This is a genomic window from Lachnoclostridium sp. An118, from assembly GCF_002160985.1.
GTDB classification, from domain to species: domain Bacteria; phylum Bacillota; class Clostridia; order Lachnospirales; family Lachnospiraceae; genus Claveliimonas; species Claveliimonas stercoravium.
Genome location: NZ_NFLQ01000009.1, coordinates 1 through 56875, shown reverse-complemented (window position 1 = coordinate 56875; position 56875 = coordinate 1). Strand labels below are relative to the sequence as shown.

57 protein-coding genes, 1 other RNA gene and 1 riboswitch (1 of these 59 cut by a window edge) are annotated in these 56875 nt (G+C 53.7%); of the genes, 52 read left to right on the top strand and 6 right to left on the bottom strand.

Going from position 1 to position 56875, the window contains the following annotated elements:
• The 12 genes from atpH to tadA all read left to right on the top strand — a co-directional run.
• Window positions 1-464 carry the 3' portion of an ATP synthase F1 subunit delta gene (gene atpH, locus B5E62_RS09420; protein ID WP_087174343.1) on the top strand. 73 nt of this gene lie to the left of the window's left edge, so 464 of the gene's 537 nt are visible here — the last part of the coding sequence; the start codon falls outside the window, past its left edge; it ends in the stop codon at window positions 462-464.
• On the top strand, window positions 461-1975 hold the full coding sequence (gene atpA, locus B5E62_RS09415) for a F0F1 ATP synthase subunit alpha (RefSeq protein ID WP_087174342.1): 1515 nt from the start codon (window positions 461-463) through the stop codon (window positions 1973-1975). The genes atpH and atpA overlap by 4 nt, the downstream gene beginning before the upstream one ends.
• Before the next feature lie 12 nt (window positions 1976-1987).
• A complete protein-coding gene (atpG, locus tag B5E62_RS09410; RefSeq protein ID WP_087174341.1) occupies window positions 1988-2881 on the top strand; it encodes an ATP synthase F1 subunit gamma in 894 nt (297 codons plus the stop codon).
• An 11-nt stretch (window positions 2882-2892) separates the two neighbouring features.
• Window positions 2893-4290 (top strand): F0F1 ATP synthase subunit beta, encoded by a 1398-nt coding sequence (atpD, locus tag B5E62_RS09405; RefSeq protein ID WP_087174340.1) that lies wholly within the window; start codon window positions 2893-2895, stop codon window positions 4288-4290.
• 56 nt (window positions 4291-4346) lie between these two features.
• Window positions 4347-4763, top strand: a complete 417-nt coding sequence (atpC, locus tag B5E62_RS09400) for an ATP synthase F1 subunit epsilon (protein WP_087174339.1) — start codon at window positions 4347-4349, stop codon at window positions 4761-4763.
• Between the two features lie 290 nt (window positions 4764-5053).
• Window positions 5054-6799 carry a glycoside hydrolase family 2 protein gene (locus tag B5E62_RS09395; protein WP_087174338.1) on the top strand — a complete coding sequence of 582 codons (1746 nt, stop codon included), beginning with the start codon at window positions 5054-5056 and terminating at the stop codon, window positions 6797-6799.
• Window positions 6780-7328, top strand: coding sequence for a M48 family metallopeptidase (locus tag B5E62_RS09390; protein ID WP_087174337.1), 549 nt, complete (start codon window positions 6780-6782; stop codon window positions 7326-7328). Before B5E62_RS09395 ends, B5E62_RS09390 begins: the two co-directional genes overlap by 20 nt.
• Window positions 7306-7932 carry a 4'-phosphopantetheinyl transferase family protein gene (locus B5E62_RS09385; protein ID WP_087174336.1) on the top strand — a complete coding sequence of 209 codons (627 nt, stop codon included), beginning with the start codon at window positions 7306-7308 and terminating at the stop codon, window positions 7930-7932. The genes B5E62_RS09390 and B5E62_RS09385 overlap by 23 nt, the downstream gene beginning before the upstream one ends.
• A 143-nt stretch (window positions 7933-8075) precedes the next feature.
• Window positions 8076-9173 (top strand): helix-turn-helix domain-containing protein, encoded by a 1098-nt coding sequence (locus tag B5E62_RS09380; RefSeq protein WP_087174335.1) that lies wholly within the window; start codon window positions 8076-8078, stop codon window positions 9171-9173.
• 16 nt (window positions 9174-9189) lie between these two features.
• Window positions 9190-10608: a deoxyguanosinetriphosphate triphosphohydrolase gene (locus tag B5E62_RS09375; protein ID WP_087174334.1), complete on the top strand. Its 1419-nt coding sequence runs from the start codon at window positions 9190-9192 to the stop codon at window positions 10606-10608.
• Window positions 10609-10683: 75 nt separating this feature from the next.
• On the top strand, window positions 10684-11652 hold the full coding sequence (locus B5E62_RS09370; RefSeq protein ID WP_143468834.1) for a DUF6128 domain-containing protein: 969 nt from the start codon (window positions 10684-10686) through the stop codon (window positions 11650-11652).
• A gap of 114 nt (window positions 11653-11766) precedes the next feature.
• Entirely contained in the window at window positions 11767-12252 is a 486-nt protein-coding gene (gene tadA / locus B5E62_RS09365) for a tRNA adenosine(34) deaminase TadA (protein WP_206414313.1), read from the top strand.
• A 41-nt stretch (window positions 12253-12293) separates the two neighbouring features.
• Here tadA and ffs read toward each other — a convergent pair.
• Window positions 12294-12555, bottom strand: an RNA gene (gene ffs / locus B5E62_RS09360) — signal recognition particle sRNA large type.
• A gap of 86 nt (window positions 12556-12641) precedes the next feature.
• On the opposite strand from ffs, the gene B5E62_RS09355 reads away from it, so the two are divergent.
• The 14 genes from B5E62_RS09355 to B5E62_RS09290 all read left to right on the top strand — a co-directional run bounded on the left by B5E62_RS09355 (window position 12642) and on the right by B5E62_RS09290 (window position 27176).
• Window positions 12642-14384: a B12-binding domain-containing radical SAM protein gene (locus tag B5E62_RS09355; RefSeq protein ID WP_242957804.1), complete on the top strand. Its 1743-nt coding sequence runs from the start codon at window positions 12642-12644 to the stop codon at window positions 14382-14384.
• 188 nt (window positions 14385-14572) lie between these two features.
• Window positions 14573-16123 (top strand): VanW family protein, encoded by a 1551-nt coding sequence (locus B5E62_RS09350; RefSeq protein ID WP_087174330.1) that lies wholly within the window; start codon window positions 14573-14575, stop codon window positions 16121-16123.
• A 29-nt stretch (window positions 16124-16152) separates the two neighbouring features.
• Entirely contained in the window at window positions 16153-17007 is an 855-nt protein-coding gene (locus B5E62_RS09345; protein ID WP_087174329.1) for an AIR synthase-related protein, read from the top strand.
• Between the two features lie 26 nt (window positions 17008-17033).
• The gene (locus tag B5E62_RS09340) at window positions 17034-17525 is read left to right on the top strand and encodes a tRNA (cytidine(34)-2'-O)-methyltransferase (RefSeq protein WP_087174386.1); all 492 of its coding nucleotides are present in this window, start codon (window positions 17034-17036) and stop codon (window positions 17523-17525) included.
• Window positions 17526-17823: 298 nt separating this feature from the next.
• Window positions 17824-18132 (top strand): hypothetical protein, encoded by a 309-nt coding sequence (locus tag B5E62_RS09335; RefSeq protein ID WP_087174328.1) that lies wholly within the window; start codon window positions 17824-17826, stop codon window positions 18130-18132.
• A gap of 39 nt (window positions 18133-18171) precedes the next feature.
• Window positions 18172-20193 carry a V-type ATP synthase subunit I gene (locus B5E62_RS09330; protein ID WP_087174327.1) on the top strand — a complete coding sequence of 674 codons (2022 nt, stop codon included), beginning with the start codon at window positions 18172-18174 and terminating at the stop codon, window positions 20191-20193.
• On the top strand, window positions 20190-20675 hold the full coding sequence (locus B5E62_RS09325) for a V-type ATP synthase subunit K (protein ID WP_087174326.1): 486 nt from the start codon (window positions 20190-20192) through the stop codon (window positions 20673-20675). Before B5E62_RS09330 ends, B5E62_RS09325 begins: the two co-directional genes overlap by 4 nt.
• A 45-nt stretch (window positions 20676-20720) precedes the next feature.
• Window positions 20721-21326 carry a V-type ATP synthase subunit E gene (locus B5E62_RS09320; RefSeq protein WP_087174325.1) on the top strand — a complete coding sequence of 202 codons (606 nt, stop codon included), beginning with the start codon at window positions 20721-20723 and terminating at the stop codon, window positions 21324-21326.
• 12 nt (window positions 21327-21338) lie between these two features.
• Window positions 21339-22307, top strand: coding sequence for a V0D/AC39 family V-type ATPase subunit (locus B5E62_RS09315; protein WP_087174324.1), 969 nt, complete (start codon window positions 21339-21341; stop codon window positions 22305-22307).
• Window positions 22300-22614 (top strand): V-type ATP synthase subunit F, encoded by a 315-nt coding sequence (locus B5E62_RS09310; RefSeq protein WP_087174323.1) that lies wholly within the window; start codon window positions 22300-22302, stop codon window positions 22612-22614. The genes B5E62_RS09315 and B5E62_RS09310 overlap by 8 nt, the downstream gene beginning before the upstream one ends.
• Window positions 22615-22638: 24 nt before the next feature.
• A complete protein-coding gene (locus tag B5E62_RS09305) occupies window positions 22639-24405 on the top strand; it encodes a V-type ATP synthase subunit A (RefSeq protein ID WP_087174322.1) in 1767 nt (588 codons plus the stop codon).
• Window positions 24406-24407: 2 nt separating this feature from the next.
• Window positions 24408-25781, top strand: coding sequence for a V-type ATP synthase subunit B (locus B5E62_RS09300; RefSeq protein WP_087174321.1), 1374 nt, complete (start codon window positions 24408-24410; stop codon window positions 25779-25781).
• A gap of 167 nt (window positions 25782-25948) precedes the next feature.
• Window positions 25949-26608 carry a V-type ATP synthase subunit D gene (locus tag B5E62_RS09295; protein ID WP_033125945.1) on the top strand — a complete coding sequence of 220 codons (660 nt, stop codon included), beginning with the start codon at window positions 25949-25951 and terminating at the stop codon, window positions 26606-26608.
• 211 nt (window positions 26609-26819) lie between these two features.
• Window positions 26820-27176 (top strand): hypothetical protein, encoded by a 357-nt coding sequence (locus tag B5E62_RS09290; RefSeq protein WP_087174320.1) that lies wholly within the window; start codon window positions 26820-26822, stop codon window positions 27174-27176.
• Between the two features lie 79 nt (window positions 27177-27255).
• Here the strand turns inward: B5E62_RS09290 and B5E62_RS09285 are convergent, their stop codons facing one another.
• Genes B5E62_RS09285 through B5E62_RS09270 form a run of 4 tightly spaced genes read right to left on the bottom strand, consistent with a single transcriptional unit; the run spans window position 27256 to window position 30893 of the window.
• A complete protein-coding gene (locus tag B5E62_RS09285) occupies window positions 27256-28656 on the bottom strand; it encodes a CotH kinase family protein (protein ID WP_087174319.1) in 1401 nt (466 codons plus the stop codon).
• 4 nt (window positions 28657-28660) lie between these two features.
• Complete coding sequence (locus tag B5E62_RS09280) at window positions 28661-29332, bottom strand: DUF4956 domain-containing protein (protein ID WP_087174318.1); 672 nt, start codon at window positions 29330-29332, stop codon at window positions 28661-28663.
• Between the two features lie 48 nt (window positions 29333-29380).
• Complete coding sequence (locus tag B5E62_RS09275) at window positions 29381-30076, bottom strand: polyphosphate polymerase domain-containing protein (protein WP_242957802.1); 696 nt, start codon at window positions 30074-30076, stop codon at window positions 29381-29383.
• On the bottom strand, window positions 30066-30893 hold the full coding sequence (locus B5E62_RS09270) for an anti-sigma-I factor RsgI family protein (RefSeq protein ID WP_087174317.1): 828 nt from the start codon (window positions 30891-30893) through the stop codon (window positions 30066-30068). The genes B5E62_RS09275 and B5E62_RS09270 overlap by 11 nt, the downstream gene beginning before the upstream one ends.
• Before the next feature lie 244 nt (window positions 30894-31137).
• On the opposite strand from B5E62_RS09270, the gene B5E62_RS09265 reads away from it, so the two are divergent.
• The 25 genes from B5E62_RS09265 to B5E62_RS09145 all read left to right on the top strand — a co-directional run bounded on the left by B5E62_RS09265 (window position 31138) and on the right by B5E62_RS09145 (window position 54026).
• Window positions 31138-31911: a sigma factor gene (locus B5E62_RS09265; protein WP_087174316.1), complete on the top strand. Its 774-nt coding sequence runs from the start codon at window positions 31138-31140 to the stop codon at window positions 31909-31911.
• Window positions 31901-32758, top strand: a complete 858-nt coding sequence (locus B5E62_RS09260) for an anti-sigma-I factor RsgI family protein (RefSeq protein WP_087174315.1) — start codon at window positions 31901-31903, stop codon at window positions 32756-32758. The genes B5E62_RS09265 and B5E62_RS09260 overlap by 11 nt, the downstream gene beginning before the upstream one ends.
• A gap of 204 nt (window positions 32759-32962) precedes the next feature.
• Entirely contained in the window at window positions 32963-33460 is a 498-nt protein-coding gene (locus tag B5E62_RS09255; protein WP_087174314.1) for a shikimate kinase, read from the top strand.
• 292 nt (window positions 33461-33752) lie between these two features.
• Complete coding sequence (locus B5E62_RS09250; RefSeq protein WP_087174313.1) at window positions 33753-35045, top strand: UDP-N-acetylglucosamine 1-carboxyvinyltransferase; 1293 nt, start codon at window positions 33753-33755, stop codon at window positions 35043-35045.
• Between the two features lie 93 nt (window positions 35046-35138).
• Window positions 35139-35236, top strand: a riboswitch (SAM riboswitch).
• 100 nt (window positions 35237-35336) lie between these two features.
• Window positions 35337-36524: a methionine adenosyltransferase gene (gene metK, locus B5E62_RS09245; protein WP_087174384.1), complete on the top strand. Its 1188-nt coding sequence runs from the start codon at window positions 35337-35339 to the stop codon at window positions 36522-36524.
• Between the two features lie 117 nt (window positions 36525-36641).
• On the top strand, window positions 36642-38138 hold the full coding sequence (locus B5E62_RS09240; RefSeq protein ID WP_087174312.1) for a sensor histidine kinase: 1497 nt from the start codon (window positions 36642-36644) through the stop codon (window positions 38136-38138).
• Window positions 38131-38820 (top strand): response regulator transcription factor, encoded by a 690-nt coding sequence (locus B5E62_RS09235; RefSeq protein WP_087174311.1) that lies wholly within the window; start codon window positions 38131-38133, stop codon window positions 38818-38820. Before B5E62_RS09240 ends, B5E62_RS09235 begins: the two co-directional genes overlap by 8 nt.
• 124 nt (window positions 38821-38944) lie before the next feature.
• Window positions 38945-39772, top strand: coding sequence for a TrmH family RNA methyltransferase (locus B5E62_RS09230; protein ID WP_087174310.1), 828 nt, complete (start codon window positions 38945-38947; stop codon window positions 39770-39772).
• Between the two features lie 19 nt (window positions 39773-39791).
• Window positions 39792-40229, top strand: coding sequence for an NfeD family protein (locus B5E62_RS09225; protein ID WP_087174309.1), 438 nt, complete (start codon window positions 39792-39794; stop codon window positions 40227-40229).
• A gap of 1 nt (window position 40230) precedes the next feature.
• A complete protein-coding gene (locus B5E62_RS09220; protein WP_087174308.1) occupies window positions 40231-41178 on the top strand; it encodes an SPFH domain-containing protein in 948 nt (315 codons plus the stop codon).
• Between the two features lie 125 nt (window positions 41179-41303).
• Window positions 41304-42239, top strand: coding sequence for an ornithine carbamoyltransferase (gene argF / locus B5E62_RS09215; protein ID WP_087174307.1), 936 nt, complete (start codon window positions 41304-41306; stop codon window positions 42237-42239).
• A gap of 7 nt (window positions 42240-42246) precedes the next feature.
• Window positions 42247-43230 carry a biotin--[acetyl-CoA-carboxylase] ligase gene (locus B5E62_RS09210; protein ID WP_087174306.1) on the top strand — a complete coding sequence of 328 codons (984 nt, stop codon included), beginning with the start codon at window positions 42247-42249 and terminating at the stop codon, window positions 43228-43230.
• Window positions 43223-43558, top strand: a complete 336-nt coding sequence (locus B5E62_RS09205) for a DUF6145 family protein (RefSeq protein ID WP_087174383.1) — start codon at window positions 43223-43225, stop codon at window positions 43556-43558. Before B5E62_RS09210 ends, B5E62_RS09205 begins: the two co-directional genes overlap by 8 nt.
• Window positions 43559-43606: 48 nt before the next feature.
• A complete protein-coding gene (locus B5E62_RS09200) occupies window positions 43607-44410 on the top strand; it encodes a type III pantothenate kinase (protein ID WP_087174305.1) in 804 nt (267 codons plus the stop codon).
• Window positions 44411-44428: 18 nt separating this feature from the next.
• Window positions 44429-45403, top strand: a complete 975-nt coding sequence (dusB, locus tag B5E62_RS09195) for a tRNA dihydrouridine synthase DusB (protein WP_087174304.1) — start codon at window positions 44429-44431, stop codon at window positions 45401-45403.
• 444 nt (window positions 45404-45847) lie between these two features.
• Complete coding sequence (locus tag B5E62_RS09190; RefSeq protein WP_087174303.1) at window positions 45848-46864, top strand: ABC transporter substrate-binding protein; 1017 nt, start codon at window positions 45848-45850, stop codon at window positions 46862-46864.
• Window positions 46865-47125: 261 nt separating this feature from the next.
• Window positions 47126-47608, top strand: a complete 483-nt coding sequence (greA, locus tag B5E62_RS09185) for a transcription elongation factor GreA (protein WP_087174302.1) — start codon at window positions 47126-47128, stop codon at window positions 47606-47608.
• 65 nt (window positions 47609-47673) lie between these two features.
• The gene (gene lysS / locus B5E62_RS09180; protein ID WP_087174382.1) at window positions 47674-49593 is read left to right on the top strand and encodes a lysine--tRNA ligase; all 1920 of its coding nucleotides are present in this window, start codon (window positions 47674-47676) and stop codon (window positions 49591-49593) included.
• A gap of 239 nt (window positions 49594-49832) precedes the next feature.
• Window positions 49833-50099, top strand: a complete 267-nt coding sequence (locus B5E62_RS09175) for a DUF6462 family protein (RefSeq protein ID WP_087174301.1) — start codon at window positions 49833-49835, stop codon at window positions 50097-50099.
• 1 nt (window position 50100) lies between these two features.
• Window positions 50101-50358 carry a DUF6462 family protein gene (locus tag B5E62_RS09170; protein WP_087174300.1) on the top strand — a complete coding sequence of 86 codons (258 nt, stop codon included), beginning with the start codon at window positions 50101-50103 and terminating at the stop codon, window positions 50356-50358.
• The gene (locus B5E62_RS09165) at window positions 50337-51122 is read left to right on the top strand and encodes a ParA family protein (protein ID WP_087174299.1); all 786 of its coding nucleotides are present in this window, start codon (window positions 50337-50339) and stop codon (window positions 51120-51122) included. The genes B5E62_RS09170 and B5E62_RS09165 overlap by 22 nt, the downstream gene beginning before the upstream one ends.
• Window positions 51112-52032, top strand: coding sequence for a ParB/RepB/Spo0J family partition protein (locus B5E62_RS09160; protein ID WP_087174298.1), 921 nt, complete (start codon window positions 51112-51114; stop codon window positions 52030-52032). The genes B5E62_RS09165 and B5E62_RS09160 overlap by 11 nt, the downstream gene beginning before the upstream one ends.
• 84 nt (window positions 52033-52116) lie before the next feature.
• Window positions 52117-53103, top strand: a complete 987-nt coding sequence (locus tag B5E62_RS09155) for a DUF6017 domain-containing protein (protein WP_087174297.1) — start codon at window positions 52117-52119, stop codon at window positions 53101-53103.
• Window positions 53104-53127: 24 nt separating this feature from the next.
• A complete protein-coding gene (locus B5E62_RS09150; RefSeq protein ID WP_087174296.1) occupies window positions 53128-53427 on the top strand; it encodes a hypothetical protein in 300 nt (99 codons plus the stop codon).
• A gap of 11 nt (window positions 53428-53438) precedes the next feature.
• Window positions 53439-54026 carry a hypothetical protein gene (locus tag B5E62_RS09145; RefSeq protein ID WP_087174295.1) on the top strand — a complete coding sequence of 196 codons (588 nt, stop codon included), beginning with the start codon at window positions 53439-53441 and terminating at the stop codon, window positions 54024-54026.
• Window positions 54027-54586: 560 nt separating this feature from the next.
• Here the strand turns inward: B5E62_RS09145 and B5E62_RS09140 are convergent.
• Window positions 54587-55396 (bottom strand): FadR/GntR family transcriptional regulator, encoded by an 810-nt coding sequence (locus B5E62_RS09140; protein ID WP_087174294.1) that lies wholly within the window; start codon window positions 55394-55396, stop codon window positions 54587-54589.
• A 302-nt stretch (window positions 55397-55698) separates the two neighbouring features.
• On the opposite strand from B5E62_RS09140, the gene B5E62_RS09135 reads away from it, so the two are divergent.
• Window positions 55699-56724 carry a hypothetical protein gene (locus tag B5E62_RS09135; protein ID WP_087174293.1) on the top strand — a complete coding sequence of 342 codons (1026 nt, stop codon included), beginning with the start codon at window positions 55699-55701 and terminating at the stop codon, window positions 56722-56724.
• Window positions 56725-56875: the final 151 nt, after the last annotated feature.

Below are 56875 nucleotides of genomic sequence, written 5' to 3'. Positions count from 1 at the left end.
ATATGGGACTTCCGGAGGAAGTGATCGGGGAAGCGGAAGAAATCCTTGAGTCCTCCCCCGAGCTTGCCCTGGTCCTGGAGAGTCCTGTTGTCACAAAGGATGAAAAGCACAGGGTCATTGACCGGATTTTTGACACCCGGATCAGGAATTTCCTCAAAGTCACCACAGACTACGGGAAGGCTGGTATCGTGCAGGACATTTTCAGGGCGTATCATCAGTATAAAAATGAGATGGCCGGCATTGTGACCGCTCATCTGGCTTATGTGGTCCCCCCCACAGAGGAACAGAAGAAGGGCATGGAGCAGTTTGTGTGCAGGGAATTTCACGCGAAGGGCGTGCTCTGGGAGATGGAAGAGCGCCCGTCGCTGATCGGTGGTTTCCTTCTCCTTGTAAATGGCCGGGAGTATGATTACAGCATGCAGGGACGGCTGAAACGATTAGAACAAAAATTGACCTGGAGGTGAATAGCTTGAGTTCGATCAACTCAGATGAGATTATCTCTATCATCAAAGAAGAGATAGAAAATTATGATGTGATCAGCAGAGACCAGGAAGTTGGATATGTTGTCTCTGTTGGAGATGGGATTGCCTCCGTTTACGGAATAGATCACGCCATGTATGGTGAGATCGTCACCCTGGAGACAGGGCTGAAGGGCATGGTGCAGGATATCAAGACAAATGAGGTGAGCTGTATCCTGTTCGGAGACGACTCCGATGTCAGAGAAGGGACCAAGGTAGCCCGCACCGGAAAAAGAGCAGGCGTCTCTGTCGGAGAGAGTTATATAGGAAGGGTCGTGGATGCTCTTGGCTCTCCCATTGACGGAAAAGGCGAGATCAGAGCGGACGGATACCGCCCGGTGGAAGAGGCGGCTCCCGGTATCGTGGAGAGAAAGTCGGTCAGCGTGCCGCTGGAGACGGGGATCCTTGCCATTGATTCCATGTTTCCCATTGGCCGGGGACAGCGTGAGCTCATCATCGGTGACAGGCAGACGGGAAAGACATCCATTGCTACAGACACCATCATCAACCAGAAGGGAAAAGATGTGATCTGTATCTATGTGGCTATCGGTCAGAAGGCCTCTACCGTGGCCCAGCTTGTAAATACGCTGCGGACCCACGACGCTATGGACTATACAACAGTGTTCTGCGCGACGGCCAGCGAGTGCGCGCCGCTGCAGTACATTGTCCCCTATTCGGCTACGGCCCTGGCAGAGTATTTTATGTACCAGGGGAAGGATGTGCTGATCGTGTATGACGACCTCTCCAAGCATGCGGTGGCGTATCGTGCCATCTCTCTTCTGCTGGGACGTTCGCCGGGACGTGAGGCATACCCCGGAGATGTTTTCTACCTGCACTCCAGACTGCTGGAGAGGAGCAGCCGCTTAAGCGAGCAGGCAGGAGGAGGTTCCATCACGGCCCTGCCTATCATCGAGACTCAGGCGGGAGATGTATCCGCCTATATTCCGACAAATGTGATCTCCATCACAGACGGACAGATCTTCCTGGAGAGTGACCTTTTCAACGCCGGTATGCGTCCGGCTGTCAATGTAGGACTCTCTGTTTCGCGTGTGGGCGGCGCTGCCCAGACAAAGGCCATGAAGAAGGCGTCCGGAAGCGTGCGTATCGACCTGGCCCAGGCGAGGGAGCTGGAGTCCTTTACCCAGTTCAGCTCTGACCTGGATGAGGCAACAAAGACGCAGCTCAAATACGGCAGCTGTCTGACGGAGCTCCTGAAGCAGCCGCTTGGGAATCCGCTGAGCCTTCATGAGCAGGTCATTACGCTGTGCGTGGCAACCCACAGGCTCATGCTGGACGTCCCGACTGATGAGGTGAAGCAGTTCCAGACGGACTTGCTCGCGTTTTTTGAGAGCAGTCATCCGGAAATCTGCGGCGCCATCGAGGAGAAGAAGACGCTGGACGATGAGCTGACAGAACAGATCTTAAGCGCTGCAAAGGAATTCAAGGAGAAAAGGTAAGCAGGTGTTATTATGGCAAATGCAAGAGAATTGAAAGAGAGGATGGCCAGCATCCAGGAGACAAAGAAGATCACCAACGCCATGTATCTGATATCCTCCTCCAAGATGAAGCAGGCGAAGAAAAAGCTGGCGGATACAGAGCCCTTTTTCTATGCCATGCAGGCGGAGATCACCAGGATCCTGCGCCATGTGCCGGATATGCACAGCCATTTCTTTGACCGCAGGGAGAAGATACCGGCAGAGGAGAGAAAGGTGGGGTGCATTGTCATCACGGCGGATAAAGGTCTTGCAGGGGCATACAACCACAATGTGCTGAAGATGGCTGAGGAGCTGATCGGGCAGCCGGGGAAGCATAAGATGTTCGTCCTGGGAGAAGTGGGCAGGCAGTATTTTTCCAGGAGAGAAGACGAGCTTGACTCGGAATTCAAATACACCGTGCAGTCGCCCAACCTGTACCGGGCCAGGGTGATCGCGATCAAAATGGTGGAGCTGTTTGAGCAGGAGGAGCTGGATGACATTTATATCATCTACACCCGCATGAAAAACGCCCTCCAGGCGGAGACGCAGCAGATCAAGCTGCTGCCGCTGCAGCGGATAAATTTTGCGTCCGACAAGATGGCGGCCATGGCAGGCGTCTACAGGGAGGCTGTCACGCTGTATCCATCCGCCCATAAGGTCATGGACAGCATAGTCCCCAACTATCTGATCGGCATTATTTACGGCTGTCTTGTGGAGTCCTACTGCAGCGAGCAGAATTCCCGTATGCAGGCCATGCAGAATGCGACGGACAGCGCCACGGATATGCTGAATGAATTAAATATAACCTATAACCGTGTGAGGCAGGCAGATATCACCCAGGAGCTGACTGAGGTGATCGGCGGTGCCAATGCACAGAAAAGGAAGTGAGATAAAACGCTATGACAAAAGGAAAGATCATACAGGTCATGGGGCCTGTTGTAGACGTTGAGTTCGATAGCAGGGAAGAGCTTCCGTTTATCAAGGATGCGCTGGAGGTGGACAACGGCGGACAGCGCTGCGTCATGGAGGTGGCACAGCATGTCGGGAACAATGTTGCCCGCTGCATCATGCTTGCTTCCAGCGACGGCCTCTACAAAGGAATGGAGGTAACAGCCACCGGAGAAGGCATTAAGGTCCCGGTAGGCGAGCAGACCCTTGGAAGACTCTTCAATGTTCTTGGAGAGACGATAGATGATAAGGAGAAGATACCGGAGGATACAGAGCACTGGGTGATCCACAGGAAAGCGCCCGGCTTTGAGGACCAGAGCCCGGCTGTGGAGGTGCTGGAGACAGGCATCAAGGTCATCGACCTTCTGACACCCTACGCAAAGGGCGGCAAGATCGGCCTTTTCGGCGGCGCCGGCGTGGGCAAGACAGTCCTCATCCAGGAGCTGATCCACAACATCGCCACAGAGCACGGCGGATATTCTATCTTCACCGGAGTGGGGGAGCGTTCCCGTGAGGGAAACGACCTCTGGACAGAGATGAGCGAATCGGGAGTCCTGAATAAGACAGCCCTCGTGTTCGGGCAGATGAACGAACCCCCCGGAGCCCGTATGCGGGTGGCGGAGACAGGTCTTACCATGGCGGAGTATTTCCGCGATGAGGAGCATCAGAATGTGCTCCTGTTCATTGACAATATCTTCCGCTTTGTGCAGGCCGGATCGGAGGTGTCGGCCCTCCTTGGCCGGATGCCATCAGCCGTGGGCTATCAGCCCACCCTGGCAAACGAGATGGGCGCCCTGCAGGAGCGTATCGCATCCACGAAGAACGGCTCTGTCACGTCCGTGCAGGCTGTCTATGTGCCTGCCGATGACCTGACAGACCCGGCGCCGGCCACCACGTTCTCCCATCTGGATGCCACTACCGTGCTTTCCAGAAAGATCGTGGAGCAGGGGATTTACCCGGCAGTGGATCCGCTGGAGTCCACGTCCCGCATCCTGGAGGCTGACATAGTCGGTCAGGAGCACTACCAGGTAGCCAGAAGGGTGCAGGAAATCCTCCAGAAATACAAAGAGCTGCAGGATATCATCGCCATTCTCGGTATGGAGGAGCTGTCAGAGGAAGATAAGATGACCGTGAACCGGGCCAGAAAGATCCAGAGGTTCCTGTCACAGCCCTTCTCAGTGGCGGAGACATTTACCGGGACACCTGGAAAATACGTGCCTCTAAAGGAGACCATCCGGGGATTCAAGGCCATCATCGAAGGCGAGATGGACGAGTATCCCGAGAGCGCATTCTTCAATGTCGGGACCATTGACGAAGTCATAGAGAAGGCCAGGGCTGAGCAGGCTTAGGCGCCTGCCCGGGGAGGCCGCGCTGTGAATTTGTCCGGCAGAAGGAGTGGAATCAGATGAATACGTTTTTTTTGAAGATCATATCCAGTGATAAGGTTTTTTATGAGGGAAAATGCCAGAATCTCATCCTTCCCATGGAGGACGGTCAGTTCAGCATCCTGGCCCACCATGAGAACATGGTGGTGGCGGTAGCGAACGGGGAGCTCCACCTGAAGACCCCTGAGGGAGAGTGGATCACGGCGGCTGTGTCCCGGGGATTTGCGGAAATCATCAACAATCGTGTCTCCGTGCTTGTAAATTCGGCGGAGCGGCCGGAGGAGATCGATGTGAAGCGCGCGGAGGAGGCGAAGGAGAGAGCCCAGGAGCGTCTGCGCCAGAAGCAGAGCATCCAGGAGTACTACCTCTCCCAGGCATCTCTGGCCCGCGCCATGACCCGCCTGAAAACATCAAAAGACAAACATTGGAATATCTGATGGCAATGAGCCATGCAAAAATCAGGAAGTGCTCAGACTCTTCATGCTTGCATGAAAGAGGCTGAGTGCTTTTTGATTTTTATAGGGCGAACGCCCGGGACTGACACGGAGCGAAGCGGAGTGGAAGTCAGCATGGCGTAGTGGAAGTCGGCATGGCGTAGGAAACAGAATATCAGCCTTGTGGCACCTGGTAAAGTCCGTTATAATTGAAGAAAGAAAACTGCCCGCGAAAAATATGCCTGCGGGAGATATGATGAAAAGAATGACGGCAGGAGGGAGGTGCAGCAGGCATGAAGAAGCTGAAGACCCGTTGGACAGACCAGGTTCTGGAGCGCCCGGACCAGGTACTTGCCGAATATCCACGCCCCTCCATGCGAAGAGAGAGCTACGTCAATCTGAATGGATACTGGGATTATGTGATCACCGGGAGAGGGAAAAGACCGGAGCAGTACGCGGGGAAGATCCTTGTGCCATTTTCACCGGAGGCGCCTCTGTCGGGCGTGGAGAGGAGCCTTCATCCGAGCCAGGTGCTGTGGTACAGGCGGTCACTGCCGGCAGCGGTGCGCAGGAGACCGGGGAGGCGATGGCTCCTCCACTTCGGGGCTGTGGACCAGTTCGCCGCTGTGTATGTCAATAAAAAGCTGGTGACGAAGCACCTGGGAGGCTACCTGCCGTTTTCGGCAGATGTGACAGATTTCCTGAGGGAGGAAGAAAACGAGCTTGTTGTGGGAGTGCGGGATTTTACAGACCGTACCTATTACAGCAGGGGCAAGCAGAAGCTGATAAGGGGAGGGATGTTTTATACGGCCCAGAGCGGCATCTGGCAGACCGTGTGGATGGAAGAGGTGCCGGAGCTGCATGTGGAGCGTCTGCGCGTCACGCCTCTCTATGACCAGGAGGCGGTGGAGGTCACGGTCTGCAGCAGGGGGATGGGCATAGCGCGCGTCACTGTGTATGCGGAGGATATGCAGCCCTGGGAGGTGGAGGGGGAGGTCAATGAGCCCATTCGGATACCGGTGCCGCGGATGCGCCCCTGGACTCCGGAGGAGCCATTCCTTTATTCCCTGAGCGTCGACTTCGGGGAGGACCGGGTGGACAGCTATTTTGCCATGAGAAAGATATCCGTCTCCCTGGACGGGGAAGGGATCCCGAGGACCTTTCTCAACGGCAGGCCCTATTTCCAGAGAGGCGTCCTGGACCAGGGGTACTGGCCCGACGGACTGTACACAGCGCCCTGCGACGAGGCCCTGGAATTTGATATCAAAGAGATGAAGCGTCTGGGATTTAACATGCTGAGAAAGCACATCAAGATAGAGCCGGAGAGGTGGTACTATCACTGCGACAGGCTGGGGATGCTGGTGTGGCAGGATATGGTGTGCGGGGGCCGTCCTTTTAGGAGATGGTATGTCACCTACCTGGCAAACGGACTGGAGCTGTTCCATATCCGGTTTACAGATCGCACTTACAGACTGCTGGGAAGGGGAGAGGAGAAGAGCCGGGAACAGTTTGTGGAGGAGCTGAGGGAGACGATCCGCCTGCTCTGGAACCATCCCTCTATCGTCACCTGGGTCCTGTTCAATGAGGGCTGGGGACAGTTTGACGCAGAGGAAGTGACGGATTTGGCCAGGGAGGCGGACCCTCACCGGCTCATCGACCAGGCCAGCGGATGGTTTGACCAGGGGGGAGGAGATTTTCGGAGCATACATAATTATTTTTTCAAGCTCCGCTTCCGAAAAGAAGAACGTGTCCAGGCGCTGACAGAATTCGGCGGCTTCTGCTGGAGGTGCAGGGAGCACAGTATGTCGGGAAAGGTCTACGGCTACAGGATCTACGGGAGCAGGAGGGAGCTGAGCGCAGGCTATGGGCGGCTGATGAGGGAGGTTGCCTCCCATATCGGTGAGGGCCTGTCTGTCACGGTCTATACCCAGCTCTCAGATGTGGAGGAGGAAGTGAACGGCATTTACACCTATGACAGGGAAGTCCTGAAGATAGAGGAGGAGGTGCTGGCCGAGTGGAATGAAAAATGCAGGATTTGACATTCATGGGATCAAGGTAAATATAGAATATCGAAGGATAAAGAATATCAATCTGTATGTGCGCCCGGAAAAGGGGGAGGTGCTGGTGACGGCTCCGGTCAGGACGCCTCCGGAGCGGATCGAGAGGTTCCTGTATGAAAAGGAGGGGTGGATGCGCCGGCATCTGGAGCAGGCGCAGAGGACCCGCACATACCCGCCGGTATCGGAGGAGCAGATAAGAAAAATGAAGGAGCAGGTCCTGGCCTGCGCAGGAAAGTGGGAGAGGGTCATGGGAGTCCATGCGTCCGGGTGGACGCTGCGGGACATGAAGACAAGATGGGGGAGCTGCACGGTGGGCACGGGGCGCATCAGGCTGAACACCAGGCTTGTCTTTTACCCGGAGGAGTGCCTGGAGTATGTCATCGTGCATGAGCTCTGCCACCTGATCGAACCCAGTCATGACCAGCGCTTCAAGAGCTGTATGACAAGATTTCTGCCAGATTGGAAGGAGAGAAAAAAGAAACTAAATGGTTTACACATGGATAGCTGACATTTCCCGCCTCAGGGAGGAAACGATCTACAGAAAATATTATGAGGAAGTTCCGGACTTCCGGCGGGAGAAGGCGGACCAGCTCCGCTTTCCAAAGGACAGGGCCCAGAGCGTAGGCGTATGGGCGCTGCTGGAGCGGATGCGCAGACAGTACGGGGCAGGGGCTGACCAGGCCTATAATCTGTCCCACTCCGGGGATTATGTGCTGTGCAGTCTCTCCACGGAGAGGGAGGCGAAAGTGGGCTGCGATGTTGAGACAGTGAAGGAGGCCCGGCTGCAGGTGGCCCGCCGCTTTTTTCTGCCTTCTGAGACGGCCTGGATCGAGGGGAAGCCGTCGGAGGGGGAGAGGGCGGAAGCTTTCTACCGCCTGTGGGTGCTGAAGGAGAGCTTTATGAAGGCGGTGCGCAGAGGGATGGGACTGGATACAAGGAGCTTTGAGATAGGCTTTGACGGAGAAGACTGTCCCTTCCTTGAGAAGAAGCCTTCACAGTACCCGGAAAGATTTTATTACAGGGAGTATAGCGTGCCGGGGATCGGCGCCAGGATCGCCGTGTGCAGCACGGACGGGGAGTTCGGGGAAATCTGCCATGTGGCGCTGGGATAAAACCCGGATTGACGTACAGTATATGTTTTGCTAAAATAAGAAAAGGGAAAAGCATAGGTTTATGAAGAAACAAAAACATTTACTGGTTTGAATTCATGAGATATGCAGGGTGAGTATGATTTAATTGAATAAGGAGGAATATCATGTTAGATCTTACATTCGGAGAACAGGTCAAAATTATCTTGAGCCGTAAAGGCATGACGATCAAAGAACTTGCGGAAATGATAGAAGAGCGGACAGGAAAGAAGATGTCCAGGCAGAATCTCACACAGCGCCTCGGAAGGGACAATTTCCAGGAGCAGGACATGCGCATGATCGCAGAGATACTGGACTGTCCGTTCCAATTGAATATACTTGGGGACGCAAGGCAGCCGGAGAACACAGATGAGGAGAGTGTTCATGTCACGGAGGCCGAATTGCAGCGCCTTGAAAAGAAGAAGGGGAGGAGACACCGCCCTGTGGAGCGCGACATCACTATCGGCGAGCTGGTAGAGCTCAATGAGGGCCTGGACCAGCTCCTGGAGGAGAAGGAAGGACTCCTGGCGGGCGGGACCGAGCCGGAGCCGGCAGAGAAGGAAGAGGCACAGATGAGGCCGGAGGAGGAAGCAGGGGAAGAAGCGGCACAGTCCGTGTCAGAGACATATGAAAAAGCAGATGAAGCTCCTGCGGCAGAGCCGGAGGTGACGGAGCCGGCGGCTGCAGAGGAAGAGGCGGCTGTGGAGACGGCAGCGGAGAAAGAGGACATGCCTCAGGAGGATGTGACGCAGCCGGAGGAGGCAGAGCGTCCGGCCAAAAAGGCGAGGGGAAGCTGGAGAGATTTCTTCCAGAGGCGGACCAGAAGGGAGCAGAAGGAGACCACCTCCCCGGCAGAGCCGGAAAACAATCCCCCGGCAGAGCCGGAAAACAATCCCCCGGCTGCCCCGGAGGAGGAAGAGGAGAGTCAGGGCGATCCGGAGACGGGCGGCCTTGAAGAGGCTCCCGAGAAGGATGTGGAAGAGCTGCTGCAGCGCGGTGCGGACGAGGAGGAGGACCTGGAGAAGGGGGAGGTCAATCCCTACACAGGGCACGAGTATGAGTCCAATACTGTGCGCATGCACCCCAAGAGGATAGGATATGTCCAGGTATATGACAGGAGCAGCCATCAGTGGACCGACATGACAGAGTGGGCGTTCCTCGGGTACCAGGAGCGGAAGAAGGCGCTGCTCGGAAACGATTACGAGCCCCCCATCTATCTGGATTAAAGAAAGGAAGAGGACTGTGAACTGGGAGCAGCTTTTATCTCCGAAGAGAAGCAGGGGCAGCAGCCAGAGGCACCCCGGGTCTTCGGATCTGCGCAGTGAATTTGAAAAAGATTATCACCGTATCATAGGGAGCGCGTCTTTCAGGAGACTGCAGGATAAAACCCAGGTGTTTCCGCTGGACAAGAGTGATTTCATAAGGACCCGGCTGACCCATTCCCTGGAGGTGTCCTCCCTGGCAAAGTCACTGGGGCAAAATATTGGCGAGAACATCCTTACATATAAGAAGGATCCGTCCTTCACCCCGCAGATGAAGGAAGATATCTGCAGTATCCTGCAGTGCGCAGGGCTGATCCACGACATTGGCAATCCCCCCTTTGGACATTTCGGCGAGGTGGCTATACGGGAGTGGTTTGAGAGGAATCTCCCCCGGCTGACGTTTCGGGGAAGGCCTGTGGAACAGGTGCTGACAGAGCGGATGAAGCAGGATTTTTATCACTTTGAGGGAAATGCCCAGGCCTTCCGGCTTGTGACAAAGCTGCATTTTCTCGTGGATGAAAATGGCATGAACCTCACCTATGCACTGCTGAACACGATAGTGAAGTATCCGGTCTCCTCTCTGGGGATAGATGGCAGCTGTGGCGATATCAAGAAGAAAAAGATTGGCTATTATCTGGCGGATGAGGAGCTGTTTCGCAGGGTCGAGAGGGAGACCGGGACAAACGGGTGCCGGCACCCGCTGACCTTTATCCTGGAGGCGGCAGATGACATTGCCTATAAGACAGCGGATATTGAAGACGCATTTGTCAAGGGATTTATCTCCTATCATGTACTGATGGAGGAACTGAAGAAACTAAAAAATATTCAAAATAATGATAAAGTGATCTTTGACCCGGCGGGAAAGCTGGAGGAGCTGTACCGGAGGGGCGTTGAGAAGGGTGTGGACCATCCGGAGGAGTATGCGGTCAAGAACTGGATCGTCCGTGTACAGGGATTTCTCATTTCCTGTGCCACATTTGGATTTACATCTAATTATGAAGCGATCATGGAGGGAAGCTATCCGGCGGACCTGTTCCACGGTACGTTTGCGGAGGAGCTGATGGAGCTGCTGGGGGACGTGGCTATGCGGAGAGTGTTTTCCACCAGGCAGATCTACCTCATGGAGTTGGTGGAGGCAGGGATACTGGACTATCTCATGGACAGCTTTGTGAGAGCGGTCATCTACTACGATGAGGATGACAGTGCGCTGGATTCCATTGACAGGCGGCTTGTCTATTTTATTTCCGGCAATTACAAGGATGCCTACCACTATCATGCGAGGGGGAAGAGCGAGGCGGAGAGACTGTACCTGCGGCTTCTCCTCGTGACAGATTTTATCTGTGGTATGACAGACAGCTACGCCAAAAGGCTGTACCAGGAGCTGAAGGCGATCCTTTAACAAAAGCGGGACAGGCATTTTCCGGCATCCGGGCGAATAGATTGTGATAACCAGACAAAGAATGGAAGTGGAGGTTTGAAACAGTTTATTCGCTATTTGTATGAATATCAGGATGGAAAACGCATCCGGAACGTGGGCTTTGTAAAGGTGGAGCAGGCCGAGGAGTCCACGGTAGTGCATATTCACGGGAAAGGGCTGCATCTTGCGGAGGATAAAAGACTGAAGGTGTACATATTTTATGTGAGAGAAGGGCAGTGCATCGGACTGTGGCAGGGAGATATCGGCCATGTGGATCCGGCAGTCAACTTCCGACTGGCTTTTACGCCGGACGACACGGGACGGGCATCCAACTATCCGCTGATAGAGGGGATCATACTGGAAAACGCGGGGCAGAGGAGATTTGCCGCTGTGTGGGATGACATGCCTGTGGATGTGGAGAGGATGCAGGTCTTTAAGGATGAGCCAGAGCCGGATCTGGCCAGCCTGGCTGCCCAGAGGACTGTGGAAGAGCAGGAGGCTTACGGCGGAGGCGCGGGCGGAGTGCCCGGGGATGAGGGAGAGCCGTCGCAGGAGGTCTCTGGCGAGGATGGACAGGATGACCTTCCGGAAGAAGAGCCGGGGGAAATCCCTGGCGGGATATCCGATGAAACACTTGATGGAACACCCGATGCGGCGGAATGCCCGCGGGAGGAGAACGGGCAGCGGCCTCAGGGTGAGGGGCAGCAGGGAGGAGATTCCCCACTGCTCTGCATCAAGATCCAGCGCCGGGATATCGCTCAGCTCAAGCGCTGTGAATGGCGGCTGGCCAACAACAGCTTTCTCCTCCACGGCTACTATAGCTATCACCATCTCCTGCTCATCCAGGAGGGGGAGAAGTGCTGGCTGGGCGTTCCCGGTATCTACCATCCCCGTGAGGCGCAGGCGGCGGAGGCATTTGGCTTCCCCAGATTTATCAGGCTTGACGGGGAAGCCGTGGAGCTGGAGGAAGAAGAGACAAACAGCGAGGAGGACTTCGGATACTGGTGCCGGCCTGTGAGGCGGTGACACAATTGGAACAATTTTCATCCCGCACGTCATTCCGCACGTAATACTTTTTAAAAGTATTACGTGCGGAATGAAAAACCTGGTGCGTGATCTTAGATAAAGTGGTGTGTAAATGTGCAAAATGTAGATGAAAAATATATGAAAGAAGCAATTAAACAGGCAAAGAAAGCGTATGCCCTGGATGAGACGCCGATAGGCTGCGTGATCGTCTGCGAGGGGAAAGTCATCAGCCGGGGATACAACCGGAGAAACACGGACAAAAATCCGCTGGCTCACGCGGAGATAACGGCTATCCGCAAAGCCAGCCGCAGGCTGGGGGACTGGCGCCTGGAGGGGTGTACCATGTACGTGACGCTGGAGCCCTGTCAGATGTGTGCAGGTGCCATTGTCCAGTCCCGGATGGACAGAGTGGTGATCGGGTGTATGAATCCCAAAGCGGGCTGCGCCGGTTCTATCCTCAATCTGCTCCAGATGGACAGGTTCAACCATCAGGCCGAGATAACAGCCGGCGTGCTGGAGGAGGAGTGCAGCTCCCTCATGAAACAGTTTTTCCGGGAGCTGAGAGAAAAGAAGAAAAAAGAAAAAAGAAGCGGTGTCTGATCCGTGGCGGATGAGACGCTGCTTCTTTTAATTTCCCTTTTTCGTGCATTGCGCTTCGAACCAGGCCAACAGACGTTACCTTGGCAGTTTACTCAACCCAGGCACCCTCACGGCACCCGGAAGGTTCCGTTTAGTGCTGCTTCGTTCCCGACCTGACACGGTTCGCGGATTTCCGTCGCGTGAGACCCGGATATCAACGTCACTTACCAAGGGCAGCTCTGCCAGCTTTCGCCCTCCGCGCAATATCACCCCTGCTATAGCGGACTGCAGGTACAAGGCACCGCTACCGCCCCGGCTGCACGAGTCTATATTTTACCCTGTTTTTGCGGAAATGTCAATGGATGAGGGATTTATTGTAAAACCCGGCGGAATATAGTAAAATAGCAGGCATGATGAGAAAAATAGTATTAGTGGCAGTCAACGCAAAATACATACATTCCAATCTGGCCGTGTACAGCCTGAAGGCCTATGCGGACGCAAGGCTGAGGAGGAGAAAAAGCCCTGCCTCCGGAACTGTGGAGATCGAGATCGGCGAGTACACTATCAACCAGCAGCCGGACGGCATCATGGAGGATATTTATAAGAGGAGGCCGGACCTTCTCTGTTTTTCCTGCTATATCTGGAACATCCGGATGATACGCGAGCTTCTGCCTGAGCTGGGAAAGGTGCTGCCGGATACGGAGATCTGGCTGGGAGGGCCGGAGGTGTCCTATGACCCGGTGCGGCTGCTGGAGCAGCTCCCGCAGGTGACAGGCATCATGAAAGGGGAGGGGGAGGAGACCTTCGCCGTCCTGGCAGAGAGGAAGACGGACCCGGGGGCAGACCTGGCGGATGTGGAGGGGATCACCTGGAGGGACAGTCTGGGGCAGATACAGGACCATCCCTGGCGGCAGCCCCTGGATCTGGACGAGATTCCTTTTGTCTACCAGGATATGACAGATTTCAGGCATCGGATCGTGTATTATGAGAGCAGCAGGGGGTGCCCCTTCTCCTGCAGCTACTGTCTGTCCTCCATTGACAAGAGGATCCGGTTCCGAAGCCTGCAGCTGGTGAAAAAAGAACTCCAGTTCTTCCTGGACGCGGGGACCGGGCAGGTGAAATTTGTGGACCGGACCTTCAACTGCCGCCATGATCACGCTCTGGAGATATGGAAATATATCAGCAGCCATGACAACGGAGTCACAAATTTTCATTTTGAGATCTCGGCGGACCTCCTGAACGGGGAGGAGCTGGCGCTGATCCGCTCCATGAGGCCGGGGCTGATCCAGCTGGAGATAGGCGTCCAGTCCACAAATCCGGAGACTATCAAGGAGATACGGCGGACCATGGACCTGGGGCGCCTGGAGGAAAATGTGAAAAGGCTGCGGGAGGGCAGGAACGTGCACCAGCACCTGGACCTGATCGCCGGTCTCCCGCAGGAGGACCTGGAGAGCTTCAGCCGCTCCTTTGACAGGGTCTACGCCCTGCGCCCGGACCAGCTGCAGCTCGGCTTTCTCAAAGTCCTGAAGGGATCCCGCATGGAAACGATGAAGGAGGCATACGGCCTTCTCTGCCGGGATATCCCGCCCTACGAGGTACTCTCCACAAGATGGCTGTCCTACGGGGATACCCTGATCCTCAAGGGCGTGGAGGAGATGACGGAGCTTTACTATAACAGCGGCCAGTTCAGGACGGCGCTGGAGCTCCTGGAGCGGCGGGAGCCGTCTCCCTTTGCCCTGTACAGGAGGCTGGCGGATTTTTATGAAAAAAGAGCGCTGGACCAGATGCAGCATGCCCGGGCGGTCCGCTATGAGATCCTGCTTGACTTTGCGGGGGAAAACTGGCCGGAGGATGCAGAGGAGATGAGGGAGCGGCTCATCTTTGACTATTATCTCAGGGAGAACGCCAAAAGCAGGCCGGCCTTTGCCGGGGAGTCCCGGGCGGACAGCCGGTGGGTGCGGAGCTTCTACGAGACGGAGGCGCGGGAGCACAGATACCTGACAGGCTGCGGGGGGATGGATAAAAACCAGCTGCGCAGGATGACCCATCTGGAGTTTTTTCCTCTGAAGGGAGAGTATGTGCTGTTCGACTACCGGGAAAGGGACCCTCTCACGAACGATGGAAGAGGAATTCATATTGCAATTGAAAAATAAAAAGATTACAATGTAGAAAGCGGAAAAAAAGGAGAATAGGACATGAATTTTAACAATAAGCGGACAAGGCGGATCATTGCGGTCATCATCATGATCGTTATCTTGGCTATGGTGGCCACATCCATCATACCCTCCGCTATGATCTGAGGGACAGTGGAAATGTAACCAGGAAGGATAGGCAGAGACATATGGCTGGACGGAGAAGGAGCCTGAAGGAAACAAAGAGGATGACGGCGCGGAGAAAGAAACAGACGCGCCTCCTTATCATGGCGGGCGCGGGGCTGATACTGGTCGCCCTGCTGGCTGTGTATACACAGCTCAGAAATTATGTAAATAGAGTGGACCGCGATGTGATCTGCGATAATGTGTGGATCGGCGCCATGGATGTGTCCGGGATGACGGCCGAGGAGGCAGGCGCCGCCCTGGAAGGGCATATGGAGGCAGACGGGGCTGTGACGGTGACGCTCCAGTCTGACAGCGGCTCCGCCCAGGCCACTTTGAGCGAGCTGGGGCTGACCGCCGAGGATGTGGATAAACTGACCAGGGAGGCGGTGGATTACGGGAAGACAGGAAGCGTATTCTCCCGCTACAGACAGCAGAAGGACCTGGAAAAAGAAAAACATGTCATCCGGGAGAGATTCAGCCTGGATCAGGAGAAGACAGAGGCTGTCCTGGATGAGCGGGCTGCATCTCTGGTAGAGGGAGCGGTGGACGCCACCATCCAGAGGACGGCGGCCTCCTTTGACATCACACCGGAGCAGGAGGGGGAGGCTGTGGATGTGGATGCCACCATCCAGGCAGTCACAGACCATCTCAACGACCAGTGGGAGCATGACGACTTCACGGTGGAGCTGGAGACAAAGAAGGAGGAGCCTGAAATAACGGAGGAGGACCTGTCCTCCATACAGGATGAGCTGGGCAGCTTCTGGACAGACGCCGGGGGCGGCGAGAGATGGCAGAACCTGAAAAACGGCGTGGATAAGCTGAATGGGAAGATCCTGATGCCGGGCGAGACGCTGTCCGTGGGACAGACCACAGGCCCCTTCACACCTGAGAACGGCTATGTGGAGGCGGGGGCCTACGAGAATGGCCAGGTGGTCTCCGACTACGGCGGCGGCATCTGCCAGGTGTCCACAACTCTCTACAATGCAGTCATTTACGCTGAGCTTGAAGTGGTGGAGCGGTCTCCCCACTCCATGACGGTAGGCTATGTGAAGCCCTCCAGGGACGCGGCCATTGCCGGGGATTATCTGGATTTCAAATTCAAGAACAGCTATGACACACCCATATATATATACGGCGAGATCAATGACAGCAACCAGCTCCAGTTCGTCATCTACGGCAAGGACACAAGGCCCGAGGGACGGACAGTGGAATACGAGAGCGAGACCATCAGCACAGAGCCCTACGAGACCGTATATAAAGAAAACTCAGAGCTGGCGGCGGGGACCACACAGGAATCCGGCAGCCCGCACGACGGCGTGGAGGCACAGCTCTGGAAGGTCGTGTATGAGAACGGCCAGGAGGTCAGCCGGGAGGTGTTCAATACGAGCCACTATGAAAAGTCTGATCAGGTGATCGAGGTGGGCACTGCTTCGGCCAGCGGGGATGTGCTGGCTGCCCTCCAGAGCGCCATTGCGTCCCAGGATGCGGACAAGGTCAGTGCGGCAGTCAGCCAGGCTGCCTCGGCGGGAGGCCAGGAGCAGGCGCAGGACCAGACGGACGGGACGGCAGAGTAGGCAGGAGCAAGGGAAAAGGAGAGCGGATTTTGACAGAGACAGCGATCGTGTACGGGGAGCAGGGGGATCTGGGGCGGTACGCCCTGGCCCACTGCGTCAATGCCCTGGCGGCCGGAGGGGCGGAGGAGTTCTCCGCAAAGGCGGTGTTCCAGATACCGGCGGACCAGGAGAATACTTTTCTGTATGAACTAAAAAAGAAGTGGAGGAAAATGGCAGAGGACCTGCCATTTTTTCTGGACATAAGCGAGCCGGAGGGCGGGAAATGTCCGGCGGTCACCCTGCCCTGCGCCCTGGTGACGGCAGCGGGAGAGCCGGGCGTTAAAGGCCCGGAGAGTCCCAGGAGGCGGGAGAGCATGGATATCCTTGTGGCCGGCCATGCCGGCCTGGAGGGGATGCTGCGGATCAGCGAGGAGAGGCGGGGGCTTCTCCGGCGCAGGTTTGCCCCCTCCTTTCTGCGGCTGGTGGAGTCCGCGCAGGACCGGGTCTTTGGGACAGACATTGTCCGGGGAGCCAGAAGAGCCGGGATACCGGTGATCCATCACGTGGGGGCAGGCGGAGTCTTCAAGGCCCTGTGGGACCTGGCTGCTGTGACGGGCCGTGGCCTGGAGGCGGACCTGAAGAAGATCCCTGTCAGGCAGGAGACCATTGAAGTGTGCGAGCTCTTCCACATCAACCCCTATCAGCTCACGTCAGCGGGATGCTTTCTCCTGGCGGCGCCCGACGGGGAGGAGGCGGCAGAGAGGCTTGCCCGGCAGCAGGTGGAGGCCTGGGTCATAGGGAGGCTCAGAAGAGATAACGACAAGATCATACGAAACGGAGAGGATGCCAGGTTCCTGGACCGTCCCGGGATGGACGAGATATGGAAGCTGTGGCAGGAGGAATGACTACAGATATGAGCAGGAGGGAACAGATGCTGAATATCGTGCTGCATGAGCCGGAGATACCGGCCAATACAGGAAATATAGGAAGGACATGCGTGGCTGCCGGGGCGCGGCTCCACCTGATCGAGCCCCTGGGCTTCCGGCTGGATGAAAAAAGCCTGAAGCGGGCGGGGATGGACTACTGGAAGGACCTGGATGTGACTACCTACATCGACTATCAGGACTTCCTGGAGAAGAACCCGGGAGCAAAGCTGTACATGGCCACTACAAAGGCGCCCAGGATCTACACGGATGTCCGCTATGAGCCGGACTGCTATATCATGTTCGGGAAAGAGAGCGCCGGCATACCGGAGGAGATCCTTGTGGACCATCCGGAGACCTGCGTGCGGATCCCCATGATGGGCCACATCAGGTCCCTCAACCTGGGAAACTCCGTCGCCATCGTGCTGTATGAGGCGCTGCGGCAGAACGGGTTTGAGGGGATGGAGACAGAAGGACATCTGCACCGTCTGGCCTGGTGAGAGAGAAAGTCAGAACAGCCATACACACAAACAGCATCGTGTGTGTGGCTGTTTGTTTTTTCCTGGATTGCAGGATGAGCTCCGCATAAAATCAAAATCAGAGGGAGAAAGTAATGAAAGAGCACGCAAAAATCCCCACTCCGAAACAATGAAAATAATTGTGAGATTATAAAATAAATTGTATAATCACAAGAGGCGTTGAAACAAAAATAACAAAAAATAATAGACATGGCGAACAAATCATATTATAATTTGTACTACAGGATAGCAGAAAAAGGAAAAGAGAGGTGGTGAATAGATGGTAGAGGAGACCATTCAGACCATAAAGCAGGCCGAAAAAGAGGCCGGAGAGATTGCGGCGCAGGCAGATGCCCGCTGTGAGCAGATACTTTCCCAGGCATCCGGTGAGGCAGAGAAAATGCAGGAAAATATCATCCGGGATGCAAAAACCGAGGCTGCGGCTGTCATGGACTCTGCTGCTGAGGAAGGGAAAAGACTGGCGGAAGAGGCGGCTGCGGAGACGGAGGAGCTGATCCGGACTCTGCGGGAGGAAGCGGAAAAGACGAAGGAGGCCGCCGTGTCAGATGTCATCGACCATCTGATCTGAGACGCTTCTAAAAAATGAAAGAAAAGGAGGGATGTGTCTATGGCAGTACTGCAGATGCAAAGAGTCAGTATCTGCGCGCTGAAGAAGGACCGAAAGGCCATCCTGGAGAGGCTCCAGTCCCTGGGACTCATGGAGGTCAGCCAGCCGGTGGAGGATGACGACATCTTCCAGAGGATGGACACCACCAGCCCCAGGCTGAGCTTTGAGAAGAAAGCCCACACCGCGGACCAGGCCCTGGATGTACTGGAGCAGTATGTTCCCCGGAAGCAGTCCATGTTCGCCAGCCTTGAGGGAAAGAAGCTGGTGGAGAAGGAGCAGTTCCGGAAGGCGGCCGAGGACAGGGAAGAGATCATGGATATGGCGGCGGATATCCTTCTGTGCAGCAGACAGATCGCAGAGAAAAAAGCTGCCATTCTCAAGGACGAAAACCAGATAGAGAGCCTGAGCCCCTGGCTTGGCCTCGGTGTCCCTATGGATTTTGAGGGGACAGAGCACACGGCTATGCTGCCGGGGATCATGGCAGCTGGCACTACGCTGGAGGATGTGTACGCTGTCCTGGCAGAGCAGCTCCCCCAGACAGAGGAGCTGGATGTGGAGATCGTTTCCTCCGGCCCGGACGGCGTGTACATGGCTGTGTTCTGTATGAGAGAGGATGCGGGCGCGGTGGAGGATGCCCTCCGGCAGGGAGGATTTGCAAGACCCTCGCAGACCGTACCGGAGGACCCGGCGGTCCGGACAGAGGAGCTGAAAGCGGATATTGGAAAGCTGAACAGGGAGATAGAGGAGAAGGAAGAGGAGATAAAAGCCCGGGCTCCGAGGCGGGAGGAGCTGGAGTACATCTCGGACTACTACCGCATCCGGGCGGAGAAATATCAGGTGCTGGGAACCCTGCCCCAGTCAGGGCGCACCTTCCTCATCAGCGGGTACGTGCCGGCAAAGGCAGTGCCTGCCCTTCAGAAGGCGATCGAAGAGAAATATGACTGCGTCATGGATGTGGAGGAGCCGGGGGAGGACGAGGAGCCGCCCACCATCCTGCACAACAACGCCTTCTCCTCCAGCGTGGAGGGAGTGCTGGAATCCTACGGACTTCCCCACAGGGGAGAGTTTGACCCGACGACCATCATGTCATTTTTCTATGTGTTCTTCTTCGGGATGATGCTGTCAGATGCGGCCTACGGTGCGATCGTGGCCATTGTGTGCTTCGTGGCGCTGAAGAAATTCCCAAGGATGAGCGCGGGGATGCGCAAGTCACTGAAGCTTTTCATGCTGTGCGGCGTCTCCACCATTGTGTGGGGCATCCTGTTTGGAGGATATTTCGGAGATGTGGTGGATGTGGTGTCCAGAGTCTTCTTCGGGAGGGAGGTCAGCGTGCCGCCGCTGTGGTTCGCGCCTCTTAACGACCCCATGAAGCTGCTGGTATACTCCATGGCATTCGGCCTTGTACATCTGTTCGTGGGACTCGGCATCAAGGGCTACATGCAGCTTAAGGCCAGACAGTATCTGGACTTCTTCTGTGACGTGGTGCTCTGGTACGTATTCCTGGTGGGACTGATCATGATGCTGCTCCCGTCGGAAATCTTCCGCTCCATCTCGCAGATGGACATCGTCTTCCCGCCGGCCCTTAACACGCTGGCAAAGGTGCTGGCCATTGCGGGGGCTGTGGGACTTCTCCTGATGTCCGGCCGGGACAACAAGAATCCGGTGCTCCGGCTGGCACTGGGAGCCTACGACATTTACAATATCACAGGCTGGCTCAGCGATGTCCTGTCCTACTCCCGTCTTCTGGCACTGGGGCTTGCCACGGGCGTGATCGCCTCTGTTGTCAATCAGATGGGAAGCATGCTTGGAAAGAGCATTGCGGGTGTGATCCTGTTTGTGGTCGTCTTCATCGTCGGACATGCCATGAACCTGGCCATCAACCTGCTGGGCGCTTACGTGCACACGAACCGTCTCCAGTTTGTGGAGTTTTTCGGAAAGTTTTATGAAGGGGGAGGAAAGCCCTTTGAACCCTTTGAGAATGATACAAAATATGTAGATATTAAGGAGGAAACAATATCATGAGTATATGGGAGAATTTAGGACTGGTATATTCACTTCTCGGAGCGGCAGTGGCCGTGTTTCTCGCAGGCGCGGGGTCAGCCCTCGGTGTAGGCATCGCCGGACAGGCTGCGGCGGGGGTCGTGACAGAGGACCCGAGCAAATTTGCCAAGGTACTGGTGCTCCAGCTCCTGCCCGGTACACAGGGTATCTATGGACTGCTGGTGGGCTTCCTCACCCTTTCCAAGATAGGCCTTCTTGGCGGCGGAGCGGCGCAGATCGACCCGCAGACAGGTCTCCTCATCCTGGCAGCCTGCCTGCCGGTAGGGATCGTGGGACTGATCTCCGGAAAATCCCAGGGAGAGACGGCAGCGGCATCCATCGGTATCGTGGCGAAGAAGCCGGAGCAGTTCGGTAAGGCCATGCTGTTCCCGGCCATGGTCGAGACCTACGCGATCCTTTCTCTCCTGATCTCCATCCTGGCTGTGACTGCTATTCAGATTTAACCGAGGGACGGACAAAGAACGATCAGGAAAAGGAGTGCGAAGGCCATGACAGGATTAGAGAAAATGAAAAGCCGTATTCTGGAAGAAGCCCGGTCCTCCGCGGAAGTGAAGATCCAGGATGCGCAGCGACAGGCGCAGGAGCTCCTGGATGAGAAGAAGGGCCAGGCAGAAAGAGCAGCGGCGGCTATCCTCGCGAAGGCCAGGGCGGATGCGGAGGGCCTGAAGGAGAAGGCTGTGTCCGCATCGGACCTGGAGAGACGGACGAAGCTCCTTTCCGCCAGACAGGAGATCATAGGAGAGGTGCTGGCGGAGGCTTACCGGAAAATAAAGGACATGGACGCGGCAGCGTATTTTGGGCTGGTAGAGAAGCTGCTGGACCATTACGTGCTTCCTCAGGAGGGAGAGATCCATTTCTCACCTGCTGACGCGCAGCGCATGCCGGCCGGATTTGAGGCAAAGATACAGGAGGCGGCCCGGGCAAAGGGAGGAGCCCTCACCCTGGCGGAGGGGGATGCTCTCGTACCGGACGGATTCGTGCTGGTGTACGGCGGGGTCGAGGAGAACTGTACCTTTAAAGCCATCTTTGAGACAAGGCGGGATGAGATGAGCGACCGTGTCCAGAAGAGACTGTTTTCCAGGGACAGGGCGTGAGGAGGAACGTAGATGAGTGAAAAGTATACCTACGCGGTTGCCCGTATAAGAGCGCTTGAGGTCTCCCTCTTCTCGGATGCGGTCATCGACCAGCTCATCGCCTGCCAGAGCTATGAGCAGTGCCTGCAGTTCCTGGCGGAGCGGGGCTGGGGCGACGCGGACTCCTCCGCGGACGCGGAGAGGATGCTGAAGCGCGAGGAGGAAAAGATCTGGCAGACTGTGGGAGAGCTGTCCATTGACAGAAAGAAATTTGACGTGCTCTTCTGCCAGAAGCTGTTCCACAACCTGAAGGCGGCGGTCAAGGCGGCCTGTGTGAAGGAGTCACCCAGAGATATCTTCTACGAGGACACGGCAGTTTCCGGGCAGGAGATGCTGGAGATCATCCGGGAGAAGGAGTTCGGGCGGCTTCCCGCAAATATGAGCCAGGCGGCCCAGCAGGCGTGCGAGGCGCTGCTCCATGCGGGGGACGGACAGCTCTGCGACATCATCATAGACAGGGCGGCCCTGGACGCCATTTACAAGGCGGGGATGGAGTCGGAGGACGAGATCATCCGGGACTACGCCAGGTCCGTGGTGGCAGTGGCGGACATCAAGATCGCGGTGCGGGCGCAGAAAACCGCAAAATCTATAGAATTTATGAAGCAGGCCATGGCGGAGTGCGGCAGCCTCAGCGTGGACCAGCTTGCAAAGGCGGCCCTCTCGGGACCGGAGGCTATACGGGACTATCTCCTTGGCACCGAGTACGCGGGGGGAGCCCAGGCTCTCTCGGAGTCTATGTCTGCCTTTGAGCGCTGGTGTGACAACCGCATCATCCAGACCATCAGCCCGCAGAAATATAAAGCATTTACCATAGGCCCGGTGGTGGCGTATGTACTTGCAAGGCAAAACGAGATAAAGACAGTGCGGATCATCCTCTCCGGCAAGAGAAGTCAGCTGCCGGACCGGGCAATCCGGGAAAGGGTAAGGGAAATGTATGTATAAGATAGCAGTGATGGGCGACTATGACAGCATTTACGGCTTTGCTGCCCTGGGACTTGACACATTTCCCGTCACATCCCAGGAGGCAGGGGAGAGGCTCCACCAGCTCGCTGCAGAAGGATATGGGATCATCTATATCACGGAGGTGCTGGCGGCGCAGCTGAAGCATGAGATAGCCCGGTATGAGGGGCAGATCATCCCGGCGGTCATTGAGATACCGGGGGTGTCCGGAAATACGGGCAGCGGCGTCAGAGGAGTGAAGAAATCGGTGGAACAGGCCGTTGGGTCCGATATCCTGTTCAGTAACTAAGAAAGTTGAGGTGATACGTCCATTATGAGTACAGGTACGATCAAAAAAGTAGCAGGACCGCTGGTCATCGCGTCCGGGATGCGGGACGCTAACATGTCCGACGTGGTCCGCGTGAGCAGGCAGCGCCTGATAGGCGAGATCATAGAGATGCACGGGGACGAGGCGTCCATCCAGGTGTACGAGGAGACATCCGGACTGGGGCCGGGCGAGCCGGTAGAGTCCACAGGGGCTCCTATGTCGGTGGAGCTTGGACCCGGCCTTATCTCCAGCATTTACGACGGTATCCAGCGTCCTCTTGACGAGATCATGAAGATTTCCGGAAACAACCTGCAAAGAGGTGTGGAGGTGGCGGCGCTGAGCCGGGAGAAAAAGTGGGAATTTGTTCCCGTGGCCAAAGCCGGAGATGAGGTGGAAGCCGGAGATGTCCTGGGCACCGTGCAGGAGACCCAGGTGGTACAGCAGAAGATCATGGTCCCCTATGGAATCGAAGGGACCGTGAAGGAGATACGCGCAGGAGGATTTACAGTGGATGAGACAGTGGCAGTCATTGCCACGGAAAGCGGGGACAAAGAGCTGACCATGGTACAGAAGTGGCCTGTAAGACGGGGGCGCCCCTACGTCAAGAAGCTGCCCCTGGATGTGCCCCTTGTGACAGGCCAGAGGGTCATCGACACCTTCTTCCCCATTGCCAGAGGCGGTGTGGCGGCCGTGCCGGGACCTTTCGGAAGCGGCAAGACCGTGATCCAGCACCAGCTTGCAAAGTGGGCTGAGGCGGACATCGTGGTCTACATCGGATGCGGCGAGCGTGGAAATGAGATGACGGACGTTCTGAATGAGTTCCCGGAGCTGAAAGACCCCAAGACAGGCCGCTCCCTGATGGAGAGGACCGTCCTCATCGCAAACACATCGGATATGCCTTTTGCAGCCCGTGAGGCATCCATTTATACAGGAATTACCATCGCGGAGTACTTCCGCGACATGGGCTACTCGGTAGCCCTGATGGCAGACTCCACATCCCGGTGGGCGGAGGCTCTCCGTGAGATGTCGGGACGTCTGGAGGAGATGCCTGGCGAGGAGGGATACCCGGCGTACCTGGGCTCCCGTCTGGCGGAGTTCTACGAGAGGGCAGGCCATGTGATCTCCCTTGGAAAAGATGGAAGAGAGGGCTCCCTGTCCGTGATCGGAGCCGTGTCTCCCCCGGGAGGCGACACTTCGGAGCCTGTGTCCCAGGCAACCCTGCGTATCGTGAAGGTGTTCTGGGGACTGGATTCCAATCTGGCTTACAAGAGACATTTCCCGGCCATCAACTGGCTTACCAGCTACTCCCTGTATCTGGACAATGTGAGCGGCTGGTTCAATGAGAAGGTGGCTCCCGACTGGATGGAGGACCGCCAGAAGATGATGAGCCTTCTGCAGGATGAGGCGGAGCTGGAAGAGATCGTGCAGATGGTAGGTATGGATGCCCTGTCTCCGGCTGACCGGCTGAAGATGGAGGCTGCCAGGTCCATCCGTGAGGACTTCCTGCACCAGAACTCCTTCCACGACGTGGACACCTACACGCCTCTGCGGAAGCAGTATCTGATGATGAAGCTGGTGCTGGCCTTCTATGAGAAGTCCATGGACGCCCTGAACAGGGGCGCGTCCATGAACGCTCTCCTCGCGATGGCAGTGCGCGAGAAAATAGGACGTTATAAATATACGGTGACAGACCAGATAGAGTCTGAGTATGAGACCATTATGAGCGAGCTCGACGCGGAGGTCGCAGACACATTCGGGAAGGAGGACTTCTAATCATGCCAAAAGAATACAGAACCATACAGGAAGTTGCCGGCCCGCTGATGATGGTGAAAGGCGTGGAGGGCGTCACCTACGACGAACTCGGCGAGATCGAACTGGCAAACGGCGAGAGGCGCCGCTGCAAAGTGCTGGAGGTGGACGGTGACAAGGTAGTCGTACAGCTCTATGAAAATGCTGCAGGTATCAACTTAAGCAACAGCAAGGTGCGCTTCCTCGGGCGGAGCCTGGAGCTGGGCGTGTCCGGGGACATGCTGGGCCGCGTATTTGACGGCCTGGGGCGCCCCGCGGACGGAGGCCCGGAGATCCTTCCGGAAGAGAGAAGGGACATAAATGGCCTGCCTATGAACCCGGCGGCCAGGGTTTACCCTTCCGAGTTTATCCAGACAGGTATCTCTGCCATCGACGGACTGAACACTCTTGTCCGTGGGCAGAAGCTGCCTATCTTCTCCTGCTCCGGTCTGCCTCACTCCCAGCTGGCAGCCCAGATCGCAAGGCAGGCGAAAGTGCGTGGGACCGATGAGAAATTCGCCGTAGTATTCGCGGCCATGGGAATCACCTTTGAGGAGTCCAATTTCTTCGTGGAGTCCTTCAGGGAGACAGGTGCGATCGACAGAACGGTACTCTTTATCAACCTGGCCAACGACCCGGCGGTGGAGCGTATCTCCACACCCCGTATGGCGCTGACGGCAGCAGAGTACCTGGCCTTTGAGAAAGACATGCATGTCCTTGTCATCCTGACGGACATCACAAACTATGCGGACGCTCTCCGTGAGATCTCCGCTGCCAAGAAGGAAGTGCCGGGACGCCGCGGCTATCCCGGCTATATGTACACAGACCTGGCGCAGATGTACGAGCGCGCAGGCCGGCAGAGAGGAAAGAAGGGAAGTATCACCATGATCCCCATCCTGACCATGCCGGAGGACGACAAGACCCATCCTATTCCCGACCTTACGGGATACATCACAGAGGGGCAGGTTATCCTGAGCCGTGACCTGTACCGCAAGGGCGTGCAGCCGCCTATCGACGTGCTGCCTTCCCTGTCCCGTCTGAAAGACAAAGGTATCGGCGAGGGCAAGACAAGGGCGGATCATTCCAACACCATGAACCAGCTTTTCGCGGCCTACTCAAGAGGAAAGGACGCTAAGGAGCTGATGACTATCCTGGGCGAGGCGGCGCTGACAGAGATCGATCTGATCTACGCAAAATTTGCCGACGAGTTCGAGAAGCAGTACGTGTCCCAGGGTTACCACACGGACCGGTCCATCGAGGAGACGCTGGAGATCGGCTGGAAGCTTCTGTCCATCCTGCCCAGGTCCGAGCTGAAACGTATCGACGACAAGTACCTGGATCTGTACTATGGGAAACAGTAAGCCGTGCGCGGATTTGCGGAAATAGCCGTGCAGGCTTGCCTGCGGACGGATATTTCCGCAAAGATGCATAGGGCGTGCGCCCGGCAGCGAGATGAAGCGTCAGCGGAATCGAGCTGGGCACGGCGAAAGAAGCCGTGCGCACGCGCAGACAGTAAGGAGGAAAGCATATGGCATCGACACAGATCACTCCTACCCGCATGGAGCTTACAAAAACGAAAAAGAAACTTGTCACAGCCCGGAGAGGCCACAAGCTCCTCAAAGATAAGCGCGATGAGCTGATGCGGCAGTTCCTGGACCTTGCGAGAGAGAACATGGCCCTCCGCCAGAAAGTGGAGGCCGGGATACTGGCCGCGAACAAGAATTTTGTCATTGCCAGAGCGGGCATGGACGAGGCCACGCTCCACACGGCGCTGATGGCGCCGAAGCAGCAGGTGAGCCTGGAGGTGGGGAAGAAGAATGTCATGAGCGTCAACATTCCGGTGTTTGACACAAAGACCCGGACAGCGGACGCCAACGATATCTACTCCTACGGCTTTGCCTTTACCTCCAGCGACCTGGACGGAGCGGTGAAATCTCTTGCGGACATCCTGCCGGATATGCTCCGGCTTGCGGAGGTGGAGAAGGCCTGCCAGCTGATGGCCGCCGAGATCGAGAAGACAAGGCGCCGTGTAAACGCGCTGGAGCATGTGATCATCCCTCAGGCACAGGAGACCATCAAATACATCACCATGAAGCTGGATGAGAACGAGAGGAGCTCCCAGATAAGGCTCATGAAGGTGAAGGATATGATGCTTGAGGAGGCCCATCACTACAGCGAGCGGGCATAGGGATATAAAGACATAAAGCGTTGACAGGAAGGAAAAGAGATATATTATAAGGATATAGCGAGAGCTATAAAGGTTTAAAATAGTCCACAGAGAAAACTCCCCGGAAATTGGGCTTCCGGGGAGTTTTTATGTACAGGCTGGCTGTAACAAAAACCTTCCCTCCGCATATGCTGTACGTAGAAAGACCTTTTCAGCTGGGAGTGTGTTGCGCATGGAACGGAAGCTACCTTACTATATGGCCTATCCGACGCCCCTCTTATATGACGATGAGCGGATAGAGAGACGGGACCTGGAGTATATGAAGAGCATGTACCCTGACACGGCGAAGCGGGCGCTGCCCTATGTGGAGGACGAATGTGACCGCATGGAGTACGAGGGCAGCATGCTCTACGACGAGTACCCGGATAAGCTGCAGCTTGCCCTGATGTGCGGGCGTATTTACGGGAAGATGGAGAAGGAAGAGGAGGAGCCGGGGGAGTGGCTGCGGGACCTGATACAGGTCATGCTGTACCAGGAGGTCTGCAAGAGGCGCTGCGACCACAGAAAGTACAAAAGGAAATTTTACTGATACGAAAACAAAAAAGAAGAAAGAGGGCATTGCCGGGGCACGGGAAAATATCCTCCATGCGGTGGCAATGTCCTCTTTTTTAATCGGTCAGGTCCGCGATCTCGCCCATGTCCGGCAGCCATACATCTTTAGCGTCCACATAGTCGCCGGAGAATTCCAGCTGTTCCCGGATCGTGGACGGGAGAGTGCCGTCCAGCTGTCCGCGGATGCTCTCGGCGCGCAGCGCGCAGAAGGTGCTGAGGGTGGAGACGCCCTGGAGAAAATCCTCGTAGGAACAGAAGGCGGAGGGGTCTTCTTTTACATAGGGAGAGATCATTTTGACTATCCGGGCGGTTTTTTCCTCAAAGAGACCGCTCTCAAAATAACTGGCAATGAACTCGTCAAAAAGAGCGTGATATTGCGCAAAATACCTGTCATCCTGCATCAGGCTGTGGAAGAGAGGGCGTTCGTTCATGATCTCCCGGGAGGCGGGGGTGTCGATGGGGGAGTTGATATACAGCTCCGCGTCATTGACAGGCTCCGGCATTCCGAGGGAGTAGGTGGCAAAGGCCAGGTTGTAATCCCAGGGAAGGATCTGCAGCTGCCCATCCTCCTCGTAGAGGAAGTAATTGTGTCCCGTGCGCCCCAGATAGCTGTCCAGATTGACGACAAACACCTGAACGGTAAAATAACGGAGCGCTTCCTCCACACAGACAGCGCTTTCCAGATCTCCACCATCAGTGTTCAGAGCTTTGAGCGCTTCGATAAGGCGTGCCTTGTCCTCCTCGTCGGGCTGGAATTTGGCATTGCGGAAGATGTTGTCGTAATCAGCCGGGTCGTCAGAAATATACTGGAGAGCCACGTCTTTATTTTCTGCGTTCAGGGATCTGTAGTCCGGCTTGTAGAGCTGGCCGTGACCGGAACCGAAATTCCTCCTGGCAAATGCCTCCTCCGGCTCCTCCACGGCGAGGAAAAGGCCGTGGGGATTTCCGTTTACCGTGACCCACACGTAGCTGCGCAGAGGCGACGGGACGCCCATGTGCTCCATCATGTCATAGGAGATGTAGTTTTTCAGATAGCTGTTGTCCTGGAAGGAGGAATCCAGAGAAAATTTGTCCAGACCGTAGTAGGTCTGTCCTTCCTGAAAATGGTCGAATTCCAGTTTCAGGCTGTAGCGCTCCAGCCCGTACTCCGCCACCAGACGTCTGGAATTATTTCCCTTTGCCCGAAGTCCGGCGTTGGAAAAGGTCTCCCCGTCTATGACCGCATCGCACCGGAAATAGGCTTCGGAGGGCGCTGCGGCGAGAAAGGCTTCCCAGTCCTCCAGCTGCAGGTCGATCGTATGTACCCTGCTGTCGTCAAAAAGACGCGCTTCATAGCCGGGGGAGGAATGCAGCGTCTTTATGCCGAGGGCCTCTCCCTGTGTGAACAGGACAGTTATGACAAGGGCTGCCAGAGCTGTGAAAATACAGATTTTGTCAATATGTCTGTGTCCGATCATAGTCCTACCCCATGTAATCCCCGTTGTAAGAGACAAGGACAGCGTGGCTCACGCCCTCCATCCCGGCAAGCTCGTTGACAAAGGAGGCGGCGCCATCCTTAAGCCGCACTTCGTAGTTCAGCTCAATGCAGCCGGCCGAAACACTCTTGCTCTTGATGACAGCGGCGGCGGCCCGGTCCTTGATGAGGCCGGCAGCCCTTTGCTCAGCCTCGTCGCTGTCGCAGTGGACGACAAGGATGTAGGGAGCATCCGTGTCCCTGCGGCTGGAAAAGATAAGGAGGATCAGCCCGATGAACATGCTGCCGAAGACGGCGAGGGGGATAAACCCTGCCGCCAGCACAATGCCCGCCGCAATGCTCCAGAAGAGGAAAGCGATGTCCATGGGCTCCTTGATCGCCGTGCGGAACCGGACAATGGACAGGGCGCCCACCATGCCGAGAGAGAGGACAATATTGCTCGTGACAGCCAGGATAAGGAGATTGGTGATGAGCGTAAGTGCGATCAGCGTGACTCCAAATCCCGGTGAGTACATGATCCCGCAGTATGTTTTTTTGTAAATGAAAAAAATGAAGAGCCCAAGGGCAAAGGCCAGCAGTATGGAAAGAGCCATGTCCAGCATGGAGATGGCGCTTACATTTTCCAGAAAGCTGGATCTGAATATATCCTGAAAAGTCATAAGGTTCTCCGTTCCGCCGCCCTTCCGGCGGCAAAATTTCTTTTGGCATTAATCAAAGCGGCGGCACGCCGCGTATTTTGAGTAGGAGCAGGTGGCGCGCCCGGGCATCTGGACGGCCATCCGCACGATGTCGGGGAGAAAGGCGTCGTATTTTACCTCCAGTACAGTGCGGCCGGGATCGACGGGCATCTCCCGGTCCCCGGGTGTGAGGAACTCTCTCCAGGAGATGCCGGCGCAAAGCTTCCGGTCCAGCGTGATCCTCACATTTCCTGCCGGGTAAATGAACGCTTCTCTCTCGTAGCTGACTACTGTGCGGGGGGAGAGCAGCAGCCCTTTCAGCTTGCTGTAAAATTCTATCAGCAGGGCATCCTGGCTCTCCAGCAGAAAATCCGTATCTCCTCTGAGAAGGAGGAGACACTGTTCCGGGGTAAGGCGGGCCGAGCGCTTGGCGCACAGGCCGTTCTTCCTGACCTTTTTCTCCAGCCTGAGAAATGCAGGTGGATCTCCGTAGTAGCGGAGACGGAACTTCTCGCGGCTGTCTGCCCCGCTCAGCTTCTGGCGCAGCGCCCGGTTGCCGGGGGTGTCAAAATACAGGCTTCGCACCCGGTAGGTGCCGTCCGGGCCGGCGTGGCTGTCTCTGGGGAAAAGCCTGCCGAGCCGGGCGGAGAGGAGGCGGTCCTCGGAAGAAGAGATCAGATGTTTGTACTCATGCCTGAAAGACAGAGGAGTCTTATCAATCATCATAGCCTGAGTCACCATCGTAGCCTGAGTCACCGTCGTAGCCGGAATCTCCGTCATAACCGGAGTCTCCGCCGGACGGAGCAGCCGGTGCCGGAGCGGGAGCCGGAGTGGCCGGTGCCGCCGGAGCTGCGTAGTCTGTGACGCCATCGTTGCCCGGGCCGTAGTCGGTGTCGTTGTAGTCTGTGACGCCATCGTTGCCCGGGCCGTAGTCGGTGTCGTTGTAGTCTGTGACGCCGTCATTGCCCGGGCCGTAGTCGGTGTCGTTGTAGTCTGTGACGCCGTCGTTGTCCGGGCCGTAGTCGGTGTCACCGTAATCTGTCCAGCCATAGCTGTTCTCGCCGTTTACCGACACAGCAGATGAAAGATTTTGGGAAGCGGAGTACTCTTCTATGCCGGCAACGATATTTTTGAGAAAATCGTCTTCTGGAAGCACTGAACCAGCTTCGATCTCCAGGGTTATCTCTCTGGGAGTCCCATCGGCCTCCGTCGCGAAATAGCCGGCCTCATTGATCTTTGCCACCAGGCTGCTGACCACTTCCCTGCAGTCCTTGCCGAAATAATCGACATAGTCTGCCACGATCGATTCTCCGTCATCGTTTTTGCCTTCTACCTTTGTGACAGCCCCGTCTTTGTTGTAGGAGACTGCGATCTCGGGATTCACCTTTAAGGTGATGACGCCGCCCTCCGTGTTCCGGGAGACCTCGGCGGCCGTGTCAGTGCCTGCGGGAGAGGTCTGTGAGCCGCAGCCTGCGAGGATACCTCCGACCAGCCCGACAGTCAACAGTGCGGCAAGGAGTAAAGTCACATGTTTTTTTCTCATAATCAATCCCTCCTGATGAAATTTTGTTTGATCATGTTGGAGAATACGGATGAAAAAAATGAAAAACGGGGTCGGAAATAAAAAAGTTATATTTTTTGGAAAAAGAAGGAGAAATTTACCTGGATTTAACATGCATATAACACGGATTTAAAGAGCGAAAAGTATATTTAGTAATAATTGCGTTTTCAGACCCCGGAATATAAAACATGTTCTTCGTATTCTATATAATGAGGAGGGTAAACGGATGAAGGAAGGACACGAGATCATAGACCAGGTGTATGCCGCCAAGTCGGACCCGGACGCGGCCGACGGGCTCATCCGGCAGTATATGGGATTTATACGCGCTGAGACGGCAAAGTTCCTGAACCGGCCCCCGGCTGAGGGGAGAGATGAGGAGTTCAGCGTGGCCATGCTCGCGTTTTATGAGTCGATCCTCGGATATGAGAAAGGAAAGGGTGCCTTTCTTTCTTACTCTGCAAGGGGGATCAGGAACCGCCTGATAGACCACTACAGAAAAGAGAGAAGACACGCCCATCTGTCCTCTCTGCATGAGGCGGTGGAGGATGACGCGGAGACGCTGAAGATCGACATGCTGGAGGACTCCAGGAACGAAATCCAGGCACTGCACGACAGGAGCGCAGTCAGGGAAGAGATTGATGAATTTGAGAGAAAACTCCTGGAATTCGGGATCTCTTTCCCGGAGGTGGCGGACAATTGCCCGCGGCAGGGCCGCACGCTGGCGGCCTGCCAGAGGGTGCTTGCGGCAGCCAGGAGGGCCCCCGCTCTGCTCGACGAGCTGCTGGGGACAGGGAAGCTGCCTGTGACGGCGCTTGCCCGGGCCTCCGGCGTGGAGAGGAAGACGATGGAGAGACACAGGAAATATCTGGTAGCGGTGCTGCTGGCATTCACAAACGGCTATGAGATCATCAGAGGGCATTTGTATCACCTGTCGTCCTCCGATGGGCCGGGAGCGGCAGACGGCCCGGCGTCGGAGGGGAGCAGAGAGAATGGAGCTTGATATGGGAGAGAAGACAACATACCTGGTTATGGAGACACATCCTGCCTACGTGGTCCTTCTGGACAGCGAGGGCCGGTTTCTGAAGGCTGCCAACTGCGGATATGAGAGGGGGGATAGGATCGACACGGCCATCCTGATCGAGTATCCCCAGGATAAGAGGAGGCGGCGCAGACGCGCGCTGCGGACGGCGGTCAGCCTGGCGGCCTGCGTCGCCCTGGCGGTGCTGGGGGTACAGCAGTACAGATATGTATTTGTGCCCTATGGCACTCTGCAGATGGAGATAAACCCGGGAGTGGAGATGGAGATCAGCAGGTCGGGGAGAGTCGTGGGGCTGACCGGGACCAATGCCGATGGGGAGGCTCTTGTGGAAGGCTACGATTACGGGGGGAAAGACCGATATGAGGCGGCCGACGAGCTGGCGGACCTGGCCGTCGAGATGCAGTTCCTGGAGGAGGGAGGGCAGATTGCCCTGACAGCCGAGGCTGAAAGCGCACAGTGGGTCGAGGACACAGAGCGGAGGATGAAAAGTGAGCTGGAAGAGCATCTGGCAGATCACAGCATCCGCGTTGTGATCTCCACCGATCCGGAGGAGAAAGTGATACAGGAGGAGACGGAGAGCGTCACGATCCCGGCCCCGCAGCAGACAGCTCCTGCGCAGGAGGATGCGGAAGGCGCACAGCAGGCCCCTGCCTCTCCGGCTGCCCCGTCTGCTCCTGCCGCCCCTGCCGCGGAGACTCCGCAGGCGGTACAGCCGCCGGTGTCAGATGATGACGGCGACAGCGGATATGGAGATGACGACGGGGATGACGGCGACGACGATGACGGGGATGACGACGGCGACGACTGAGAGAAAAAGGCGGACAGGGTGAAAGGAGGCGCCCCGGTGACGGGCAGCCTCCTTTTGGCATATAATAACACATACAGATAGGCGGAGATGGACCGTGGACAAATGCGGCCCGGGCGTGCTATAATGTGCGAAAGAAAATGTGGGACCGCGGCGCGGGGGAGACGCGCCGCACAAGGGGAGACACAGGGAGAGAAGGAGAGGAGTATGGATAATATCATTTTTATCGGAATGCCGGCAGCCGGAAAGAGCACAGTGGGAGTTGTGGCGGCAAAGCGGCTGGGCTACGGTTTCCTGGACGTGGACCTTCTCATACAGGAGAGGGAGAAGAAGCTCCTGCACGAGATCATCGAGGAGCGCGGGACGGAAGGCTTCCTGGAGGTGGAGGACCGGATAAACGCCCAGGTGGAGGCAACGCGCTGCATCATCTCGCCGGGCGGGAGCGTAGTCTACTGCCGGAACGCCATGGAGCACTATAAAAAGATCGGAAAGGTCGTGTACCTCCAGGTGTCATACGAGACGATCAAAGACCGCATCGGAGACCCCCGCAAAAGAGGGGTTGCCCTGAAGGAGGGACAGACGCTCCGGGAGCTGTACGAGGAACGGAGGGCCCTGTTTGAAAAATATGCAGATATTACAATTTGCGAAGATGGGTTGACATTGGAGGAAACTATTGGTAAAGTTTTAAACGTTTTAGAAAAATAACACAGGCCGGATGCGCGGGTCATATAGTGAAATGTTACAGAAATTTTACGTAGTTGTAAAAAATGTTTTACAAACCGGTCTTATGTGATATAATGATGAAGGCAGATTTTGCGCGGAGGCATGAGGGAAGGAAAATGTTCCGGATAAGGATATCACTCCCATGCATCCTGAGGCGGAATTGAGAGATAATAAGAGTATCATCTGTTGAAAATATATAGAAATATCGTAAATATTTAAGAAAATCGGGCTTCGCCGGTGAGGGCGGAGAATGAGAGTATGATCGAGGTGCAGTATGGAACAATATATTATTAAAGGCGGCAACCCGCTTGTTGGCGAAGTGGAGATAGGCGGAGCAAAGAATGCGGCCCTTGCTATTCTTGCGGCTGCAATCATGAGCGATGAAACTGTGATGATCGATAATCTTCCGGATGTCAATGACATCAATGTGCTTCTGGACGCTATTGCGGGAATCGGAGCGATGGTGCACAGGGTGGACCGGCACACAGTGAAGATCAACGGCAAAGGCGTGACGAGCGTCGATATCGAGTACGACTATATCAAGAAGATACGGGCCTCCTACTATCTGCTGGGAGCCCTCCTTGGAAAATATAAGCGGGCGGAGGTGGCCCTCCCCGGAGGCTGCAACATCGGCAGCCGGCCCATTGACCAGCATCTCAAGGGATTCCGTGCCCTGGGAGCGGAAGTGGAGATCGAGCACGGCAAGATCATCGCCGAGGCATCCAGGCTGGTGGGCAAGCACATCTATTTTGACGTGGTCAGCGTGGGAGCTACCATCAACGTGATGATGGCCGCGGCCATGGCCGAGGGCCTGACCATCCTGGAAAATGTGGCAAAGGAGCCCCATGTTGTGGATGTGGCCAACTTCCTCAACAGCATGGGCGCAAATATCAGGGGCGCCGGGACAGATGTCATCAGGATAAGGGGCGTCCAGAGACTGCACCGGACAGAGTACTCCGTCATCCCGGACCAGATCGAGGCGGGCACCTTTATGTTCGCGGCTGCGGCTACGCAGGGCGATGTGACGGTCATGAATGTTATTCCCAAGCATCTGGAGGCGACGACAGCCAAGCTGCTGGAGATCGGGTGCGAGGTGGAGGAGTTTGACGACGCGGTGCGGGTAGTCTCCAAGGGAAGACTGAAATGTACCCATGTGAAGACCCTTCCCTACCCGGGCTTCCCGACAGACATGCAGCCCCAGATCGGTGTGACCCTGGCCCTGTGCGAGGGGACAAGTACCATTACGGAGAGTATTTTTGAGAACAGGTTCAAATACCTGGATGAGCTGGCCCGGATGGGAGCCAGTGTGAAGATAGAAGGAAATTCCGCCACCATCGAGGGCGTGGAAAAATTCTCCGGCGCAAGGGTGAGCGCGCCTGACCTCCGGGCGGGAGCTGCGCTGTGCATTGCGGGACTGGCCGCGGACGGCATCACTATTGTGGACGACATCGTCTATATCCAGAGAGGCTACGAGCGCTTTGAGGAGAAGCTGCGGAGCCTGGGCGCGGTCATCGAAAAGGTGTCCACGGAGAAGGAGATCCGCAAGTTCATGCTGAAGGTCAGCTGAAAAGTGTCGGAAAGTGCTTGACTTCCGGCGGAAAAGAATGTAAAGTAGCTATTGTATCTTTAGCGATATAAAAACAGTAAATAAAGAAAATTTCTCTTATTCAGAGCAGTGGAGGTACAAAGGACCTGTGAAGCTGCGGCAACCCCGGCGACGGAAGGTGCCAACCTGAGCGAGTGATCGAACAATAAGAGGGTTTGTTGGGTATATAACAGTCCGCTTATTCCTGATAAGCGGACTTATTTTTTGCCCTATGCACAGGAGATGAACAGGAGAAAAGAAAAGGAGAGGACAATGGAAAAAAGATTATTTACATCAGAGTCAGTAACCGAGGGCCATCCGGATAAAATGTGCGATCAGATATCAGACGCCATCCTGGATGCCCTCATCGAGCAGGATCCCATGAGCCGCGTGGCCTGCGAGACATGCACCACCACAGGACTTGTGCTCGTCATGGGCGAGATCACCACAAACGCCTACGTGGATATCCAGAAGCTTGTCCGGGACACAGTCAGAGAAATAGGGTACACGAGAGGGAAATACGGCTTTGACGCGGACACCTGCGGCGTCATCACTGCCATCGACGAGCAGTCCTCCGACATTGCCATGGGTGTGGACAAGGCGCTGGAGGCGAAGGAAAACGGGATGTCCGAGGAGGAGCTGGACGCCATCGGCGCCGGTGACCAGGGCATGATGTTCGGATACGCCACAGACGAGACGCCGGAGATGATGCCCTACTCAGCAGCCCTGGCCCACAAGCTGGCCAGGAGGCTGACGGAAGTGAGGAAGGACGGAACGCTTCCCTACCTCCGCCCGGACGGCAAGACCCAGGTGACTGTGGAGTACGATGAGAACGGAGTCCCCGCGAGACTGGAGGCGGTGGTCCTGTCCACCCAGCACGACCCGGATGTGTCCCAGGAGCAGATCCATGAGGATATCAGAAAATATGTGTTTGACACTGTGATACCGGAAGGGATGACAGATGAACACACGAAATTCTTCATCAACCCGACAGGCCGGTTTGTCATCGGCGGCCCCCACGGGGACAGCGGACTGACAGGACGCAAGATCATCGTGGACACATACGGCGGCATGGCCCGCCACGGCGGCGGCGCCTTCTCCGGGAAGGACTGCACAAAGGTGGACCGCTCCGCGGCCTACGCGGCCAGGTATGTAGCCAAGAACATCGTGGCTGCCGGGATCGCGAAGAAGTGCGAGATACAGCTCTCCTACGCCATCGGCGTGGCCCATCCCACATCTGTCATGGTGGATACCTTCGGGACAGGAAAGCTGTCCGACGAGAGGATCGTGGAGATGATACGGGAGAACTTTGACCTCCGCCCTGCCGGCATTATCCGGATGCTGGATCTGAGGAGGCCCATATACAAGCAGACAGCCGCCTACGGGCACTTTGGACGCACAGACATAGACCTGCCCTGGGAGAAGACGGACAAGGCGGAGGAGCTGAAGAAGTATCTGTAGAGACCGGGATGTCTGTAAAGACCTGTCAGCGTATTTATAAAAAATTTATAAAAATTTATGAGCGCTTTTTTGGGAAAGCGCTCTTTTTATGCTAAAATAACAGCGGAGGTTTATGCTATGAAGTTTAAGACCCGACTGATCATTGCGTTTTTTACAGTTATCATGGTGCCTGTGGTGCTCACATCCCTGTTCATCCTCCTGCTGGGAAGCTACCAGATAAGCTCCATTGAGAAGACCTACGGGCTGACGGGGACCACCCTGGAGGTGCTGACCAACCCGGTGCAGGTGCTGGGGCAGCTCACGGTGGAGCCCTGCAGCCAGCTGAGGAAGACGGCGGAGACAGAGCCGGACAAGCTGGAGGACGCCACCTACCTGGCTGAATTTAACGATACGCTGGCGGACAAGAAGTCCTGTCTCATCGTGCGCAAGGGCGACACCATCACCTACATGGGCGAGAAGGTGCAGAGCCTGGACAACGTGCTGGGCAAGCTGCCGCCCTACGGGAATACGGAGACCACCTCTGACGCGGGCCTGTATTTCGGGGGCAGGGTACAGATCCTTGTGAAGCAGGTTGACTTCCAGTACACCGACGGCAGCGACGGCAGCGCCTTTATCGTCACGGATGTGGGGGACATGATACCGGAGATACGGGAGTTTGCGGTGGATGTGCTGGTGGTCATTGCCCTGGTGCTCGTCTTCACGGCGGCAGTGCTGGTGCTCTGGATCTACCGGACTGTCATGCGGCCCCTGGAGCGGATGCAGCAGGCGGCTCAGAATATCAAAGAGGGCAACCTGGACTTTGAGATGAAGTGGGAGACAGACGATGAGCTGGGGCAGCTCTGCCACGACTTCGAGGAGATGCGCAGGAGGCTGAAGGCCAACGCGGAGGAAAAGCTGGCCTTCGACAAGGAGAACAAGGAGCTCATCAGCAACATTTCCCACGACCTGAAGACCCCCGTGACCACCATCAAGGGCTATGCGGAGGGGATCATGGACGGCGTGGCGGATACGCCGGAAAAGCTGGAGAAATACATCCGCACGATCTACAACAAGGCGGGGGAGATGGATACCCTCATCAACGAGCTGACCTTCTACTCAAAGATAGACACGAACCGTATCCCCTACAATTTTGACACGATCTCGGTCAACGATTACTTTGACGACTGCGCCGAGGACCTGGCCCTGGAGCTGGAGGAAAGAGCTGTGGAGTTCGGCTATTTCAACTATGTGGAGGAGGACGTGAAGGTCATTGCGGACGCGGAGCAGATCAGGCGGGTCATCCACAATATCATCAATAACTCTCTGAAGTATATGGACAAGCCCAAGGGCAAGATCAACCTGCGGGTCAAGGACGTGGGGGATTTCGTCCAGGTGGAGCTGGAGGACAACGGCTGCGGCATCGCGGCCAAGGACCTGACCAATATATTCGAGAGGTTTTACAGGACGGACGTATCCCGGAATTCGTCCAAGGGGGGAAGCGGGATCGGGCTTTCCGTTGTGAAGAAGATCATAGAAGATCATGGAGGAAAAATATGGGCCACCAGCCGGGAAGGCACGGGGACGACCATGTATTTTGTCCTCCGGAAATATCAGGAGGTGCCGGTAAATGAATAAGATACTGATCGTGGAAGACGAAGAGGCCATTGCGGATCTGGAGAAGGACTATCTGGAGCTGAGCGGATTTGAAGTGGAAGTGGCCAATGACGGGGAGACGGGACTGGAGAAGGCCCTGAACGAGGATTTCAACCTTCTCATCCTGGACCTGATGCTGCCCGGGGTGGACGGCTTTGAGATCTGCCGCCAGGTGAGGGACAGCAAAAATACGCCCATCATCATGGTCTCGGCCAAGAAGGATGACATTGACAAGATACGGGGACTGGGACTGGGAGCGGACGACTATATGACAAAGCCCTTCAGCCCCAGCGAGCTGGTGGCCCGGGTGAAGGCCCACCTGGCCCGCTATGAGCGGCTTGTGGGGAGCGCCGCCGAGGCAAACAAGGTCATCGAGATACGGGGGCTGAAGATCGACACCACAGCCCGCAGAGTGTGGGTCAATGGGGAGGAAAAGAATTTTACGACAAAGGAGTTTGATTTGCTGACTTTTCTTGCAAGTCACCCTAATCATGTGTATACTAAAGATGAACTGTTCAGCGAGATATGGGACATGGAATCTATCGGAGATATCGCCACTGTCACAGTGCATATCAAGAAGATCCGTGAGAAGATAGAGATGGATACAGCTAATCCGCAGTATATAGAGACTATCTGGGGAGTGGGCTACCGATTTAAGATGTAGGAGATCCATCTGGTCTGTCGGGCCGTCCGCGCAGCGATGCAGTTGTGCGGGCGGCCCTTTATATTTTACCCGGGAGAGGCCCTTTGCGCCTGACCGGAAAACACTGCAGGGGAGAGAAGGCAGCATGATCACAAGCACGGCAAATCCAAAAGTGAAGAGACTGGCCACGCTCAGAAGGAAGAGAAAGGCCAGGGACGCAGAACAGGTCTTCCTGGCGGAGGGGCTGCGCATGTTCCGGGAGATCCCGGGGGAGATGCTGCGGGAGCTCTACGTGTCAGAGACATTTTACGAAAGGGAGAGGGAGCTGGTGGATAAAAAGGCCCGGCAGGCGGGCGTCGCCCCGGAGGTCCTTTCCGACCATGTCTTTGACTATGTGTCCGACACAAGGACGCCCCAGGGTGTGCTCTGTGTGGCCGGCCGGATGCCGGGGGTGTCCCGGGAGAAGCTGCTGCGGCCAACGGGGGCGCGCAGAGAGCCCCTGCTCCTCGTCCTGGATAACCTGCAGGACCCGGGCAACCTGGGGACCATCGTCCGCACCGGTGAGGGTGCGGGGGTGACAGGCATCTTCCTGAGCAGGGACTGTGTGGACCTGTACAACCCGAAGACCATCCGCTCCACCATGGGCTCCATCTACAGGATGCCCTGCCTGTATGTGGACGATGTGCCGGGACTCCTGGAGGAGATGAGGCGGGAGGAGATACAGACCTTTGCCGCTCACCTTGAGGGAAAAAGAGCCTACGATGAGGAGGACTACACAGGAGGATGCGCGTTCCTTGTGGGAAATGAGGGGAACGGCCTGCGCCGGGAGGTGGCGGAGCTGGCGGACACCTGGATCCGCATTCCCATGGAGGGAGAGGTAGAGTCTCTGAATGTCGCCATTGCCTCGACCGTGCTCATGTTTGAGGCGGGGAGACAGAGGAGAAGAACAGATAAAAGCAGTATAGAGAGATAGAAAAGAAGGAGGGAGGAGCATGTCGCCAATTTACTGGATCGTTATCTTTATTGTGCTTCTGGTCATCGAGATAGCTACCCTGGGACTGACCACCATCTGGTTTGCCGCCGGTGCGCTGGTGGCCTTCCTGGCCGGCATACTGGGGGCCGGGATCGTCGTACAGATAGCCCTTTTCCTGGTGGTGTCGGTCGTGCTTCTTGTGCTGACGCGCCCCATAGCGCTGAAGTACTTCAACAACAGAAGACAGAGCACCAATGTGGAGAGCATGATCGGGCGCCAGGGCGTGGTCCTGGAGGAGATCGATACAATAAAGAGCCAGGGTCTGGTGGAGGTGGACGGGGAGACCTGGTCCGCCAGGACCGATGAGCCGGAGGGGAGGATCCCGAAGGACACGGTCGTCTCTGTAGAAGGAATACAGGGAGTGAAACTGATCGTAAAGAAAAAGGAGGAACTTTAATATGCTGGGGATAATTGTTGGAATCATACTTTTGATCTTTGTCGTGCTGATACTGATATCCTGCGTCAAGGTAGTTCCGCAGTCAAAGGCGCTTGTTGTCGAGAGGCTTGGCGCGTATCAGGCTACATGGGGCGTGGGACTCCACTTCAAGATCCCGTTCATCGAGCGGGTGGCAAGGCGTGTGGACTTAAAGGAGCAGGTGGTGGACTTTGCGCCCCAGCCTGTGATCACAAAGGATAATGTTACCATGCGCATCGACACGGTCGTGTTCTACCAGATCACGGACCCGAAGCTGTTCTGCTACGGCGTGGCGAATCCCATCATGGCTATCGAGAACCTGACAGCCACCACGCTGCGGAATATCATCGGTGACCTGGAGCTGGACCAGACGCTGACATCCAGGGAGACCATCAACACGAAGATGCGGGCTACTCTGGACGTGGCCACAGATCCCTGGGGCATCAAGGTGAAGAGAGTGGAGCTTAAGAACATCATCCCGCCGGCAGCCATCCAGGATGCCATGGAGAAGCAGATGAAGGCGGAGCGTGAACGCCGTGAGGCCATCCTCCGGGCAGAGGGCGAGAAGAAGTCCTCCATCCTTGTGGCAGAGGGACAGAAGGAGTCCGTCATCCTGGACGCTGAGGCTGCGAAGCAGGCAGCCATCCTCCGGGCGGAGGCCGAGAAGGAGGCCACGATCCGGGAGGCAGAGGGACAGGCGGAGGCCATACTCAAGGTACAGCAGGCCAACGCCGACGGTATCCGCTTCCTGAAGGAGGCAGGCGCAGACCAGTCCGTCCTCACCATCAAGAGCCTGGAGGCGTTTGAGAAGGCAGCTGACGGAAAGGCTACCAAGATCATCATCCCCTCCGAGATACAGGGTATCGCCGGCCTGGTGAAATCGCTGGCAGAGGTGGGCGCCTCGGAGGAACAGGAAGAAAAGAAAGCATAAATATACAAAAATCTTGAATAAAGTATACAAAAGTGCTATTATAAAAGCGGTACAACTCATTTTTATGCATCTATATGCATTTATATGAGGTGTATACATTGATTTCAAGGAAGGATGTATATAAAATGAATTTAAAAGGACGCAGCTTTTTGAAATTACTCGACTTTACACCGGAGGAGATACTCTATCTGGTGGACCTGGCGGAGGAGCTGAAGGAGAAGAGGAAAAAGGGCATCAAGGGAGACAGCCTGAAGGGAAAGAACATTGCCCTCATTTTTGAAAAGCCCTCCACAAGGACACGGTGCGCTTTCACCATCGGCGCCCAGGACGAGGGGGCCACAGCCACCTACCTGGCAGGAAGCGAGCTCCAGCTGGGAGAGAAGGAGAGCATCGAGGATACAGCCCGGGTGCTGGGACGCATGTTCGACGGCATCGAGTACCGCGGCTTTGAGCAGTCCTTTGTGGAGGCGCTGGCCGAGTACAGCGGCGTTCCGGTGTGGAATGGCCTGACAGACCAGTGGCATCCCACCCAGTGCCTGGCTACCCTGCTGACGCTGAAGGAGAACTTTGGCCATGTAAAGGGACTGAAGGTGGTCTACCTGGGAGACGGCCGGAACAATGTGGCCAACAGTCTTCTGGTAGGATGCAGCAAGGTGGGCGTCAATGTGGCCGTGGCGGCACCCAAGAGCCTCTGGCCGGATGAGAAGCTCATCGAGACATGCAAGGGCTTTGCTGAGGCAGCCGGCTCCACAGTGGAGGTCTCCGACCAGCTGGACGTTGTGGAGGGAGCGGATATGCTCTACACAGACGTGTGGTTCTCCATGGGCGAGGAGAAGAAGGAGCAGGAGCGCACCAGGCTGGCGCTGCCCTATCAGGTAAACGCGGAGCTCATGAAGCGGACAGGCAAGTCCACCACACTGTTCTCCCACTGCCTGCCGGCAAATAAAGGGAAAGAGGTAACCGAGGACGTGTTCGAGAGCGAGGCATCTGTCGTGTTCGACGAGGCGGAGAACCGTCTCCACACCATCAAGGCCATCATGGTCGCGACCCTCGGTGATTGACTGAGATATGAAGAAGACTGAGATCTTATCCATGCTCCGGGAGAGCGATGGATATGTGTCCGGACAGCAGCTCTGTGAGAAATTCCAGGTTTCCAGGACTGCTGTCTGGAAAGTAATAGAACAGCTGAAGGAAGAAGGCTATCAGATAGAGGCAGTCCGCAACAGGGGATATCGGTTGAGCGAGAGCCCGGACATACTGTCGCAGGCGGAGATCGAGAGCAGGGTCTCCACCAGGTGGGCAGGGCGGAATGTCTCTTATTTTCGCGAGACGGATTCCACCAACACCCAGGCCAAGCGGCTGGGGGAGGAGGGGGCTCCCGCCGGGACTCTGGTGGCGGCGGACCGGCAGATGGCCGGGAAGGGACGCCGGGGACGCAGCTGGAACTCCCCGCCGGGCAGGGACATCTACATGTCGCTGCTCCTCCGGCCGGACATCCGGCCCTCGGACGCTCCTATGCTGACCCTTGTGATGGCCTTGAGCGTGGCGGAGGCCATCCGGGAGAGGACAGGCATCGACGCCCGCATCAAGTGGCCCAACGATATTGTGGCGGGCGGGAAAAAGCTCTGCGGCATCCTGACGGAGATGAGCGCGGAGATGGACTATATCAACTACATTGTCATCGGCGTGGGCATCAACGTGAACCAGCCCGCGTTTCCGGAGGATATCGCGGACAGGGCCACCTCCCTCATGCTGGAGGCGGGCAGGAGCTTTCCCCGGGCACCCCTCATAGCCGCGGTGATGGAGCGGTTCGAGGAGGATTACAGCCGCTTTTTGGAGACGAATGACCTGTCCGGGATGCGGGAGGCCTACAATGAGCTGCTGGTGAATGTGGGGCGGCAGGTGCGGGTCCTGGAGCCGGGACATGAGTACACCGCTCTTTCTTCCGGCATCAATGACAGAGGAGAGCTCCTCGTGCAGAGGGAGGACGGCAGCCGGGAGGCCGTCTTTGCGGGGGAGGTCTCTGTGAGAGGAATGTATGGATATGTATAATGGAAAGATCGTGCTCTGCGGAGCCAATTCATATGAGGAAAAATATTACCTGAACCCGGATTTTGAGCAGCTTCCGGACCACGTGAAGGACGAGCTGAAGATCATGTGCGTCCTCTACGTAAATGACGTGGGAGGCATCCTGACCCTTGTCTACGAGGAGAATGGGGACCTGTGTTTTGAGGTCACCTCCGCGGAGGGGGATGCCATGTTTGATGAGATCGGCAGCAGGCTGAAAATAAAGCAGCTCCAGCAGGAGAAGGCGGAGCTGCTCCAGTCCCTGCAGCTCTACTACAGAGTATTCTTTATGGGGGAAGACCTGGAACTGTAGGCGGATATGAGAACAGCCCCGCCAGGGGCACAAGGAGGGAGACAAAAAATGCTTCTTGCGATCGACGTGGGAAATACAAACTTTACAATGGGCCTGTTCCGGGGGGAGGAGCTGGTGGCCAAATTCCGCATGACCACAAAGCTGCCCCGCACATCGGACGAGTACGGGATCGCCATCCGGGAGCTGATACGCAACCAGGGGGAGGACCCGGACCAGGTGGACGATATCATCGTTGCCTCCGTTGTGCCGGACATCATGCACTCCCTGGGGAGCTGCATCATCAAGTACTTTGACCGGAAGCCCATCATCGTGTCAGCAGGGATCAAGACAGGGATAAGGGTGGCCACGGAAAACCCGAGGCAGACCGGTGCGGACCGCATCGTGGACGCGGTGGCGGCCTACTATCTCTACGGCGGGCCGGTCATCGTGGTGGACTTTGGGACCGCCACCACCTATGACCTGGTAGAGCCGGACGGCACCTTTGCCGTGGGCGTCACAGCCCCCGGTATCCGCACCTCCGCCAGGGCCCTCTGGGGGGATGCGGCCATGCTGCCGGAGATCGAGATACGCAAGCCGGAGACCATCCTGGCCAGGGAGACCGTGTCCAGCATGCAGGCCGGACTTGTCTACGGCTACATCGGCCAGACAGAGTACATCATCAGCCAGATGAAAAAGGAGTCCGGCTACACGGACGCAAAGGTAGTGGCCACAGGAGGACTGGGCAACATCCTGGCTGCGGCCACGGAGAGCATTGACATCTATGACCCCATCCTGACGCTGGAGGGGCTGCGGCTGGTCTACGAGAGGAACCGCTTCCGCAGCAGAAGGCCCGACGGGAAAAAGGATGCATAGAGAAAGGATACACAGGACATGGGAGAGAGAAGACAGCTGAAGATAGGAGACCTCACAATAGAGCACCCCTATGTGCTGGCACCGATGGCAGGCGTGACAGACCTGCCATTTCGTCTGCTGTGCAAGGAGCAGGGGGCAGGACTCCTGTGCATGGAGATGGTCAGCGCCAAGGCGCTCCAGTACAGGAACAGGAATACAAAGGCCCTCCTCTCCATCCACCCGGAGGAGTACCCGGTGTCCCTGCAGCTCTTCGGCTCCGAGCCGGAGGTCATCAGCGAGCAGGCCAAGGCCATAGAGGAGCTGCCCTTTCAGCTCCTGGACATCAATATGGGCTGCCCGGTGCCCAAGGTGGTGAAGAACGGGGAGGGCTCCGCCCTCATGAAGCAGCCCCGCCTGGTCCATGAGATCGTGTCCCGGACGGTAAAGGCCATCCGCAAGCCGGTGACAGTCAAGATACGGAAGGGCTTTGACGACACCTGTGTCAACGCGGTGGAGATCGCCAGGATCATCGAGGACGCGGGGGCAGCGGCGGTGGCTGTCCACGGGCGCACGAGAGAGCAGTACTACTCCGGGAAGGCGGACTGGGATATCATCCGCCAGGTAAAGGAGGCGGTGAGCATCCCGGTCATCGGCAACGGGGACGTGACATGCGTGCAGGACGCCCTGCGGATGATGGAGGAGACCGGCTGCGACGGCGTCATGATCGGACGGGGAGCCAGAGGCAATCCGTGGATCTTCCGGGAGCTGAAATGTTACGACGAGACAGGGCAGATACCGCCCCGCCCCGTGATCGGGGAGATTCGGGAGATGATGTTGCGCCACGCCCGCCTCCAGGTGGAGTACAAGGGCGAGTACACGGGCATCCGGGAGATGAGGAGCCATGTCTCCTGGTACACGAGAGGGCTGCGGGGCTCGGCCCGGCTCCGGGAGGAGATCAACCAGGTGGAGACCTACGGGGAGTTGGAGGCTCTCCTGCATGAAAGACTGGTGTAAAAGCTGACCAGTGTAAAAGACAGGCCAGGACCGGGTAAAGTGCAGGTAAAGCAAAGCTCTGCACATTGTATTTTTTTAAGTACAACTGCGTTATGGAAACAATGCCAAAAAACGGCCTGCCAGAGCTGAAAAGTCAGATAATAAACAATCCGGGGCTCTGATGGGTAGAAAATCTACCCTGGAATAAAAATATATACAGAGACATGAAGATTTTTCCTGTCTGTGAAGCGGAGAGATCCTGTAGAAAATCTACGGGGTTTCTCTTTTTGTTTTACAGTTCCTTCACGCAATATTCACGGGAGCTTGATTGAAGAAGGGAAAACCGGACACCTATAATCAGTTACGAACCCGGGAGGAACAACGAAAACCAAGCAAGACAAAAACAAGTCAGAACAAGTCAAGACCAAGACAGGAAAGACGAGAAAAGAGAGGTATATCTATATCATGAAAGCAAAAAGACTGGCAGTAGCCTGCATGACAGGCGTAATGGCATTATCAATGGGAGCGCTCACCGCATGCTCCGGAGGCACCAGCGAGGCCGCGGACGGAGAGCAGGTCATTATTTACTCCAACGCGGACGACGAGGCAGTGGAGGCCATGAAGAACGCGCTGGACGGCAACGGCTATGAGGGACAGTACATGTTCCAGACATTCGGGACCTCCGAGCTGGGAGGAAAGCTCCTGGCAGAGGGAACCAACATCGAAGCAGACATGGTGACCATGAGCTCCTTCTACCTGGACAGCGCCCAGGAGCAGAACAGCATGTTCCTGGACCTGACCTTTGACGCCCCCACGCTGGAGGAGACCCCGGCATTTTACCGCCCCATCACATCCCAGGAGGGAGCCATCATCGTAAATACAGAGGTGCTTGAGGCGGAGGGACTTCCGATGCCCACCTGCCTGAAGGACCTGGCGGACCCGGTCTACAAGGACCAGATTTCCGTGACAGACATCAAGAGCTCCTCCACCGCATGGCTTCTGATCCAGGCTCTGGTCAGTGAGTACGGCGAGGACGGAGCAAAGGAGGTGCTGACAGGCATCTACGAGAACGCAGGCCCCCACATCGAGGACTCCGGCTCAGGCCCCATCAAGAAGGTGCGCGCCGGTGAGGTGGCTGTCGGCTTTGGCTTAAGACACCAGGCAGTGGCCGAAAAGGCGGAAGGTCTTCCCATCGACTATGTGGACCCCACAGAGGGCAACTTCTCCCTGACAGAGTCCGTGGCAGTGATCGATAAAGGCGATGAGACGAACGATAAGGCCATGGAGATGGCAGAGTGCATCATCAAGAACGGAAGGGAAGAGCTGCAGGCTACCTATCCGAACGCGCTGTACGAGGGCGAGGAGACAAACTCTGAGAACAAGTCCACATACCCCAAGGCATTCTCCGAGCCTCTGACAGCGGAGCTGCTGGAGCAGCACCAGGAGCTCTCCGAGGAGTGCATGGCAGCGGCCCAGGAGTAGGCCGCTCCCCGGCATGCCAAAAAGGGACAGAGAGCAGGATCTGCCTGCATAAAACGGACGGGAACAGGGCATCACAAACAGGTGGTGTTCCTGTTCTTTTTTGCGTTTCTTATGTATATATTAAGTATACGGTTAAGGGGAAAAATGTATTGACATTGAAAAAGACGTTATGTATAATATTGAAATTGTGAAAGTGGACTTAAACAGAAGGAAACTTCTGTAAAATAGACAGAATACAAGCACGAAGAGGAGAGGATGGAAATGGAAGAAAAAAAGACGATTCTGACTTATGAAGGTCTGAGAAAGCTGGAGGACGAGCTCGAAAATCTGAAGGTAGTGAAGAGAAAAGAGGTCGCCGGTAAGATCAAAGAGGCAAGAGAGCAGGGCGACCTGTCAGAGAACGCCGAGTACGATGCGGCAAAGGACGAGCAGAGGGATATCGAGGCCCGCATTGAGGAGCTTGAGAAGATCCTGAAGAATGCTGAGGTCGTTGTGGAGGACGAGGTGAACCTGGACAAGATCAGCATCGGCTGCACAGTGACTGTCTATGACGAGGAGTTCGAGGAGGAGATGGAATTCAAGATCGTGGGCTCCACTGAGGCAAACAGCCTCCAGGGCAAGATTTCCAACGAGTCCCCGGTGGGCCAGGCTCTGCTGGGCCACGAGGAGGGCGATGAAGTGACTGTGGAGACACAGGCAGGAGAACTGGTATACAAGGTGCTCAAGATAGAGCGCTCTATCTAGGTCCGGCGGGCCGGGCCAAGAGCCGGCAGATACAAAGATTTAAGAAGAAAGAAGGAGTGAATACAGTGACCAGGCAGCAGAACAATGTACAGGAACAGGATGTGAACCAGCTGAGGAAGGTGCGCCGCGAAAAGCTGGCGGAGCTTCAGACCAACGGGAAGGACCCGTTTAAGATCACAAAATATGATGTGACATGCCATGCGGCTGACATCAAAGACCATTATGAGGAGATGGAGGGTAAACACGTGTCCGTGGCCGGCCGTGTCATGCAGAAGCGCGTGATGGGCAAGGCTTCCTTCTGCAATGTTCTGGACCAGAGCGGCAATATTCAGTCCTATGTGGCGAGAGACGGCATCGGCGAGGAGGCATACAAGGAGTTCAAGAAGCTGGATATAGGCGATATCGTGGGTATTGAGGGAGAGGTCTTCAAGACAAAGACCGGCGAGATTTCCATCCATGCCTCTGCGGTGAAGCTCCTGTCCAAGAGCCTGCAGATCCTGCCGGAGAAATTCCACGGCCTGACCAATACGGACACACGCTACCGTCAGAGGTATGTGGACCTTATCATGAACACGGAGGTGCGTGACACCTTTATCAAGAGGTCACACATCATCAGCGCCATCCGCAGATACCTGGACGGCCAGGGCTTCCTGGAAGTGGAGACCCCCATGCTGGTGAGCAATGCGGGAGGAGCTGCCGCAAGGCCGTTTGAGACGCATTTTAACGCTCTGGGAGAGGATTTCAAGCTCCGCATTTCCCTGGAGCTCTACCTGAAGAGGCTGATCGTGGGCGGGCTGGAGAAGGTCTACGAGATTGGCCGCGTATTCAGGAACGAGGGACTGGACACAAGGCACAACCCAGAGTTCACTCTGATGGAGCTGTACCAGGCATACACAGACTACAACGGCATGATGGACCTCACTGAGAACCTGTACCGCCATGTGGCACAGGAGGTGCTGGGAACCACCACCATCACCTACAACGGGGTGGAGATGGATCTCGGAAAGCCCTTTGAGCGGATCACCATGATAGACGCCGTAAAGAAATACGCAGGCGTTGACTGGAACGAGGTGAAGACCACAGAGGACGCCAGGAGGCTGGCGGACGAGCACCACGTGGAGTATGAGGAGCGCCATAAGAAGGGCGATATCCTGAGCCTCTTCTTCGAGGAATTCGCGGAGGAGCACCTGATACAGCCGACCTTTGTCACAGACCACCCCATTGAGATATCACCGCTCACAAAGAAAAAGCCGGACAACCCGGACTATGTGGAGCGCTTTGAGTTCTTCATGAACGGCTGGGAGATGGCCAACGCCTACTCCGAGCTGAACGACCCCATCGACCAGAGAGAGCGGTTCAAAGCCCAGGAGGAGCTGCTGGCACAGGGCGACGAGGAGGCCAACACAACAGACGAGGACTTCCTGAATGCCCTGGAGATCGGTATGCCGCCCACAGGCGGTATCGGCTTCGGTATCGACAGGATGTGCATGCTCCTGACAGACTCCGCAGCTATCCGCGACGTGCTCCTGTTCCCGACAATGAAGAGCATCGGCGGAGCCGAAGGTAAGAAAACGGACAAGAAAGAGGAGTCCGAACCGGCTGTGAAGATCGATCTTTCCAAGGTGAAAGTCGAGCCGCTGTTTGAGGATGCCGTTGATTTTGACACCTTCAGCAAGTCCGATTTCCGGGTTGTAAAGGTGGAGGCATGCGAGGCAGTTCCGAAGAGTAAGAAGCTCCTGAAGTTCACACTGAACGATGGAACAGACCGGAAACGCACGATTTTAAGCGGAATTCACGAGTATTACGAGCCGGAAGAGCTGGTTGGAAAGACCTGTGTGGCGATTATAAATCTGCCGCCGAGGAAGATGATGGGTATCGATTCCGAAGGTATGCTGATCAGTGCGGTGTACGAGTACGACGGACACGAAGGACTGAATCTGCTGATGCTGAATGACAGTATTCCGGCAGGAGCGAAGCTCTACTAAGGATAAGAAATGACCTTCAGATTTGACAGCAAAAATTCATTTTGACAACATTTTGACAACAAATTCAAAGGGAATCACGAATTATCATGAAGCGTGGTGAAGAGTTGTCATTCTTGAATCATATCGGAAAACCGATGATTTGGGCACTTTTTGAAAGAGAAACTTTCAAAGAGTGCTCTTTTTTTATTCCTCGCGTATAAACAGCAGTAGTGGCCGCATTTAAGAAGGGAGACTGTTTTATGAGAACAGAAGATATGTACTATAATGAGCAGAAACGCAGTGAAGTTATGGAGGCGGCCCGGAGGCTTAGAAGAAAATTCCTTCGATATCAGCAGGCAGAGATTGTATACAGCCTGTCTCATAAGAAATTAATGGAGCTAGCTAATCAGGCAGGAGCAATTTACAGAATGGATGGAATCGTATTGATTAACCGTGAAATCTTTGATGAATATCTTGAAAGATTTCGTGAGAAAAAAGAAAATTCCTCTCCAAGGGAGGAGGACTAATATGCATGGAAAAGTATGGATGTTTTCACATCTGATCGATGATGAGGATCTGGAGTTCCTGCAGAGGGAATTTGTCAGTTATCAGCAGGCTATGGACTACTACGGATTGGGCTATAAACCAATTGTCAGGCTGTCTCATATATCGGGATCTGTTTATAAGATTGGGAAAAAGGTATTGATACGGCGGAGCATTTTTGAAGAATATTTGAGAAACCATGTGAAAAGGGGGACTGAAGAATGGGAAGAGTTATTGCGGTAGCAAATCAGAAAGGCGGAGTCGCCAAAACAACAACAGCGGTAAATTTAGGAATTGGACTTGTAAGAGAAGGGAAAAGGGTGCTGCTTGTTGATACAGATCCCCAGGGAAGTCTCACAGCCAGTCTCGGATATGTGGAACCTGATGAGATTCCGGTTACGCTGGCAAATATATTATCAGCAGTGATCAATGAGGAAGAAGTCAATCCATCCGGGGGTATTCTCCACCATGAGGAAGATATCGATATTATGCCCGGGAATATTGAACTTTCAGCATTAGAAGTTGTTATGGGCAATGTAATGAGCAGGGAGCTGATCCTGAAGGATTATATCGATATGATGAGAGAAAGATACGACTACATTTTAATTGATTGCATGCCGAGTCTTGGGATGATGACAATCAATGCTTTAGTTGCTGCGGATTCTGTTCTTATCCCTGTACAGGCAGCATATCTGCCGGTAAAAGGACTCCAGCAGCTGATTAAGACAATCCTGATGGTCAAAAAGAGACTGAACCGGAGACTTGAGATTCAGGGGATCCTTCTTACTATGGTGGATTACCGGACCAATTATGCGAAAGATATCATGGCGAAACTGCGTGAAACCTATGGCTCACGGATTGCAATATTTGAAACTTCAATCCCTATGTCGGTGAAAGCGGCAGAGACAAGTGCGGAGGGAGTCAGTATCTATTCCCATTGCCCGAAAAGCAAGGTTGCCGAAGCTTATCGAAATCTGACACAGGAGGTGCTGGAATATGAAAAATAGCAGGAGCGGAGAAAAGATAAAGCTGACAAGCATTGATGAATTGCTTGGTGTTGTAAATGAAGAGTCTGCAATGGAAATTGAGATAAAAACGATCAGCCCATTTAAAGGCCATCCCTTTAAGGTAATAGCTGATGACAAGATGGAAGAGTTGATCAATAGTGTAAAGGAGAGCGGAGTTATTACACCTGTATTGCTCCGACCGGCGGGAGAAAATCACTATGAAATGATATCCGGTCATCGGAGAATGTATGCGGCACGTAAAGCAGGACTTTCTACAGTTCCGGCGATTGTAAGGGATATGACAGATGATGAAGCTGTAATCGCTATGGTTGATGCCAATATTCAAAGAGAAGAGCTTTTTCCGAGCGAGAAAGCCTTTGCTTATAAGATGAAATTAAATGCAATGAAAAGGCAGGCCGGCAGACCCTCTAAAAATAATTCTGGTCAAAATGACCAGAATTTATCCGGAGCAGTGTCAAGAGATATTTTGGCCGAACAGGTTGGTGAAAGTTCAAAACAGATACAGCGTTACATTCGTCTTACCGAGCTTATCCCTGAATTGCTTGATATGGTCGATAATAAGAAACTGCAGTTTACGGTAGCTGTAGATATTTCTTATATCGATAAGGAAATGCAGAAATGGATTTATGAATATATCAAAGACAATGGATTTATAAAACCAAATCAGATCGCTGTCTTAAGGAAGCGGCTGGAAGATGAAAATATAGGTCACAATTATATGATCTCCATATTTAATAATTGCATTGCTCCAAAAAGGAAGGCACGTAAGGTCACACTGCCGGAGAAAAAACTGAAAAATTATTTTCCTCCGGATTATACGCAGGAGCAGATGGAAGAGATAATTGTTTCTCTGTTGGAAGAATGGAAGAAAGAATTGCAGACAGAGTAAGAATGCTGATGAAAGAATTGTGATGATAAAGGCCAGAAGTGCCAAAATCAAACTTCACAGAATACAGATGAGAGGAGGATGTGTATGGAACAAAAAGTATCATTTGATTATTTTTACGGCACGCAGGCCGATCAGTACAGTTTTTATCGAATACCGAAGGCGTTATTTCAGGATGAATATTTTCGGAACCTTTCCAGTGATGCCAAAATCCTTTATGGATTGATGCTGGACAGAATGTCATTGTCTATTAAAAATCAGTGGTTTGATGAACAGAACCGGGCGTATATCTATTTTTCCATTGAGGATATTATGGAGTTGCTTAACTGTGGAAGAAATAAAGCTGTTAAGTCCTTACAAGAGCTGGATCAGGAAAAAGGGATCGGACTGATCGAAAAGAAACGGCAGGGATTTGGAAAAACAAATATTATCTATGTCAAATCATTTGTGATCCCTGACAGAGATGTTACCACCCATCAGAGTGAATCACAGAAGTTTACAATACAAACTACTGATGAAAAAGGGGATGACACAGAAGTTTGTAAAATAAACTTCAAGAAGTCCCTAAATCAAACTTCAAGAATTCCTGAAAATAAACTTCAAGAAGTTTGCAAATCAAACTCTAATTATAATAATTTGAGTTATAATAAAGAGAATAAAACTGAATCAGATCAAATCAGATCTGCGGATGTGCGATCAGATGATCGTCTGGCGGTTATGCAGGCATATGAAAATCAGATTAAGGAGAATATTGACTATGACGGTTTGATTATCAGTCATTCCCTTGATAAAGATCTGATCCAGGGTATCTATGAGCTGATATTGGAGACAGTATTGTGCCAGAATGAAGAAATCCTGATCGCAAGCAACTGGTATCCGGCAGAATTGGTGAGGAGTAAATTTTTAAAGCTGGAATATTCACATATTGAGTATGTGATTGAGTGTCTGAAGAAAAATACGTCAAAGGTAAAAAACATAAAGAAATATATGCTTGCGGCCTTATTCAATGCACCTGCTACGATTGATGGTTACTACCAGGCAGAGGTAAATCACGATATGCCGCAGTTCGCCTGACAAGAGAAAGGAGAAATCAAAACAATGATTATTATAAGACTGATAGAGAAACTGATATTACTGCCTGTTTGGATTATACTTGTGCTGCTCAGTCTCTGTATTAAGCTGACGGTAAACTTATACGGTTTTGTCAAAGGGATTTTCAGCTTTCTGCTCATTCTCCTGATAATCGGAACGATAGTATGTTATCAGGACTGGATACAGGTGGCAGTGCTCTTATGCATTGAGATAGCGGCATTTCTGATTTTGTTCTTTGGCTGCTTTATCGAAGTGGCTGTGGATATGCTGAGAGGGCGTGTAGCAGACAGGCTTTTGTCTTGGTGAAAGGAGATACTATGCCATACATACATAAAATATTCGAGAAAGCAACAATTCGAAGCGTTGTAGATTATCTGTTGTTTGGTCTGGGACCAGACAAGGATACGAGGGATTACGAGGAGAGATTGGATGAGTTGTATAATAAATTTGAGGAAGCTGTAAGAAAATATGACTCCAATCCCACATCAGAATTGCTCGATTTATCTAATGAGATCACCAGTGAGACAGCAAGTGTGTATACAGAAATCGGATTGCAGTTAGGCGTGCTTCTCGTCCTTGATGTGGTGACTAATCTCAGGCGCGAGAAAGATTTGAAAAGATGCAATATGACGATGGGAAATGAGGATGAAAATCTTATAAGTAAATTTTATGAGATGCAGGAAGCAACCTATTTACAAGAGACCTTGATGAAAGATAAAGAATATCAGAAAGCAGAACATGATATTATAGAAAGTACAAAAAAATTAAAAACGGTATTGTCTTATGATGGAGATTCTGATATTGTGCAGGAACTATTGGAAAAACTGGATAATAAAATCAGAATACATGGGAAAGTGACATATATTCAGGGATTCCACGATGCTATACGTGTTCTTAATTCTTAGATGATAAAAAGGCTCCTGATTTGCAATGAATCCGGAGCCTTTTACACAAGCAAAATTTGTCTCTTCTATAGTTCGTATTGCTAGGCGGATATTATTAGCGTAAAATAAGGTTATAATATAGCATTAACGATGTGCGACATAAGTGTACTGTTTTATAAGTAGATGGTGACGGTAAATATCTGAGTTGGCTTAAATAGTAAGAATATTTCAGAGGATTTTGAATATATGGGAAATGCAGATCCGGTTGTTATAAGTAGCTTGATAACCAAGGTTAATGGAAAAGATGATATTGTACATATTTTTTGACAGATAGGCGAAAGTATCAGGAAATAGTACATTCTGATAACAAAAAAATTTCAAAATATTTCCTAAATTATGTGGAGAAATATTCAGTTTCACCGCAAAAAACTATGCTCAAGATAGATAAGCATGTATAAAGAGGGATGAAAAAACTATAGATGGTTTATCGAAATGCGTAGATGCATAAATTAAAAATGAAATAGAACATAAAAAAGTGGCATTGAATAATACAGCGTTACTCAATTACCACTTTTATAAAGTTATATGGATCGTTTTTGACGTGATAAGGAATCATATAATTGGGTATAAATTTGCTCTGCAGAAAAACCATCAGACAAAAGCTTGTCCATTATACTTTTTGAAGAGTTTTCAAAACTATCTTTTGAATTAATAATTTGGTCTGCAATACGATAATGATTAATGATTTCCTTTATGGCTTGCTCAGAATCCCCTTTTTCCAGTGAAAAAATAATTTTCTTATGTGTAATGAGTAGTTCCCTCATTTCATTTTTAGTAACACTTTCCCATGAAATTAAGATATAATTTGTGGAAAAACTCGAAAGTGAATAAATAACATTTGTTAAAAATTCATTATGGGACATTTCTGCTATTTTTCTGTGAAATTTGACATCATACTCTATAGCATTAACGGGATTCTCTTGAGCGGCCATTTCCATCTTCATAACAAAAGAATTTAATTCTGAGATATCTTCTGATTTGATACCCCTTTTTATTGCAAGTTCTGCTGCTTTTGTTTCTAGTGCTTCTCTAATTTCACTAATATCTGTATGCTTAACTTCTTTTACCGCCATAATTGCACGAAAAACATTAGATAAACCTTCTCGAATGTTACACTTGACAGTATAGCCAGAACCACGAGAACTTTCAAGTAAACCAATACCTTTTAAAGTTTGCAATGCTTCACGGACAGAAGTACGGCTAACATTTAGTGATTTAGTAAGCTGAATCTCTGATGGCAATCGTCCGCCGATTTTTACTTCTTGTGTTTCAATCAGTTCAAATATATAGTTTATTACTTTTTCGCAAGGGGTTTCAGCCTTATCTTTCATATGTATCACCTCTTAAAAAAACCCGTTTTTCAAATTATATCATACAAATTTGTAGAACACAATAATAATATTACAAAAAAATATGTAGGACTAATATTAAAAATTAACTTGAATATTAGTACGACAAGTATTAAAATAGCAATAATATAACTTACGTGTAGAAATGTAAAAGAAAGGGAGGGATGGGAGTATATATAATTTCTACACAGTATATGTATATTCTGTTACGTTCAATTAAGTCTAAAGTGAAGAGGTTTTTCATTTGAAAAATACTTCACTTGCATTAAGAATGGGGTGAAACTATGCTGATACCAATTGTTAGAATTGTCTTAATTGTAACTGCTGTTGTGCTAATAGGCCGAGCATTAATTTTTTTCTTTAGTAAACAGGAAAAAAACAAAAAGAAAGCGTGGATTATGATTGCGGTAGTGATGCTCGAAGGAGTATTAGGAATATTCCTTCAGGAAGGCGCAGATATTGTTACAGAGCTTGTTACCGAAGGCAAGGCTTATTTTTCTTCTGATAACAAACAAGGTAAATCTCAAGGAGGTGAAGTAGAACATATTCATACTGCTAGTACGGAGAAAAAAGAAAACATTATTGATGAAACTTGCACTACAGCGGGAAGTTATGATTTGGTTGAATATTGCGAATGTGGTAAAGAGTTGAGTAGAGAGCATATAGCAGTTGAGCCTCTGGGACATGATTATAAAGAAACAGTCGTAGATCCAACATGTACGGAACAAGGCTATACAAAATATGAATGCAGTGTATGTGGAGACACATATGAAGAAAATCAAACAGAAGCGCTTGGACATCAGTTTGATGAAGGCATTTGTATACGTTGTGGATTTGAAGATCCAGATTATGTAAAAGTGTTCGATGGGGAAACAATTATGGAAATATTGTCACAATCCGTAGCCAGTGATAGTGGAACCTATGCAAATTACTTGGGGAGCAAAAGCATTAGTGTCTTTGCTGAAGAACAACACAATTGCTTTTCAATTAATACAGCAGTTAGTTATAATATGTGGGGTGGTAATATACAAGATGTGGTCTTTAACATATCTGAATTAAATGAGATTGGAACTCTGAATTTTAAAATTGGTGGTGAAACAGGAAGCGATGGCTCTATGGTTGTGGATATTTTTGTGGGGCAAGCAATAGGTGACTATCCTGACTATACATACGAGATAGAAGCTTCCGCAGAACCGATTGAAGTTTCTATTGATATAACTGGAGCAAATTCATTAGGGATACGTGTAACAAATTGCTCTTCCAATGAAAACCGGTTAGTATTTTTTGATTTTTCAGCGCCGAATAAATAATATTAAAGCAACCGAGTAGGAGTGAGTTAATCGAGGGCATAAAATTTTCTGTGTCTATGGGAAAAATTCTTCTTTGATAAGAAACAGATATGTATAATTGTCTTGTCGGAACTTCTGCTTTTTGGCTGTCGAATTACTTATCTGTTTATAG

What these genes read in the sequence shown, in the direction of transcription:
- B5E62_RS09200 (WP_087174305.1), top strand. Translation starts at nt 43,607, where the DNA reads ATGCTTCTTGCGATCGACGTGGGAAATACAAACTTTACAATGGGCCTG.
- B5E62_RS09295 (WP_033125945.1), top strand. Translation starts at nt 25,949, where the DNA reads ATGGCATCGACACAGATCACTCCTACCCGCATGGAGCTTACAAAAACG.
- B5E62_RS09175 (WP_087174301.1), top strand. Translation starts at nt 49,833, where the DNA reads ATGAGAACAGAAGATATGTACTATAATGAGCAGAAACGCAGTGAAGTT.
- B5E62_RS09220 (WP_087174308.1), top strand. Translation starts at nt 40,231, where the DNA reads ATGCTGGGGATAATTGTTGGAATCATACTTTTGATCTTTGTCGTGCTG.
- B5E62_RS09335 (WP_087174328.1), top strand. Translation starts at nt 17,824, where the DNA reads ATGGTAGAGGAGACCATTCAGACCATAAAGCAGGCCGAAAAAGAGGCC.
- dusB (WP_087174304.1), top strand. Translation starts at nt 44,429, where the DNA reads ATGGGAGAGAGAAGACAGCTGAAGATAGGAGACCTCACAATAGAGCAC.
- B5E62_RS09380 (WP_087174335.1), top strand. Translation starts at nt 8,076, where the DNA reads ATGTTAGATCTTACATTCGGAGAACAGGTCAAAATTATCTTGAGCCGT.
- B5E62_RS09390 (WP_087174337.1), top strand. Translation starts at nt 6,780, where the DNA reads ATGAAAAATGCAGGATTTGACATTCATGGGATCAAGGTAAATATAGAA.
- B5E62_RS09145 (WP_087174295.1), top strand. Translation starts at nt 53,439, where the DNA reads ATGCCATACATACATAAAATATTCGAGAAAGCAACAATTCGAAGCGTT.
- B5E62_RS09350 (WP_087174330.1), top strand. Translation starts at nt 14,573, where the DNA reads ATGGCTGGACGGAGAAGGAGCCTGAAGGAAACAAAGAGGATGACGGCG.
- argF (WP_087174307.1), top strand. Translation starts at nt 41,304, where the DNA reads ATGAATTTAAAAGGACGCAGCTTTTTGAAATTACTCGACTTTACACCG.
- B5E62_RS09255 (WP_087174314.1), top strand. Translation starts at nt 32,963, where the DNA reads ATGGATAATATCATTTTTATCGGAATGCCGGCAGCCGGAAAGAGCACA.
- B5E62_RS09270 (WP_087174317.1), bottom strand. Translation starts at nt 30,893, where the DNA reads ATGAGAAAAAAACATGTGACTTTACTCCTTGCCGCACTGTTGACTGTC.
- B5E62_RS09230 (WP_087174310.1), top strand. Translation starts at nt 38,945, where the DNA reads ATGATCACAAGCACGGCAAATCCAAAAGTGAAGAGACTGGCCACGCTC.
- B5E62_RS09190 (WP_087174303.1), top strand. Translation starts at nt 45,848, where the DNA reads ATGAAAGCAAAAAGACTGGCAGTAGCCTGCATGACAGGCGTAATGGCA.
- B5E62_RS09265 (WP_087174316.1), top strand. Translation starts at nt 31,138, where the DNA reads ATGAAGGAAGGACACGAGATCATAGACCAGGTGTATGCCGCCAAGTCG.
- B5E62_RS09165 (WP_087174299.1), top strand. Translation starts at nt 50,337, where the DNA reads ATGGGAAGAGTTATTGCGGTAGCAAATCAGAAAGGCGGAGTCGCCAAA.
- B5E62_RS09340 (WP_087174386.1), top strand. Translation starts at nt 17,034, where the DNA reads ATGCTGAATATCGTGCTGCATGAGCCGGAGATACCGGCCAATACAGGA.
- B5E62_RS09310 (WP_087174323.1), top strand. Translation starts at nt 22,300, where the DNA reads ATGTATAAGATAGCAGTGATGGGCGACTATGACAGCATTTACGGCTTT.
- B5E62_RS09140 (WP_087174294.1), bottom strand. Translation starts at nt 55,396, where the DNA reads ATGAAAGATAAGGCTGAAACCCCTTGCGAAAAAGTAATAAACTATATA.
- B5E62_RS09135 (WP_087174293.1), top strand. Translation starts at nt 55,699, where the DNA reads ATGCTGATACCAATTGTTAGAATTGTCTTAATTGTAACTGCTGTTGTG.
- B5E62_RS09170 (WP_087174300.1), top strand. Translation starts at nt 50,101, where the DNA reads ATGCATGGAAAAGTATGGATGTTTTCACATCTGATCGATGATGAGGAT.
- B5E62_RS09285 (WP_087174319.1), bottom strand. Translation starts at nt 28,656, where the DNA reads ATGATCGGACACAGACATATTGACAAAATCTGTATTTTCACAGCTCTG.
- B5E62_RS09355 (WP_242957804.1), top strand. Translation starts at nt 12,642, where the DNA reads ATGATGAGAAAAATAGTATTAGTGGCAGTCAACGCAAAATACATACAT.
- B5E62_RS09225 (WP_087174309.1), top strand. Translation starts at nt 39,792, where the DNA reads ATGTCGCCAATTTACTGGATCGTTATCTTTATTGTGCTTCTGGTCATC.
- atpG (WP_087174341.1), top strand. Translation starts at nt 1,988, where the DNA reads ATGGCAAATGCAAGAGAATTGAAAGAGAGGATGGCCAGCATCCAGGAG.
- B5E62_RS09280 (WP_087174318.1), bottom strand. Translation starts at nt 29,332, where the DNA reads ATGACTTTTCAGGATATATTCAGATCCAGCTTTCTGGAAAATGTAAGC.
- B5E62_RS09330 (WP_087174327.1), top strand. Translation starts at nt 18,172, where the DNA reads ATGGCAGTACTGCAGATGCAAAGAGTCAGTATCTGCGCGCTGAAGAAG.
- B5E62_RS09240 (WP_087174312.1), top strand. Translation starts at nt 36,642, where the DNA reads ATGAAGTTTAAGACCCGACTGATCATTGCGTTTTTTACAGTTATCATG.
- B5E62_RS09155 (WP_087174297.1), top strand. Translation starts at nt 52,117, where the DNA reads ATGGAACAAAAAGTATCATTTGATTATTTTTACGGCACGCAGGCCGAT.
- B5E62_RS09160 (WP_087174298.1), top strand. Translation starts at nt 51,112, where the DNA reads ATGAAAAATAGCAGGAGCGGAGAAAAGATAAAGCTGACAAGCATTGAT.
- B5E62_RS09385 (WP_087174336.1), top strand. Translation starts at nt 7,306, where the DNA reads ATGGTTTACACATGGATAGCTGACATTTCCCGCCTCAGGGAGGAAACG.
- B5E62_RS09250 (WP_087174313.1), top strand. Translation starts at nt 33,753, where the DNA reads ATGGAACAATATATTATTAAAGGCGGCAACCCGCTTGTTGGCGAAGTG.
- B5E62_RS09325 (WP_087174326.1), top strand. Translation starts at nt 20,190, where the DNA reads ATGAGTATATGGGAGAATTTAGGACTGGTATATTCACTTCTCGGAGCG.
- B5E62_RS09260 (WP_087174315.1), top strand. Translation starts at nt 31,901, where the DNA reads ATGGAGCTTGATATGGGAGAGAAGACAACATACCTGGTTATGGAGACA.
- B5E62_RS09300 (WP_087174321.1), top strand. Translation starts at nt 24,408, where the DNA reads ATGCCAAAAGAATACAGAACCATACAGGAAGTTGCCGGCCCGCTGATG.
- B5E62_RS09210 (WP_087174306.1), top strand. Translation starts at nt 42,247, where the DNA reads ATGAAGAAGACTGAGATCTTATCCATGCTCCGGGAGAGCGATGGATAT.
- B5E62_RS09395 (WP_087174338.1), top strand. Translation starts at nt 5,054, where the DNA reads ATGAAGAAGCTGAAGACCCGTTGGACAGACCAGGTTCTGGAGCGCCCG.
- B5E62_RS09150 (WP_087174296.1), top strand. Translation starts at nt 53,128, where the DNA reads ATGATTATTATAAGACTGATAGAGAAACTGATATTACTGCCTGTTTGG.
- atpD (WP_087174340.1), top strand. Translation starts at nt 2,893, where the DNA reads ATGACAAAAGGAAAGATCATACAGGTCATGGGGCCTGTTGTAGACGTT.
- B5E62_RS09205 (WP_087174383.1), top strand. Translation starts at nt 43,223, where the DNA reads ATGTATAATGGAAAGATCGTGCTCTGCGGAGCCAATTCATATGAGGAA.
- B5E62_RS09320 (WP_087174325.1), top strand. Translation starts at nt 20,721, where the DNA reads ATGACAGGATTAGAGAAAATGAAAAGCCGTATTCTGGAAGAAGCCCGG.
- B5E62_RS09315 (WP_087174324.1), top strand. Translation starts at nt 21,339, where the DNA reads ATGAGTGAAAAGTATACCTACGCGGTTGCCCGTATAAGAGCGCTTGAG.
- B5E62_RS09235 (WP_087174311.1), top strand. Translation starts at nt 38,131, where the DNA reads ATGAATAAGATACTGATCGTGGAAGACGAAGAGGCCATTGCGGATCTG.
- metK (WP_087174384.1), top strand. Translation starts at nt 35,337, where the DNA reads ATGGAAAAAAGATTATTTACATCAGAGTCAGTAACCGAGGGCCATCCG.
- B5E62_RS09275 (WP_242957802.1), bottom strand. Translation starts at nt 30,076, where the DNA reads ATGATGATTGATAAGACTCCTCTGTCTTTCAGGCATGAGTACAAACAT.
- atpC (WP_087174339.1), top strand. Translation starts at nt 4,347, where the DNA reads ATGAATACGTTTTTTTTGAAGATCATATCCAGTGATAAGGTTTTTTAT.
- B5E62_RS09290 (WP_087174320.1), top strand. Translation starts at nt 26,820, where the DNA reads ATGGAACGGAAGCTACCTTACTATATGGCCTATCCGACGCCCCTCTTA.
- greA (WP_087174302.1), top strand. Translation starts at nt 47,126, where the DNA reads ATGGAAGAAAAAAAGACGATTCTGACTTATGAAGGTCTGAGAAAGCTG.
- B5E62_RS09305 (WP_087174322.1), top strand. Translation starts at nt 22,639, where the DNA reads ATGAGTACAGGTACGATCAAAAAAGTAGCAGGACCGCTGGTCATCGCG.